This is a genomic window from Campylobacter sp. CFSAN093246 (assembly GCF_012889415.1).
Lineage (GTDB): Bacteria > Campylobacterota > Campylobacteria > Campylobacterales > Campylobacteraceae > Campylobacter_D > Campylobacter_D jejuni.
Genome location: NZ_CP040613.1, coordinates 171,248 through 228,918 on the forward strand (window position 1 = coordinate 171,248; position 57,671 = coordinate 228,918).

Below are 57,671 nucleotides of genomic sequence, written 5' to 3' on the forward strand. Positions count from 1 at the left end.
TAGCCACACGACTTACCCCACCTGCGCCTATGATTAAAAGATTTTTCATTCCTATCCTTCAAAAATTTTTTTGATTTTATCAAATTTAAACTAAAAATTGATAATATCAAAACTTATTTTCTCTTCTAAATCATAACTTGAGCTCACCAAAATAAAAAAAATTATATTTTTATAAAGTAATTTTAGCCTACAAAAAGCCCCTAAAAATTCTTTTTGTAAAATTTTAGCCTCAAAGCGATTTCCTATTTTAAGCTCTGCATAACCAAAAATATAATTTTTTGAAGCTATCCAAGCAAAAAATTCATCTTCTAAATCAAGTTTTTCTTCTATGATATTTAAATCAGGTAAAATTTGTGCACTTTTAAAATCAGGTTTAAAATAAAGCTCTTTAGGATTTGCATGAGCTAAAATTTTTCCTTTTTCTAAAAAAGCGATTTGATCAGACATACAATAAGCATCTTCAATATCATGAGTTACCATAATAGCCGTAATGCCTTGATTTTCTATCATTTTTTTCAATTCTCTTCTTAAATCCTGTTTTAAATTTTGATCCAAATTAGAAAAAGGTTCATCTAAAAGCAAAAGCTTACATCCTCTTGCCATAGCTCTAGCAAAAGCCACTCTTTGCGCTTGTCCTCCTGAAATTTCATCGATTTTTTTATATCTTAAATCTTCAATTTCAAAAGTTTTAAGCAAATGATTTAAAATTTGATTTTTATCTTTTTTATCATAAAGTGCAAAAAGTATGTTTTTCTCAACATTTAAATGAGGAAATAAAGCATAATTTTGAAACATCAAAGCCACTTCACCTTTGCAAGAAAACAAATCATAAGAACTAGCTTGTTCAAGCTTAGCAATAATCCTTAAAAGCGTGCTTTTTCCGCTTCCACTACCTCCTAAAATGCTTAAAAATTCTCCTTCTTTGACATGAAGATTGATATTTTCTAAAGCTTGTATTTTTCCAAAATTTTTAGATAAATTTTTAATTTCTAACATCATCTTTCCTTGTGATTTTATCCATCCAAACAACAACCATTAAAGAAAGAAAAACGATAAACAAGGAAGGCAAAGCTGCATCATAAATTCTTTCATCACTTGCAAACCAGAAAGCTTTAACACTTAAAGTTTCAAAGCCAAAAGGCGCTAAAATTCTACTTAAAGGAAGTTCTTTAATCGTATCAATAAAAACAATAATAAAAGCCAAAAATAAAAAATGTTTCATTAAAGGTGTGTGAATTTTAAAAAATAAAATAAAATAACTCGTTCTTAAATTTAAACTTGCTTCATCAATATTTAGATGAATTTTATTATATCCTCCCTCTAAAGAATAAATTGCACTCGCTAAAAAACGAATTATATAAGCAAAAACAAGAACAAGTAAAGAATTTCCCAATAAACTCATGTGAAAAAATTTATCCAAAAATACAAAAAGCACTATAATGCTAATCCCTAAAGCAGCAGCAGGTATAGAATAACCCAAAGAACTTATTTTTAAAATAAATAAATTAAAAAAATGATTTTTAACTATCCTAGAGCTAAACATCAAAAAATAAGCTAAAAAAGTGGTAATTAAAGCAGTGATTAAAGCTAAGATTATAGTTTGAAAACTGATAATATAAAATTGCGATTCAAAAAGCTTATGATCTTTTAGCCCCCAATAAACTAGCCAAATAAAAGGTAAAATAAAACCTACAAAAGCAATCATAAAACAATAAATACAGGATAGAATTTGTTTAATAGGATTTAATTTTCTTTTTTTGATAAAAAGAGCTAAATTTTGATTAAAACTATAATGATGTTTATTTTTATAATAATAATCCACATACATAATCAAAAATACAAAAAGCATTAAAATACCCGATAAAACACTAGAAGAATAAGAATCATTCAAATCATACCAGAGTTTAAAAATTCCAGCCGAAAAAGTATCCACTCCCAAATAAGCACTTGCACCATAATCACTCAAAGTTTCCATTAAAACCAATAAAGCTCCAGAAAAAATGGCAGGTCTTGCACTCAAAAGTGCCACGCGTGTAAAAATTCTAAATTCAGAATATTTCATGATTTTAGCTACTTCATAAGCCTCTTTAGCTTCACTTTTAAAAGCTGTTTTAGCAAATAAATAAATATAAGGATATAAAGAAATAGCCAAAACAAAAATAACACCATAATGATTGAAAAAATCTATCCTAAAGTCAAAATTTTCGTGAAAAAATCCTTGAAAATCCATAATTCCCACATAAACAAAGGCTAAAATATAAGCAGGTATGGCTAAGGGTAAAATGAGTAATTTTTCTAAAATTTTACAGAAATAAAAATCATAATTTGCAATCAAATAAGCAGAACTCACACCCAAAATCAAGCTTAAACACAATACTCCCATGCTAATTATAAAAGTATCTTTGATGAATTTTAAAAATAAATAATCAAAAAAATGACTCAAATTTTCTTTAATAGATGAAAATTGGGTTAAATCACTTGTATTAAAATTTTGAAATAAAATATAAAAAAGTTCAGCAAAAATACCAAAAATAGGTAAAGCAAGAAAAAGGGCAAGTAAAATTGCCCCGAGTTTATAGTATTTTAAGGTTTTATACATTATCTAAAACCGACTTCATCGTAAATTTTAACCGCTTCTTTAATATTTTCTGCTATCTTACTCACAGGGATTTGATCTTCTTTGAAAGTTCCAAAATCTTTTACCGTTTGGCTTAATTCTACATCATTTCTTATAGGAAATTCATAATTACTATCAGTAAGAATTTTTTGAATTTCAGGACTTAACATAAATTCCATAAATTTTTTAGCCGCATCTTGATTTTTACTTGATTTTGTCATAGCAATACCGCTAATGTTAATATGCGTTCCTCTATTGTCTTGATTAGGAAAAATAATACCCAAAGAATTCCCCACTTCTACATCTTTTGGATTTTTAGAATTCTTTAAAAGCCCTATATAATAAGTATTCATAACTGCAAATTTAGCTTCGCCTGCAAATACTTGTCTGGCTTGATCTCTATCCCCACCCTTTGGATTTGTCGCAAGATTTTCAAGCACACCTTTAGCCCATGCTTTAGCCTCTTTATTTCCGTCATTAGCTATAATAGATGCTAAAAGAGTTTTGCTATAAGGAGCTGTAGCACTTCTCATAACAATTTCTCCTTTAAATTCAGCTTTTGCTAAATCTTCATAATTTTTCATTTTGCTAATATCGATATTTGTGTTTTTGTTGTAAGCAATAATTCTTGCTCTTTTTGTAATCGCAAACCATTCTTTATCCTTATCTCTTAAATGAGCGGGTATAAATTCTTCTAAATATTTTGATGAAACAGGGGATAAAAGTCCTAAATTCTTAGCTTCTGTAAGATTTGAAATATCAGCTGTGATGAAAATATCAGCAGGAGAATTACTTCCTTCAAGAGAAAGTCTTTTAATAAGTTCTGAAGCTTTAGCTTGAGTATGATTGACCTTAATACCTGTTTTTTCTTCGAATTTTTTTATGATTTCAAAATCAGCATTATAATGTCTTGCTGAGTAAATATTAAGCTCACGAGCACCTAAAAATGAAACAGCTGTTAAAAACATAAAGAAGATTTTTTTCATATTTTATCCTTTAATTGAGAATTATACTCGGTTTTATTAAGATCTTTAAAATCGGTATGAGAATGTTCAGAGCAAGCAAAAGCAAAGCCAACGCATAGTAAAAATAAAATTATTTTTTTCATAGACATTAATTCCTTTTAGATATTTTGATAAGAAATATTAATATTAAAAAGTAAATATAAAGTAACTTAATAATTTTATAACTGATAAATATTTTCATTTTATTATAATAAATTTTGATAATAATTATAAATAATTAAATTTTAATATAAATATTTAATAGTATTTTTATATATAAAATATTAATATTCAATATCAAAAATAAACCACTAAGAAAGTAACAATAATAATGAAATTTTATACTATTTTAAGCATTCTATTTATAAGCTTTATGTTGAGCGCTTGTGCTGTTTTGCAAAAATCATCTCCACTTCAAGAAAATAAAGATTTTTATATACTTGATACGCATACTCAAAAAAAGATTTCTTTTGAAGATATGATTTTAGAATTGCTAAAAGCAGATGTGATACTGCTTGGCGAAAAACACGATGAGGTTAAACATAAGATAAGTCAAGTTATGATTTTTAATGCCTTAGAAGGAAATTTAAGTTCTCAAAATATAAACTTTGATGTAGCTTTAGAAATGTTAGCAAGCACAGAGCAAAATCACTTAGATAAAGCTTTTAAAAATAAAAAAACCATTAAAGCCAATGAACTTACTAATGCATTAAATTGGGATAAGGTCTGGAAATGGAAAGATTATGAGCAATTTGTCAATGTGGTTTTTTATTCAAAGTCAAAAATATTAGGTGCAAATCTTTCACGCTCAGAAATTACAAGCATTTATAATGGGGCTCAGCCCTTAAAGGGTTATGTTTCAACCACAAATGAAGTAAAAAAACAACTTTTTGACATTATATCCTTAAGCCATAAGCTAAATCCTGAAGAAAATAAAGAATTACTAGATAAATTGGTGGAAATTCAACAATTCAAAGACAGGCGTATGGCTGATGTATTGGTTCATCATGTAAATAAAGTTTTATTGCTAGCTGGAAGCTATCATACAAGTAAAAAAATAGGAATTCCTTTACATATACAAGATTTTAAAAGCAGTAAAAAAATAGTTGTAGTGAATTTAAGCTATGGAGAAATAGATTTAAAAGACAGTGATTATGTTTTGATTTATAAGGGGGAGGAATGAAAAAATTAAGTTTATTTTGTGCTGTAGGTTTATGTTTTGCTAGTTTTGCTTTTTCTGAAGAATTAGAATTTGATAGTCTTGAAATTTCAGGTTCAAAAATCAAAAACGATGAAAAACCTTTTGTAACTCCTGGGGCAACAAGCACAAGAGAGGGTATAGGTTCAGATACACAAAGTATAGATTCTATAGTGCGTAGTATACCTGGAACCTACACAAACACAGATCAAGCTCAAGGCACAGTTCAAGTAAATATTCGTGGTATGAGTGGTTTTGGGCGTGTTAATACCATGATTGACGGTGTTACTCAAACTTTTTATGGTAGTGCATCAGATGATCCAGCTAGATTTCATTCACAAACGGGAACTTCAGCTTTTGGAGCTGTTATTGATACAAATTTCTTAATCGGAGTTGATGTTACAAGGGGAACTTTTGAAGGAGTAGGTGGAGCAAATGCCTTGATGGGATCAGCAAATTTTAAGACCATAGGTATAAATGATATTGTACATGATGGCAATATCTTTGGATTTTTAGGACGATTTTCTTATGGAAGCAATGGAATCGGACCAAGTTATATGAGTGCAGTGGCTGGAAAGACTGAACTTGAAAATAATGGATATGTGGGCGCGCTTTTTGGTTATAGCGCAAAGAGAATTACTTAAAATTACACTGTAGGCGGGGGTGGCAAGATAGGTAGTAGTATGGTTGATACTGATGGAGATGGTATAGCTGATACCAATATCGCTCCTTTTGATCCAGATTTTTTAACCCAAAAACCAAACTCTCAACTTTTTAAACTCGAATATGTCCCAAATTCTTTTACAAACACTATATTTTCTTATCGTAGATATCAAAACGAACTTGCCGGTAGAAAAATACACAATGACAATTATCAACTTGATTTTTGGCACAACCCTAATGAGTGGCTTAATGTAAATACGCTTATTGCCTACAATCAAGGCATACAAACCTATGGATCAAAATCTACTTTTGCGGCAAACGATGCCATAGCTAACACAAAGGCAAAAAATACTGCCACTACTTTTGATATAAGTGATACTTTAGAGGGTGAATGGCATAGATTTAATCTAAACACACGCTTTGGAGCAAATATTTTGCTTAATGATTATAAAAATACCTTAAATACATCAATTCAAGGAGTAAATTCTATACCTTTTCAGCCTCGTGGAAAACAAAATCTTTTTACTTATTATCTTGATAATAGTCTAAATTATGGTATCTTTACACTTGATACCAATGTGAATCTTTTAGATTGGAATATCAAAGGACACAGACCTGCTTGCGATGAAGTAAATTTTATGTGTTTTCCAAAAGCGGCGACAGATATAGATAAAAATGGACTTCGCCTGAATGCTTCTGTCATGCTTTCAGCTGCCATACACGAGCTTTTTACACCCTTTGTAAGTTTTGCGAGAACAAATAGAGCCCCTAATGTGCAAGAAATGTTTTTCTCAAATAACGAAGGCAATGGTATCAATTCTTTCTTAAAACCAGAACAAGCCAATACTTGGCAAATAGGTTTTAATTCTTTTAAACATGGACTTTTAAAAGATGATGATCGCTTTGGTTTTAAAGCCGTGTATTATCATACAAAAATAAAAGATTATATTTATAATGAACAATTTTATCTTGAAGATCCAAGTAAAGATCCTCCAAGCTCGCAATTTTATATGCACTTAAATTCAGCTGATGATACCATATTTAAGGGTGTGGAGTTAGAATTAAGCTATGACTTGGGTTTTGCTTATGCTAAAGCTATGTATTCAAGACAAGATACAAGTTCGACTATTTCTCAAACTTCAGGACCTCTTCTTGGCTCTTTTTCGGCAAGTAAAATCATGGAGCTTCCAAAAGATTATGCAAATGTAGAGCTTGGCTTTAGGTTAAATGATAAAATAAGCTTTGGTGGTATAGCAAAATACACAGGCAAAGCAAAAAGGGTAAATCCAAATACAGATGATTGGAATAAGGATCCAAACAATCCTTATTATCCTAAACCAACCACACAAGACTTACCAAAAATTCCTATTATAGTAGATTTATATTGGAATATAGAATGGTTTAAAAACCTCACAATGAGAGCAGAGGTGCAAAATTTATTTGATAAAAACTACATGGATGCCTTAAATGCTTATAATTCCTTAGATAATCAGCTTCAATATAATGGAGCAGGTGATCCTATCTATCTTTTTAGCAATTCTGCTCGCGGTCGTACTTTTATAGTAAGTTTTGAATATAAATATTAAGGAATATACAAATGTTAAAAAAATGTTTTTATTTTGTTTTTTTATTGTTAAATTTAAATGCAGAAGCAAATGCAACAGATACAAATTTATCTTTTGATTCTTCTAAGATAGAAACCGAAGCACCTAAAATAGAGCTTTCTCTTTCTAGTCTTTATCAAAATGCTGATGAGGTGGTAAAAGGTGTTATTTATATATTGGTTTTATTTTCCATTTTAGCATGGGCAGTTTTTATTTCTAAGCTTATGCAATTTTATTTTATGAAAAAAAATCTAGACTTGTCTATACAAAAGATAAAAGAATTAAAAAATCTCAATGAATTAGATCAGACAAAAGATTTTGCAGGTGTTTTATCTTTAGAAATTCAAGATGAGCTTGAAAAAAGTGAATATAAAAATGATCACATAAAAGAGCGTATAGAATTGCGTTTGCAAAATACCATCTCAAAGCAAATCACAGCAAGCAAAAATGGCTTGAGTTTGCTTGCGAGCATAGGTGCTAGCGCACCTTTTATAGGGCTTTTTGGAACAGTTTGGGGAATTATGAATGCATTTATAGGTATAGCAAATCTTGGCAATGCTTCTTTGGCAGTCGTTGCGCCTGGTATAGCTGAAGCCTTGTTTGCTACAGCTTTTGGCTTGATAGCTGCTATCCCTGCGGTGCTTTTTTATAATTATCTTACAAGAAAAAATTTAAAACTTATGCACCATTTAGATGAGCTTGCAAATTTTGTCTATATACTTTTTCATAGGAGTTATTTTAATGATAAAAACTGAAATGGCTCACAAAGAAGAGGAGTTAAGTGAGATCAATATAACTCCTTTTATAGATATTATGCTTGTATTATTGATTGTTTTTATGGCTGTTACTCCTCTTATCACAAGTTCTATCAAAATAGAATTACCCAAGAGTTCGCAGCAAGCAGAGGATAAGCTTAAAAATCCCATCATACTTTATTTAAATACTGATAATACTTTGGCTATTAATGATGATAAATTAAGCCTAGAAAATCTTTCAAGTGCTTTAGATATAAAAACCAAAGGCAATAAAGAAGAAATTATTTATTTTCATATCGATAAAAGTGTAAAGTATGAAGATATTATGCAAGTAATGCAAAAATTAAAAGAGAATGGCTATGGAAAAATAGCTCTTTCAAGTAAAAAGATGGATTAGTATGAAGTCTAGTGTGATTTTTGGGTTTGTGTTAAGTTTGATATTGCATACTTTAGTATTAATGTTTTTCCTTTTTTCTTTTTATACTCAAGAAAAATCAAGTGGTGTTGATTTTAAACAAGGAGCGGAATTTACTTCCATTATGATGGTATCAGAGTTTCCTATCGGGGAATTAAAAGAAGTTTCGATTGATCAAAAAAAGAGTAATTTTCAAGATAAAAACAAAAAACAAGACGAAAGAATAAGTTTTAATTCTCAAGATAAAAATGCTGTATTAAAAGTTCAAAAAAAGATTGAAAAGCAAGATGAAAACCAAGCTCAAAAAGAAATAGCTAATGCAAGTGAAAATTCAAAATTTAAAAATGAATCGCTCAGTGCTCCGCTACAAAGTAATGAAGATAAAACACAAACTATAGTAAGTGGCAATGCCAAAGAACAAGTTAAAAGCTATCAAGCTTTGCTTATGGCTCATTTGACTAAATTTAAAAAATATCCTCAAGAAGCGATAATGCAAAAACAAGAAGGCGTTGTAAGAATTCGCGTAAGCATTGATGAAAGCGGAAATGTCTTAAGCAAAGAGCTTAAAAAATCTTGCCCTTATGCAGCGCTCAATGATGAAGCTTTAAGTTTATTTAAAAGAGCTTCTCCATTGCCAAAACCGCCTAAAGAAATGTTAAAAAATGGTGATAAAATCAGTTTTGTTATGCCTATTGATTACAATATTAAAGACTATTTAGGTAAAAAATAAACTTTTCATTAAAAAAAGTTTATTAGAATTTTTATTTTAAAGGTGATGATTATGTTCTCTTCGTTTTTTAAAAGTAAAAAATGGGCTTTATGGGCTTATTTGGGACTTTTTTTACTGTTATTTTTCTTATATATACAAACAAGCTTAAATGTTGCGATCAATTCATGGTATAGTGATTTTTACAATGTTTTACAAAAGCCAAAAATAGAACTTTTGGATTCTAATTCTACGCAAAAAATAGAAGAAAATCTTGAAAATAATGCCACTTTAATCCAAGAGGCTAATCAAAGAGCTGAGCAAAATTTCCAAAAAGCTAATTTTATCAATAAAGGCGCATTGTATTATTATCAAAATTTATTAGAATATTTTTTCAACTCTAGGGCTATGATTGAAAAGCCAAATTATTCAGCAAGTGATTTTTATGCTTTGATTTTAGTTTTTTTGGCTATTGCTATTCCTTATGTTTTAATCGCTACAATTAATATCTATTTTGCTAGCGTCTATGCTTTTAAGTGGCGTGAGGCTATGACTTTTTCTTATTTAAAATTTTGGAAAAATAAAGATGATAATATAGAAGGAAGTTCGCAAAGAATTCAAGAAGATACTTATAATTTTTCTAAAATCGTAGAGAGTTTAGGACTTAGTTTTATAAAAGCTTTGATGACCCTTGTAGCATTTATTCCGATTTTATGGAGTTTAAGTGATGTTGTGAGTAAAGCTTTATTTGCAAATTTAAGCGAAAATTCTTTTTTTTATTTTTTAAAAAACATTGATGGTTTGCTTGTTTATATTGCACTTTTGATTTCTTTAGGAGGCTTGGTTGTGTCATGGTTTGTAGGTATTAAGCTTCCTGGACTTGAATATAACAATCAAAAAGCTGAAGCAGCTTTTAGAAAAGAGCTTGTTTATGCTGAGGATAATCGCAAAGAATACGCTAAAAATGAGACTATGATAGAGCTTTTTACAGGGCTTAAATTTAACTATAAAAGACTTTTTTTACATTATGGATATTTTAATATTTGGCTCATTTTATTTGAGCAAATGATAGTTATAGTGCCATTTTTAATCATGGCACCAGGGCTTTTTGCTGGAGCTATAGGACTTGGTATTGTAATGCAGATTAATAATGCATTTGATCAAGTGCGAAGCTCTTTTAGTATTTTTATCACAAACTGGACAACTATCACTCAACTTAGAAGTATATATAAGCGTTTAAAAGAATTTGAGAAAAATATTTCTTATAAGTCTTAGTTTTTTCTTATAAAATACAAGAAAAAATTCAAATATTAAATTTACTTTTAATTGTGTATAATAAGGTTTAATAATATTTTATTTCTTAAGGAGCTTCATTGGACCCCAGTCAGGTTTTGGATTTAAACCAAACTTCTACAGCATCTTTTGATGCAGGATATTCTATACTTATGGTTGTTGTTGCACTTGCTCTAGTGTTTTTAAATGGTTTTTTTGTTTTGTCTGAATTTAGTATTGTTAAAGTACGTCGTTCCAAGCTTGAAGAGATGGTAAAAGAAAAAAAAGCTGGTGCCAAGAAAGCTTTGGAGGTTACTTCAAGACTTGATACTTATCTTAGTGCTTGTCAATTAGGAATCACTTTAAGTTCTCTAGCTCTTGGTTGGATAGGTGAGCCTGCTATTGCAAAAATGCTAGAAATTCCGCTTATTAATCTTGGTTTTAGCACTGTTATTATCCATACTATGGCTTTCATTATTGCTTTTAGCATTATTACTCTTTTACATGTGGTTTTAGGAGAACTTGTGCCAAAAAGTATAGCTATTGCAGTTGCAGATAAAGCGGTTTTATTTATAGCTAGACCGCTTCATTGGTTTTGGATGCTCTTTTTGCCTTGTATTAAAATTTTCGATTTTTTAGCAGCTATAAGTTTGAAACTTTTTGGAATAAAACCTGCTAAAGAAAGCGAGCTAACTCATAGCGAAGAAGAAATTAAAATCATAGCAAGTGAGAGTCAAAAAGGTGGAGTTTTAGATGAATTTGAAACAGAGATCATACGCAATGCTGTTGATTTTTCAGATACTGTTGCTAAAGAGATTATGACTCCTAGAAAAGATATGATTTGTCTAAATAAACAAAAAAGTTACGAAGAAAATATGCAAATCATTTGTGAGCATAAACATACTCGCTTTCCTTATATTGATGGCTCTAAAGATACTATTTTAGGTATGATACACATACGAGATATAATACAAAATGAATTAAACCATAAAAGTCAAAATTTAGATACTTTTGTTAAACCTTTGATTTTGATTCCTGAAAATATCAGCATTTCAAAAGTACTTGTAATGATGAATAAAGAACGCTCTCATACTGCATTAGTAGTTGATGAGTATGGTGGAACTGCTGGAATTTTAACCATGGAAGATATCATGGAAGAAATTATTGGCGAAATTAAAAGCGAGCATGAAGAAGACAGCTATAAAAAACTTGCTGAAAATATCTATGAATTTCAAGGACGATGCGATATAGAAACTGTTGAAGAAATGCTTGTAATAAACTATGATGAGGATTTAGAACAAGTTACTATAGGTGGTTATGTATTTAATCTTTTAGGACGCTTGCCTATGGTAGGAGATCGCATTGAAGATGAACTTTGTTACTATGAAGTTAAAAAAATGGATGGGAATTCTATAGAGCGTGTTAAGGTGGTTAAAAAAACAAATAAAGATGAAGAATAAGCCTCTTTAGGCTTATTTCTTTTTGTAAATTTGGTTTTTAATTTCTATACACTCAAAACCTTTTTCATCTAGTGTAACTACGCGTAAATATCCACCATCATCTATTTTACCCTCGCATAAAAATACTCTTTTGGCTATTTTCATAGGAAGTTTTTCTTTATTTCTGTGTCCAAAGATTTGATAAAGATTGTCCGAGGTGAAATTACAAAATTGATTTGCTACTTTTTGACTGTCTTCATATCCACCTACACCATAAATAAAGTCATGGCTTGGTATAAAACTTATTTTTTCAGGTTTGGAGGGTATAAAATTTACTCCTCCATGTGAACAAAATATGAATTTATTTTGGAATTTGTAGTATAAACATTCTTTTAGATGAGGATAGAGTTTTCTAGCATCTCTTGGAGTAAGTTTTTCTTTTCTAAAATCCTTTAAAGTATTTTCATTAAATTCTTTGGAATTTGACAATTCTCCATTAGCCCATTTTATAAGATGTCTTTCGTGATTTCCTTCTAATAAGCATACGTTTTCTTTTTCGCAAATTTTTAAAAGAAATTTTATTACTTTGCCATTTTCTATACCTCTGTTGATATAATCTCCCAAAAATATATAAAATTCATCTTCTTTGATTGTTTTAATGTATTCTTTTAAAACACTATAGCAACCTTGTAAATCTCCTATATGATGAATTTTTTTGTATTTGCTTAAATTTGGCATTTGGTAAAGACATTTTTTCCAGTCTCTTGAGTCTAAAATTGGGTATTTTTTTGGATTTTTTTTGAGCAAATCTTGAGTTTTTTCCAAAAGAGCATAAGGAATGATATATCCATTTTTTTTAGCTTCTAAAAGATTTTTTTCTTGACATTGTTTTAAAGAGCTATCAAAAACAATAACATATATTTTATAGCGATATTGTTTAGCTAAGTCTTTATAAATTTTTAATGTTTCGTTGTAAGCGTTTATGATGCTAAACTCACCTTTTTGCATACGCATTTCTAGAAGTTTGAGTAAAATTTTACTCAAATCTTCATCATTTTTAACATTTAAAATTTTATATTCACTGACTATATTTTTAACGCTTCCTGATAAAAGACGCAAAGCATTTAAATCAAGTGTATAATTTTGAAGTTTATTATTTTTGATAAATTCTTCTTGTCCTGCGTAATAATTCCCTCTTAAAACAAGTAAGATTCGCACATTCTTTGCCTAGATTTTCTTTAAAAATTCAGTTTTTAAAACAATAACGCCAAATTTATCTACTCTAGCCTCAATTTCACCTTCTTTAGAAGTGAGCTTAATATTTTTTATAGTAGTTCCACGTTTTAAAGTTGTACTTGCACCTTTAACCTTAAGATCTTTTATTACACTCACGCTATCACCTGTGTTAAGTTCTATTCCATTAGCGTCTTTAGCCATTTTTTTCCTTTCTTTGATCTAAAATATTTAAAATTTGCACCACTAAAGCAAAAGCCATAGCGGTATAAATATATGCCTTATCAATATGAATATCAAAACTTTCAGCAACTAAAACTACGCCTATTAGCACCAAAAAAGCTAAGGCTAAAATTTTAATGCTTGGATATTTTTCAACAAAATCTGCTATAGGTTTAGAAGCAAAAAGCATCACAGCTACTGCGATAATAACAGCGATAATCATGATGGTTACATCTTGAGCAATTCCTACTGCGGTAATAACACTATCAAGCGAAAACACTATGTCAATCACAGCAATTTCAGCTACAACTATCCAAAGTTTATTGCTTACTTTAAAATGACTTTGACTTTCTTCTTGATGAGAAATTTGCTCTTTAATTTCTTTAATAGACTTTACAATCAAGAAAAGCCCACCTAGTAAAAGAACTAGATCTCTTCCTGAAATTTCATTGCCCAATACACTAAACAAAGGTGTTACAAGTTTCATTACCCAAAAAAGAGATAAAAGAAGTAAAATTCTTGTAATCATTGCAAAAGCTAAACCTAAGATACGTCCTTTATCACGATGTTCAGGGGGTAGTTTGCTTACTAAAATAGCTAAAAAAATGATATTATCTATCCCTAGTACAATTTCAAGAGCACTTAAAGTAGCTAAAGTAATCCAAGCATCAATACTAAATATCCATTCAAACATAAATTTCCTTGAAAATTTTAAAATTTTTTAAAGCGATATTTTATAGTTTTAAAGCAAATACCTTTAATTCTTTAAGAAAAAATTTCAATCACACTTAAGGGTAAAATTTCATGTTCTAGACTATGAATTTTTTCTTCAAATTCTTCAAAACTCAAATTTCTTTTTTCAAAAGCTTTTTGAGCTATAATCATTCCACCATCAAGTTCTTCACTGACCCAATGCACACTCACACCAGCTACTTTCATATCACTTTCATAACTTTCTTTAATCGCATGTGCTCCTTTAAAAAGGGGTAATAAAGAAGGATGAAGGTTAATTGCCTTAATATTTTTTGTAAAAACAGGACTTAAAATTCTCATAAAACCTGCTAATACAGTAAGATTTGCTCCACTTTCTTTGATTTTTTGTACCAAAATCGTATCAAATTCTTCACGAGTATTATAAGCCTTATGATCAACAATGACAGTATCAAGACCAAATTTTTTTGCTCTTTGTACACCAAAAGCATCTTTTTTATTACAAATGCAAAGTACTACTTCATAGGTATTTTCCCCTATGGTTTTTTTATGAAGTTTTTCTAAAATATTTTCTAAATTACTTCCATTTCCACTAAAAAGTACAGCTAATTTTACAAGCATTTTAATCCTTTGATAAGTTTTAAAGCGTCAAAGCTATTTTTATTAAATTTATATTTTTTTGCAACAAGTCCATGAGCTAAAGTAGCATTTTTTGCTGCTTCTAAAGCGCTAAAACCAAAACCTAAATGTGCAGCAATCATTCCACTTAAAACATCTCCACTCCCACCTTTAGCTAAGGCTTGATTTCCTAAATTTACAACAAATAATTTTTCTTTTTGCACAATAATAGGATTTGCTCCTTTTAAAACAAGAACACAATCATAATTTTGTGAAAATTTTCTAGCATAGAAAAAGCGATTTTTTTGCAATGTTTCTATATCTAAATTCTCATCAAAGCACATTTTATAAAGTTTTATAAATTCTTTTGGATGAGGGGTTATAACAACATCTTTTCTGTTTAAATACCAAAGCAAAGCTTCACTTAAAAAGCAGTTTGCATCCAAGATCAAAGGAGTGTTTTGCAAAATTTCATCTTTTAGAAAATCCAAATTTTCAAGCCCCATACCTAAAGCAATAGCACTTGCATTATTTTCAATTTTTTCTTTTAACATCAAAAGAGGCGAGAAACTTTTTTGTGCTACTAAAGAAACAAGACCTGCTCCAAAATTTAAGGCTCCAAGTCCTGCTAAAGTTCCAGCACTTGCATTGGCAACTATATAAATATGGCCAAAATTTCCTTTATTGGCGTTGATTTTTCTATCTATAGTTTTTAAATCTTTTTTTTCAAGCAAAAAAGCTTGAGAATTAGGGTAAAATTTCTTAGATCTAATGCCTAAATTGGCTATTTTAATCCTTCCTACAAATTCCTTAGCAAAATCTTCAAGTAAAATTTCCTTTAAAGCTCCCATACAAAATGTAATATCAGCTTTAAAACAAGGATAAAATCCCAAATTTGTAGGTATATCACAAGCTATTTTTAAAGCCTTACTTTGATTAACTTTTTGAATAATTAAACTTGTTTTTTCATCTAAACAACGATTTGAACCTGTACCTAAAATACAATCAATGATAATATGAAATTTTTTAAAATTGGGTTCTTTTTTACAAAATTTAAAAGCATAATTTTGTAAAATTTGCTCTTGTTTTTTAAAAAGCGTATTTTCTTTAAAGCCTATTTTATAAGCTTTAGCGTGTTTTAAATTTCTTAAAGCCACCAAGCCATCTGAAGCGTTGTTACCCCCGCCTAATAAAAAAAGTATTTTTACTTTTCTAATCTTGCGTTGAATGCGAATTTTTTTAGCTTCTTTTTTAATTAGCTTGGCTAAATTTAATCCCGCATTTTCCATTAAAATAAGCTCATCTAAGCCTTTATTTATAGCATTTTGTTCTAAAATTTTTATATTATCAATAATAGCTTTCATAATCTTTTTTCACCAAAAAATATATATTTTTTTCTCTTTCTTCTTCAAATTTTTTCATTTTGGGTAAAAATTTCTGGATCAAAGCACGAAAATTCTTAAAACCATAATTTTGCGGATGAAAATCCGAGTATTTGCGGTTCATATTAGTACGGATTTGTGCGTATTCGGCACGCCCTTTTTCATCGATAAGTTGTTCGGTGATATTGATTAAAGCTCTTAAATAATCCTTACTTAAAATATCTTCTTTTTTACTCTCATCTTTATCTAAATAAAAAAATTCACTAAAGGCATTTACATAAGATTTTATAGACTTTTCAAGCCCCATTCCTATAACTTGTTTTTTATTTTCTCTTAATTTTTGAATGAGTGAAGTATAATCACTATCGCTTGAAACAATAACAAAAATATCTATATTTTTTTCATAAAATATGGACATAATTTCAGTGATTAAATACATATCGCTTGAGTTTTTGTTGGCTGCAAAATTAAATTGTTGCATAGCGATTAAAGAATATTCAGCAATTTGCTCTCTCCAACCTTGTATATTTTTTTGAGTCCAATCCCCATAAATGCGTTTAATGATAACCTCTCCGTAATCTGAAGCGATATCAAAAATACTTTTAGCGTATTTTGCAGGGATATTTTCTGCATCTATAAAGATAGCTATACTTTTATTTTCCATTTTAATTCCTTGCTCTAAAGCTTAAAGCTTCTAAAATATGGGTTTTGCTAATATTAAGACTTTGTTCTAAATCCGCTATACTTCTTGAAACTTTTAAAATTTTATTAAGCGATCGCAAAGAAAGATTATAACGTGAAATTGCTAAATCTAGCGTATCTTTGGCATCTTTTTCCAATACACAAAAACGACTTAAATCTTCATCTTTTAATTTCCCATTAAATTCTTTTTGCCCCCGTTTTTTACTAAAAATAAAAGCTTGTAAAATTTTTTCACTCATTTCTTTAGAACTTATACTCGTTTTATCATCCTTGCTGATCTCATCCATAGCTACATAAAGATCAATCCTATCCATAATAGGAGCTGAAATGTGATTTTTGTATTTTTTAATCTCATTTTCACTACAAACACAAGAAAGATTTTTGGAGAATAAATTTCCACAAGGACAAGGATTTTGGGCAGCTATAAAGCTAAATTTTGTTTCATAAGTGATTTTAGAATTTACTCTTGAAATATGAATTTTATGATCCTCTAAAGGTTCTCTTAAACTCTCTATGATTTGCTTGTTAAAATGTGGAAATTCATCAAAAAACAATACTCCACCATTTGCAAGTGCTACTTCTCCAATTCTGGCATTTTTTGTTCCTCCGCCAAAAATACTTGCTCTTGTAGAAGTATGATGAGGATGACGAAAAGCACGAATTTTAGTAAATTCACAATCTTTTGAATCTAAAGACATATAAGCATTTTGCATTAAAATTTCACTTAAACTTTGAGGGGGCATGATATAAACAAGGCGTTTAGCACACATGCTTTTACCACTTCCTGGACTTCCTTCAAATAAGATATTATGCATACCTAAAGCAGCTATCATACAAGCTCTTTTGGCTTTTTCCTGCCCTTTGATATCTTTAAAATCAAGTTTAAAATCCATATTTTGTAAAAAAATTTCATTTTCTATTTGTAAAGGGTTTGCAAATAAAGGATGATTGTGAGAAAAGCGAAAATTTTCATAATTTTTTTCTTTAAAAAACTCTATTGCTTCATTTAAATTTTCAAGTCCATAAACCTCTAAATTTGGTATCATGGAAGCTTTTTGTGCTATACTTTTTGGAACAACGATCTTAGCTTTTTTAATTTTAGCAGAGAGAAACAAAAGCAAAGAAAAAAGCTCATTTGTGCTTTTAATACTTCCATCAAGTCCTAATTCTCCTACTACAAAAAAGTCATCTAATTCTTCATTTTGCAAAAGGATTAATAAAGCGATAGCCAAATCAAAATGCGATCCCTTTTTTGGGATGCCTGAAGGACTAAGATTGATAGTGATTTTTTTAGCAGGAAAAGCAAAATCACAACTTAAAAGTGTGGCTTTGATGCGTTCGACACTTTCCTTAATCGCTGTACTTGCAAGCCCTACTATGCTTAAATTTGGCAAACCTCTTGTAAAAGTGGATTCTACCTCTATAATGTCTAAGCCTTCATGAAAGCTTATGCACTTTAGTTTTTTCATTTCTCTTTTTTATGATTTTTCTTCTTTTTCTTAAATTCTTTATCGAATTTTTGACGCTTAGCAAAGGAAATTTTTTCTATAAATAAATGTCCATTTAAATGATCATTTTCGTGTTGAATAGCCACAGCTAAAAAACCTTTTGCTTCAAGTTCTTTAAATTCTCCAAAGCGATCTTGATATTTAAGCAAGATATGATTATAGCGTTTCACTTCTTCAAAAAAATCTGGCACACTCAAACACCCTTCTGTGCAAGTAATCATTTCTTCATCTAAAGGAATAATTTCAGGATTGATAATCTCTAGCAAATCTTCTTTTTTTTGTTCATCGTTTTCATCAAAAATATTTACAAGTAAAACACGCAAAGGAATATCCACTTGAATAGCTGCTAAACCTACTCCATTACTTGCTATCATAGTTTCATACATATCATCAAGCAAGGTGTGAAGTTCTGTATCAAATTTATTTACAATTTCAGAGTTTAAAAAAAGTCTAGGATTGGGATAGGTGATAATTTTTCTAACCATTAAAAAACCTTTGTTTTAAATGATCTCCAAAGAAATCATTTAAAACTTTTTTCCAAAACCTTATCAATCAGCCCATATTCTTTAGCTTCTTGTGCTGACATGAAAAAATCTCTTTCTGTATCTTTTGCTATTTTTGCAACTTTTTGCTTAGTATTTTTTGCCAAAATATCATTAAGTATAGTTTTGAGTCTTAAAATTTCTTTGGCTTGAATTTCAATATCTGTGGCTTGACCTCTAGCTCCACCTAAAGGTTGATGAATCATAATACGTGAATTAGGCAAAGCAAAACGTTTTCCTTCTGCGCCACAACTAAGCAAAAATGCTCCCATAGAAGCAGCTTGTCCTATACAAATCGTACAAACATCAGGTTTGATATAGTTCATAGTATCATAAATACTAAAACCACTTGTAATTACACCACCTGGAGAATTGATATAAAGATAAATATCTTTTGTAGGATCTTCAGCTTCTAAAAAAAGAAGTTGTGCTACGATAGAAGCGGCAAGTTCATCATGAATTTCACCACTTAGCATAATAATTCTATCTTTTAAAAGGCGTGAATAAATGTCATAACTTCTTTCACCACGACTAGATTTTTCAATAACATAAGGAATAAACATTATTTATCTTCTTTCTCTTTTTTGCTCACTTTTTCTGATTTTTCTGTTTTTGGTATAAAAATATCATTAAAAAGTTTTTCTTCAATTAAAGCCATTTTCACAGCAGGCAAAGCTCCTTGTTTTTTATAGTTTTCTAAATGCTCTTTTGGATTCATACCATAGCGATATGCTTCAAAATAAATCGCTTGAATCAATTCTTGATCATTTACTTCAATCTTACGCAATTTTGCAAGTTCATCAATGATAAAAGTAAGTTTTACACTTTTTTGTGCTTCTTCTTTAAAAGAATCACGTTTTTCTTGATATTTTTCTTTACTTGCTTTAAGCTCTTCAATTTCTTTTTCGCTAAAAGTATTAAAAGCCGCACGCATCTGCATATCAGTTTCTTGTTCTACTATGCCTTTAGGTAAATCAAAATTATATTTTTCAATCAAAGCATCTGCAAATTTGCCTTTTAATTCATCATTTACAAGTTTGAAAAGTTTTTCATTTTTGATTTGCTCTTTTAATTTTTCATCTAAAACTTCAACACTAGCTTTTTCTTCTCCTGGTAAAAGTTTTTTAAGCATTTCATCATCAAGTTCTGGAATTTTAAGCTCTTGAATTTCATGTAGTTTTACTTTAAATACTGCATCTTTACCCGCTAAATGCGCTGCGCCGTATTCTTTAGGGAAAGTTACTTTGATATCTTTTTCTTCACCTATTTTCATTCCCACCATACCATCTTCAAAACCTGGAATAAATTGCTTAGAACCAATTTCTAAAACATAATTTTCAGCTTTACCACCTTCAAAAGCTTTATCATCTACAAAACCTTCAAAATCAAATTTTGCAAAATCACCTTCTTTTAAAGCTCTTTTTGTTTTTATAGCTTCAGGAGTAGCAAAACGCTTTAAAAGTTCATCTTTTTTCTCATCAATTTCTTTTTTACTTACTTTTGGAGTTTGATATTCAGGGATGAGTTTTTCATAACCCTCAAGTTTGATTTCAGGTTTAAAAGAAAGTATTAATTCAGCAATAATTTCTCCATCTTTACGATCAAATTTTTCAAAATATGGCTCACCTACAAGCTCTTTATTTTCTTTTTTAAGTTCTTGTAAAGCGCTATTTACAGCGGATTTAAAAAGATTTTGTTCTGCATCTTGAGTGAGCTCTCTTTCATATCTTTTAAGTACGGCACTTACAGGAACTTTTCCTGGTCTAAACCCATCCATTTTTACACTTTTAGAAGCTTTTTTTGCTAAATTTTCTACTTCACTTTTGATCATTCCTGAAGGAATTTTTACACTAGCAGTCGCATTAACAGAATCTAGTTGCTTTGCCTTTACTTCCATAGTTTTTTCCTTATAAAATAAAATTTGCTTTCAATCATAGCAAATTTTTCCTTATTACTTGCATAAAATTTTAAAGTAATTTATGATAAAATTGCATTATTAAAATATAAAAATATTTTTGGAGAAAAATTTGCAAAAAAAATTTGAAGATTGTGTTAAAACCATACTTGAAATTATAGGAGAAAATCCAAATCGTGAAGGGCTTATTAAAACGCCAAATCGTGTTTTTAAAGCTTATGAATTTCTTACTAGTGGTTATACGCAAAATGTCAAAGAAATTTTAAATGACGCTTTATTTGAAAGTTCTAATAATGAAATGGTTTTAGTGCGTGATATAGAATTTTACAGTCTTTGCGAACATCATCTTTTGCCTTTTTTTGGGCGTGCTCATGTAGCCTATATCCCTAATAAAAAAGTAGTAGGTTTAAGCAAAATTCCACGCCTTGTAGAAGTGTTTGCAAGAAGACTTCAAATTCAAGAACAACTTACTGAACAAATCGCACAAGCTTTAATGGAAAATGTCGATGCAAAAGGTGTGGGTGTAGTCATAGAAGCAAGACATATGTGTGTTGAAATGCGTGGAGTGCAAAAAGCTAATTCCACCACTACAACTTCAGCTTTACGTGGAATTTTCTTAAAAAATGAAAAAACCAGAGAGGAATTTTTTTCTCTCATAAACTCTGCTAAACAGGTAAGATTTTAATGAATCTTGAAAAACTACGCTCCAAACTTGGCAAAGAAAATTTAAGTGCTATTTTTGGAGAGATTACAAAAATTTCTGCTACAAGTATAGAAATTCGTGGGCTTAAAACAGGGGTTGGAGATATAGTGAAGTTAGTTTCTAATGAAAATGAAAATTTAAACACTCTAGCTATGGTTGTAGAAATCAAAGAACAATTTAGCTATTTAAGCCCATTTTCTTTTATAGAAGGTTTTAAAATAGGCGATCGTGCTTTTATAAGTGATGCAGGTATGCAAATAGGCGTTAGCGATGAACTTTTAGGCAGGGTAGTAGATCCTTTTATGCGTCCAAAAGATGGTAAAGGAGCTATAGAAGCAACCAAATATATGCCTATAATGCGTGCACCTATTGATGCAATGAAAAGAGGGCTTATAGAAGAAGTTTTTCCCGTGGGTGTTAAAACCATAGACGCGCTTTTAACTTGTGGTGTAGGACAAAAACTTGGTATTTTTGCAGGAAGTGGGGTAGGAAAATCCACTCTTATGGGAATGATAGTTAAAAATTCCAAAGCTCCTATAAAAGTAGTGGCACTCATAGGAGAAAGGGGGCGTGAAATTCCTGAATTTATACAAAAAAATTTATGCGGAAAGCTCGATGATACAGTGATTATTGTTGCTACAAGTGATGATAGTGCTTTGATGCGTAAATACGGTGCTTTTTGCGCAATGAGTGTGGCAGAATACTTTAAAGAACAGGGCAAAGATGTACTTTTTATCATGGATAGTGTAACGCGTTTTGCTATGGCACAAAGAGAAATTGGACTAGCTCTTGGAGAGCCTCCTACAACCAAAGGTTATCCACCAAGTGTTTTAAGTCTTTTGCCTCAACTCATGGAAAGAACCGGTAAAGAAGAAGGTAAAGGCACTATAACAGCCTTTTTTACCGTTTTAGTGGATGGTGATGATATGAGCGATCCAATCGCCGATCAAAGTCGTTCTATCTTAGATGGACACATTGTTTTAAGCCGTGAATTAACAGACTTTGGAATTTATCCTCCTATTAATATACAAAACTCTGCTTCAAGGGTGATGAGTGACATTATAAGTCCTGAACATAAACTTTGGGCAAGAAAATTTAAGCGTTTAAACTCGCTTTTAAAAGAAAATGAAGTATTGCTTCGCATCGGTGCTTATCAGAAAGGAAGTGATAAAGAACTTGATGAAGCTATTTCTAAAAAAGAATTTATGCAAAAATTCTTAGGACAAAATCCTGAAGAAAGCTTCGAATTTAATCAAACTTTAGAGCTTTTAAGTCAAATTGATACACCAAATACTCCTTTGCCACCAACTCAAAATATAAATGTAGGAAGTGCAAGTGCAACTTTGCCTAATCCTAATTTAAAATAAAATTATTTAATAAAATAATCTCCATCAAAACTGATTAAAGAATATTTCCTTTCATCGCCTATGCTTTGAGTTAGCTCTTCTATGCTTAAAAAACTTAGCGTATCAGCTTCTACATATTCACGCACTTCTTCAGCATTTTTATTTGCACTGATAAGTTCTTCAAAAGTTGGAGTATCTATGCCATAAGTATCAGGAAATTTGATCTCAGGACAAGCTATGGCAAGATGGATTTTGCTCGCTCCTGCAGCACGAAGCAAAGAAATTATTTTTTTAGAAGTAGTGCCACGCACCAAGCTATCATCAATGACTACGATTTCTTTGCCTTCTAAAACTTTACGCATAGGATTAAGTTTTAATTTTACTTTTAAATTTCTAAGCTCTTGAGTTGGTTCTATAAAAGTTCTTCCTACATAATGATTTCTTACTATTGCCATTTCAAGAGGGATTTGTAAATATTGCGCAAAACCTATAGCTGCACTTACTCCACTATCTGGCACAGGCACGACAAAGTCTGCTTTATAAGCAAATTTTTTAGCTAAAGCTTCGCCCATTTTTTTACGCACTTCATACACGCTTTTGCCTTCTACTATACTATCAGGTCTAGCAAAATAAATGTATTCAAAAGCGCAAATTCTAGGAGTTTGAGAAAAAAGTTCTATGCTTTCAAATTTATCATTTCCCTGAGTAAAAATAAGCATTTCCCCTGGTTTAACATCACGAATAAATTCAGCCTCTATAAGATCAAAAGCACAAGTTTCACTAGCAACTATATAGCCTCCATCTTTTAAACGCCCTAAAGACAAAGGACGCACCCCATGAGGATCTCTTACAACATAAAGTTTATCTTTGCTTGCTAAAACAAAACAATAAGCTCCTATACATTCTTTTAAACTCTCAATAAATCTATCTTTTAGACTTTCTTGCTTACTTCTTGCGATAAGATGGACAACATTTTCTGTATCCATATTGGTTTGAAAAATAGCCCCATCTTGAATAAGTCTTGATCTTACCTCTTCTTTATTGACTAAATTTCCATTATGCGCTAAAGCAATATCACCTAAAACCGAAGTAGCTGCTATGGGCTGAGCGTCATTTAAACTTGAATTTCCTGCTGTAGAATAGCGATTATGCCCTATAGCGATTTCACCTTCTAAAGTTTTTAGATTATCAGGATTAAAAATTTGACTCACTTCACCTTTAGCTTTAATAGTCTTAATATTTTTACCATTACTCACACTAATGCCACTTGCTTCTTGCCCACGGTGTTGCATAGCAAAAAGCGCATAATACGCATAAGTGCTAGCATTTTTTGAATTGATAACTCCTACAACTGCACACATTTTAAATTCCTAAAAAATCATTGATTGAATACATTTTTGCTTCTTGCTTGCTAAGCCAAATAGCGATTTTAATCGCACCTTTAGCAAAAGTCGCCCTTGAAGTAGCGGTATGATTAAGTTCTAAAAACTCACCATCTTCGTAAAAACCTACCGTATGGCGTCCTACTATATCGCCACCCCTTAAACTCATCACGGCAATCTCATCTTTACTTCTTTCACCTATAATGCCATCTCTTCCACTTACTCTTACTTTTTCAAGTTCTAAATTTCTAGCTTTTGCTACACTTTGAGCTAAAGTCATAGCTGTACCACTTGGGGCATCTTTTTTATGGCGATGATGCATTTCTAAAATTTCTATATCAAAATTTCTTAGCATTTGACTGGCTTTACTAGCAAGATAGTTTAAAACCGCAACACCTAAAGACATATTGGTCGCATAAAAAATCGGCATCACTTCACTAGCACTTTGCATCAAATGTAAAATTTTCTCATCAAGCCCTGTTGTACCTATTACCAAAGGTTTAGGCATAGTTCTTGCATAATTTAAAAGCTCATGAGTTCCACTTGGGGAAGAAAAATCAATAATCACATCGCTTTTTTCAAAAAGCTCTCCTAAATTTCCACCCTTATCATAAAGTATCGAAATTCGTGCTTGTGTTTCGCTTTTTAAACATTCTTCAATCTGTTTTCCCATTCGTCCTTTAGCGCCATAAATTCCTATTTTAATCATCTTTTTCCTTGAAAATAAAATATTGATTTTAGCATTTATTTTGTAAATTTTAAATAATAAAATTAAGCTTTATGGTTTTTTAATTTATATAAATTATCTAACAATTTTGCTTCTTCTCCTAAGCCCTTGCTATGATAAAATTTTAAATTTTTACTAAGATATTTTTGCTCTACCCAGCCACCAAAATCATGTGGATAAAGATAGTTTTGTTTTTCTTGATGATTGTTGTTAAGATAATTAGGTATTTCTAAAGCTTCATTATTTTTTACATAGTTTAAAGCTTCATTGATAGCTTTGTAGCTTGCATTGGATTTGATTGTGCTTGCTAAATAAACTACGCATTGGGCTAGGATAATTCTTGCTTCAGGATAACCTATATTTTTAACAGCATCTAGAGTCGAAACTGCTAAATTTAAAGCATTTGGATCGGCATTTCCGACATCTTCACTTGAAAAAATCACCAAACGCCTAGCGATAAAATCCGCACTTTCTCCTGCATCAATAAGTCTTGCAAGATAATAAATAGCTGCATCAACGTCACTTCCGCGTAAACTTTTTATCATTGCACTTGCTAAAATATAATGTGTATCTTTTGAGCTAACACCTTCACTATTTATGGTGTTGCGAAGTTTTTTAAGATTTTCAAGACTGATATGTTTTTCATCTAAAACCAAGACAAATTCAAGCAAATTTAGCATAGCTCTTGCATCAGCACTTTTAAGTAGAAAATCTTTAGCTTCTTTATCAATACTAAATTTCATTTTTTCCTGTACGCGTAAGAGTAAAGTTTCAAGTTCCTTTGCCCCTAAAGATTTAAATTCAAAAAGCATGGAACGACTTCTTATACCAGAACTTAAAACAAAATAGGGATTTTCAGTGCTTGCACCAATTAAAATTAAACGGTAATTTTCCATAGGAATTAAAAGCATTTCTTGTTGGGTTTTGCTAAGGCGGTGAATTTCATCAATAAAAATTAAAGGCTTATAAAGACTATTTTTATAATTATCTAAAATTTTTCTTAGTTCTTCGAGTTTAAAATTTCCTCCATCAAATTCATAAAAATCTAAGCCAAATTCTTTTGCTACAACTCTAGCAAAAGTTGTTTTTCCAGAACCTGCTGTTCCAAAAAAAATACTATGAGGAAGTTTTTGTAAAGCAGTAAATTTTTTGAAAATTTCTATAAGCTCATATTGTCCTAAAATATCATCAAAATTTTCAGGGCGAAAGGTCAAAGCTAGGCTCATTAATTTAAATCCATATTTGAAAATTCACTACCATTAATTTTTAGTTGAGGATTGGCCAAGCTATCATAAGATAAATTTAGAAAAAAGTTATTATTTTCTTTTAAAAAATATTGATTTAAACCTCCATAATCCTTTGTCCAAGGAAAAATTTCATCAGGCTCGTCTGAACTGATAACTTGTAATTTTGCTTGATAAGAGTTGTTAATATTTAAATTGCCTTGTAAACTGATATTTTGTTTATTTTTTTCAAGGATTAAATTTTGTATTTTTAGATCAAGATTTTTTTGAATAAAATGAGAGATATTGAAATTTGAATTAAAAAATTTGTTTATGGTTATATTAAATTTTGTTTTGTCAAAATTCAAATTCTGACCCAATAAAGATTTAAGATCAATTTCATTGGATTTTCCTTGTATGTTTAAGTTTACTGCTGAATTTTCTTCATTAAAATTTACTTGGTTTTTGCTGTAAAAAGAATTGATTTTATTGTTATCTAGCACAAGATAATCAAAGTTGATCTCTTGTTGGCTATCGCTAAATAAATTTAACTCATAAAATTGTACAGGATTGTTAAAAAATTGTTCGTAATTTAAATTTTGTAATACAAATTTAGTATAAAATTGAGAAAAATTAATCATATCAAAATGTATTTTCATGTTTTTAATTTCTAAATTTTTATTCATTAAAACTTCAATATATCCGCCGTTTATGATGGTATCTCCGCCTTCATTGCTTAAATTTATATCTTTAATATTTAGAAATATTTTAGAGTTATTATCGTGTAATTTGAGAGTAAAAGTTCCTAATTTATTGTTTTTTAACACTTCATCTAAAAAATCAAAAGGATTTGTAAAATTTCCTTTTATAATTTTATTTAAGAAAAAATAATTATTAAATTTAAGGTTGATTTTGGTTGAAAGCTGTGTATGAGAGTGATTTAAAGTAAAACTTCCTTTAGAGGTTAAAAAACCTTTTTTGAAGTAAATATCTGTAATTGTATAATCAGGATTGCTATTTTTAATAAATTTATTAAATAAAAGTTCGTTAGTGTATCCTATATAAAATATATGAATAATAAAACCTAATATGAAACAAAAAACAATAAAAATCCATTTTTTCATTATTTGCCTTAGATGAAAATATAAGTGTTATTTTATAAATTGCTTGTTAAAAAAGAGTTTAAATTTTTATTTAAGAGTAATGAAGTAGTTTGCCGAAGAATGATTTTTATAAATCCCTTGTTAAGGGATTTATATTAATAAGCTTTTTTATAACATTGAATTTCAATTTTTCTAGCTACTGGAATAGCCTGAGTATTTGGTGTAGCAGGTGTTCCATAAGAAATTTTACTTTCTAAAAAATTTCCAACCTGTAAATCTTTAAAAGTTCCATCTTTATCTGTTCCAAAAATACCACAATCATCCATTTCTATTTCGGTATTTGGTAGAACTTTTATAGCCATTTGTCCGCCATAAATAGAGTCAATAAGCAAGGTTTTGTTGTTATCATAAATTTGTGCAATAGTACCTTCAAGTTTTAGACTATCTGCAAAAAGCATTGAGCTAGCTAAAAGTGCTGATGCGAATAAAATACTTTTTTTCATAATTATTTCTCCTTAATGTAAAGTGATGACATTATAAAATTTTTAAGTGAAGTGAATGTGAAATTAAAAATTTTGACTTTCATAAATTAATACGCTTTGATTATTTTCAAAAAAAGTTTGTGGAAAAAGATATAAACCTTCATTAAAAGGAGCTTTGATTAGAGTATATTGAAGATGAAATGGGGTAATGGAGTTAATAGATTGTTCTAAAAAAGTAGTGCAGTAAAAAGCATCTTTATCTGTACTTATGATAAATTTTCTGCCTAAATGTTCCAAAGCTTTAGCAACTATTTTTTGTTTGGTTTTTTCATCAAATTTTAATCTTTTAATAGCAATTTTATGACTCAGTTTTAAAAAATCATCCATAGAGCTTAAGATAACTTGGTTTTTAGCATTTTTGTCATCATCTGTTGTAGCATGTATGAGTATAGTTGGAGAAGTTTTAACTACCATAGCGATATGAGAATAAGGGCTTTGACTTAAATTTTCTATTAAAAAACTTTCACTTCCTATTCCTGCACGAAAGACAAGATCACCTATTTCAAGAAAAGGTAGATAGGGTTTTTTGATGATTTGATTTGAAGGATTGGAATTTAGAAAGAAACCCCAAATTCCAATCAATAAAAATAAAATTAAGAAAAAATATAAAATTTTATTTAAGTAAAACAAGCCATTTTCCATCTTTTTTAGCAAGAAAAACATTGCTGCTTTGATTATTATCATTGTTAAATAACACTAAAACTCTGATTTTAGCAGAATCTTCATTGATTGTTTTTTCTTCAATTTGAATATCTTTAACACCACCCATTCTTTTTGCTTTGGCTGCATTTTCAGCAACAACTTGAGTGATTTTACCACTAACAAATGTTTTTTCTTCATCACTTTTAGCTTCGCTAAGATCAATGTAACTCATAACAGATTTAGCATCACCACTGTAAAGATCTTTTGTAAAATTTTTAGCTAAATCTTCAGGATTTGAAGAACCGCAAGCCACTACAAAAAAGGCAACTAAAACCAAGAAAGAAAGTTTGAAAAATTTCATTTTTTTCCTTTGATAGTATAAATTAAAATATTCATAATTATAGCAAAATAATTCAAAATTATTTTTTTATTCTTGTTTAAAATGGTTACATTAGAAAATATATTTTTTTTCAAAAAGCTATAAATTAAACACATATAAGTTGGACTTAAAATATCCTATTTTATTATCGAATAAAAATGATACAAAAGGATAGGATATGGAAATTTTTTTAGCTTTATTGGGTTTTTTCTCGTTAGGATTGATAGTTTGGCTTTTGCTAAAAGATTATACTACTCCAGCATTAGCTTTTATAAGTGTAAGTATTAGTGTAGCTTGTATTTTACTTATTCTTGAACAGCTTGGTTTTGGCGTGGGTGCAGCTTTAGGGGTTAAAGGAGGTGTTTTTGATATTAAAACATTGGTTGTTTTTATTAAAGATGGAGTCAAAAGCGTAACGGATACGGCAGCTTTGTTTGTTTTTTCTATACTCTTTTTTAGTGTTTTAAATGCAAGTGGTTTTTTTACTAAAATTTTAAATGCATTTTTATCAAAAATGAAAGCTAATGTATATCAAGTTTGCATTCTTACTGTTTTTATTGCTGCTGCTGTGCATTTAGATGGTTCAGGTGCTTCTACTTTTCTTATTGTAATACCTGCATTATTACCTATTTATGAGCGTTTAGGTATAAGAAAGACTTCAATGTTATTGATTATTACTTCGGCTATGGGGGTTATGAATGTTATTCCTTGGGGTGGTCCTACTTTAAGAGCGGCTACTAATATAGGAATGGATGCAAATTTGCTTTGGCACCATATTATACCTATTCAGATTGTAGGTTTGGTATTATCCCTTCTTTTGGCAATTTGGATTGCTAAGATAGAAATAAAAAGAGGTGCAGGCGCAGGTAACTTGTCTGGAATAAATTTAAATATAGAAAAAAGCGAACACCATAATGAAAAATGGTTTTGGTTAAATTTACTTGTAGCTATTGGAGTTATTGGGCTTTTAATTAGCGGTATTATTCCTAGTTATATTTGCTTTATGATAGGACTTGCAATAATTTTACCGCTTAATTATCCTAATTTAAAAACAGCTAAAAAAGTTTTAGATCGTGCAAGTGCTGGTGCAATGCTTATGTATATTACTTTAATTGGTGCTGGGATATTAATAGGCGTATTTGATAAAAGTGGTATTATGGAGAAAATGGGTGTTTTGATTTTAAATTTTGTTCCAGATTATTTAGGCGCTTATATTCCTTTGATGGTAGGGATATTGGCTGTTCCAATGGCAATTATTTTTTGTACAGATTCTTATTTTTATGGAGTGATGCCTATAGTTTTGAGTGTAACTAAGGCTTTTGGCGCTGAACCTTTGACTATAGCTATTATCATGGTGATAGCAAGAAATTGTGCGACATTTATTTCTCCTGTTGTGCCTGCAACTTTGCTAGGTTGTGGTTTAGCAGAGGTTAATATTAAAGATCATATCAAAAGAAGCTTTTTTTATATATGGGGTATAAGTATTATTTGCTTGATTTTTGCTGAGGTAGCTGGGATAATATAATTAAAATAAAAGAACTTTTGATTTTTCAATGATTGGTTCATTGTTTTATGATATTTTTGAGTCAAAAATTTATAAAAATATAAGCGTTTTTTTGTATTATTTTATTTTGCTTTAGAGAAAAATTATAAATTTAAACTTATAAGAATATTTTTTAAGTTGAAAGTAAATTTTAAAACGGAGAAATGATGTACAAAAAACAAAATTTACCAGAACTTACCTTAAGGGGTTTGATTTTGGGAAGTATTTTAACTATTATTTTTACAGCTTCAAATGTATATTTGGGGTTAAAAGTGGGACTTACTTTTTCATCATCAATTCCAGCTGTGGTCATCTCCATGGCGGTTTTGAGTCTTTTTAAGACTTCAAATATTTTAGAAAATAATATGGTTCAAACTCAAGCTTCAGCAGCAGGAACTTTATCATCAGTTATTTTTGTTATCCCAGGGCTTTTTATGTGTGGGTATTGGAGTGAATTTCCACTTTGGCAAACTTTTATGATATGTCTTTGTGGTGGCGGACTTGGAGTGCTTTTTACTATACCATTAAGAAGGACTATGGTGGTTGAAAGCAAGCTTGCTTATCCTGAAGGTAGAGCCGCAGCTGAAATTTTAAAAGTAGCCAATAAAGATCAGAGTAGTAAAAAAGGAAAACAAGGCATTAAAGAAATAGCATTAGGCTCTTTTATAGCTGCTATTTTTAGTTTGTTAAGCAATGGTTTTAAACTCGCTGCAAGTGAGAGTAATTTTGCTTTTATTTGGAATAAAATGGCTTTTGGTTTTTCTATGGGATATTCTTTGGCACTTTTAGGGGCAGGTTATTTAGTTGGTTTAGCAGGTGCTATAGCTCTTTTTGTAGGTATGTTTTTAGCTTGGGGTATTTTTACTCCCTATCTTTCAAATTTTGAATTCGATAGTACAAAAAATGCCGTAGATTTAGCTTCTAGTGTATGGAGTTCTAAAGTAAGGCTTATAGGAACAGGAGCTATTGCTATAGCAGCGCTTTGGACTTTAATAGAACTTTTAAAACCCGTTATTGAGGGTATTAAAGAAATTGTTAAAAATGTTAAAATTACTAATCAAGAAAAAAATGAAAGAACAAATATAGACCTTTCTTTAAAAAGTATTTTTATACTTTTTGTTTTAATGGTTGTGGGTTTATTTATTACTTTTTATAGTTTTGTTGAAGATGCTAACTTAAGTATTTATTATCAAATGCTATTTTCATTTGTTGGAACTTTAGTTTCTGTTTTAATAGGTTTTTTTGTTGCAGCAGCTTGCGGATATATGGCAGGACTTGTAGGATCTTCTTCTAGTCCTATTTCTGGAATCGGACTTATTGGTGTTATTATTTCTTCTATTGTTTTTTTGGTTTTAGGTGTGGAACTTTTTCAAGATCCTATGCTTTCTAAATTTGCAGTAGCATTAGCTATTTTTACTACTAGTGTTATTTTAGCTACAGCTGCTATTTCGAATGATAATTTACAAGATTTAAAGACAGGACATTTAGTCGGAGCTACTCCTTGGAAACAACAAGTTGCTTTACTTGTAGGCTGTGTTTTTGGTGCTTTGGCTATAGTTCCTGTTTTAAATTTGCTTTATCAAGCCTATGGTTTTGTCGGAGCAATGCCAAGAGAAGGTATGGATGCTTCATCAGCTTTAGCAGCACCGCAAGCAAATTTAATGAGCACTATCGCCCAAGGAATTTTTCATCACAATATAGAGTGGGGTTATATGGCTTTTGGTGTATTTGTAGGAATTTTAATGATTATTATAGATAAAATTTTAAAAGGAACACAGAAAATGTCTTTGCCGCCTTTAGCCGTTGGAATAGGTATTTACCTTCCCCCTGCTGTAAATATACCTTTAGTTATAGGCGGAATTTTAAAATATATTGTAATGCAACACTTGACTAAAAAATATGCAAAAAATTCTCATAAAGAAGAAAAACTTGCAAGTTGTGAGCAAAGAGGCACGCTTTTTGCTTCAGGGCTTATAGTGGGTGAAAGTATTTTTGGGGTAATTATCGCAGGAATTACTGTATTTTCAGTAAGTATGGGTGGTAGTGAAAATCCTTTAGCTTTAAATTTAGCAAATTTTCATGATAGCGAGCTTTTCGCACTTATCTTTTTTGTGGGAGTTGTATTATATTTCATTAAGCGTATTGTTAAAAAAGATGCTTAATTTTTGGGGTTAAAACCCCATTTAATCCATTCTGATATAATTTTTCTTTTGCAATTATCATTCAAGGATTAAAATGGAAAATTTATATGCTTTAATACTTGGAATTATAGAAGGTCTGACTGAGTTTTTACCTATTTCTTCAACAGGACATATGATTTTAGGTACGACTATTTTAGGTATCGATATAGATGAGTTTTGGAAAAGCTTTTTGATTATCATCCAGCTTGGTTCTATTTTGGCGGTCATTTTTGTATTTTGGCGTAAATTGTTTCAAGGGCTTGATATTTGGTTAAAACTTGCAGTTGGATTTTTTCCTACCGGAGTTATAGGGCTTTTTGTGGCAAAATACTTAAATGCTTTATTTAATGGTTGGGTTGTGGTTGGAATGCTCATTTTTGGCGGTGTTGTGTTTATTCTTATAGAACTTGCACATAAAAATAAACAATATCGTATCAATTCTTTAGAAGAAATAAGTTTTAAACAAGCTTTTTGCATAGGTATTTTTCAATCTTTAGCCATGATTCCTGGTACTTCAAGAAGTGGAGCAAGTATTATTGGTGGACTTTTGCTAGAATTTAATAGAAAAGTTGCGGCTGAGTTTAGTTTTTTGCTTGCCATTCCAACGATGATTATCGCTACAGCTTATAGCATTTATAAAGAGCCTGAGCTTCTTGGCAATGCAAATTCTTTAATTCCTTTAGGCATAGGTTTTATCACTGCTTTTATTGTTGCAGTTTTAGTTATAAAATTTTTCTTAAAATTTATTTCTAAATTCGACTTTATCCCTTTTGGAATTTATCGTATTATTTTAGGATTTGTTTTCTTTTATTTGTATTATAGTGGGATTTTAAATGCTGGAAGTGAATTTAAGCTATAAATAAATATTAAATTTATTCTAAGATTTTTTTAAAAATAAGCTGAATTTCAAAAATAATTAAGTCTTAGAAAGTTAAAATTAGAACTTTATAAACACTCACAGGGTAAGTGAGCGACAAAGGGTTAAAAATATGGAAAAAGAAGTTATTGCGTATTTGGACAATGAGACAATAATTGACTCTCAAAGTGTGAAAAATACAAATTTAAAAGAAATTTATTTTGATAATTCTAAAGAAAGTTTAGAAGTAATCCGTCATTCTTGTGCGCATTTAATGGCACAGGCGATTAAGAGTTTGTATCCTGAAGCTAAATTTTTCGTTGGTCCTGTTATAGAAGATGGATTTTATTATGATTTTCGTGTGGAAAGTAAGATTGGCGAAGAAGATTTGGTAAAAATTGAAAAAAAGATGAAAGAACTTGCTGAAGCAAAGATTGAAATTTCAAAATATGAAATCACAAAAAGCGAAGCTTTGGCTAAATTTCAAAATGATGATTTAAAACAAGAAGTTTTATTGCGTATTCCTGATAGAGCTGTAAGTATTTATAAACAAGGTGAATTTGAAGATTTGTGTCGTGGTCCTCATGTGCCAAATACGAAATTTTTACGCTTTTTTAAACTCACTCGTGTTGCAGGAGCGTATTTGGGTGGCGATGAAAAAAGAGAAATGCTTACTCGAATTTATGGAACTGCTTTTGCAGATAAGGAAAGTTTAAAAGAGTATTTAACCATTATTGAAGAAGCTAAAAAACGCGATCATAGAAAGCTTGGAACAGAGCTTAAGCTTTTTACTTTTGATGATGAGATCGGAGGAGGTCTTCCTATTTGGTTGAGTAATGGTGCAAGACTTAGATCTAAACTTGAACATATGCTTTATAAGATCCATCGTTTACGTGGTTATGAGCCTGTGCGTGGGCCTGAACTTTTAAAAGCAGATGCATGGAAAATCAGTGGGCATTATGCAAACTATAAAGAAAATATGTATTTTACACAAATTGATGAACAAGAATATGGCATTAAGCCTATGAACTGTGTGGGACATATTAAAATTTATCAAAGTGATGTAAGAAGTTATCGTGATTTGCCTTTGAAATTTTTTGAATACGGCGTGGTACATCGTCATGAAAAAAGTGGCGTTTTGCATGGACTTTTTAGAGTGAGAGAATTCACTCAAGATGATGCACATATTTTTTGTATGCCAAGTCAGATTAAAGAGCAGGTTTTAGAAATTTTAGCTTTTGTGGATAATTTGATGAAATTATTTGATTTTAGCTATGAAATGGAAATTTCAACTAAACCTGAAAAAGCCATAGGTGATGATGAAATTTGGGAAATAGCGACTAAGGCTTTAAAAGAAGCTTTAGATGAACAAGGTTTAAAATACGGTATTGATGAAGGTGGCGGGGCTTTTTATGGGCCAAAGATTGATATTAAAATCACCGATGCTTTAAAAAGAAAGTGGCAATGCGGAACCATACAAGTAGATTTTAACCTGCCAAGTCGTTTTAAACTTGAATACACTGATAGTGATAATGAAAAAAAACAACCTGTAATGTTGCATCGTGCGATTTTAGGTTCTTTTGAAAGATTTATAGGAATTTTAACCGAGCATTGTGCGGGTGAGTTTCCATTTTTTATCGCACCAACTGCGGTGGGTATAGTGCCAATAGGCGAAGCACATATTGATTACGCAAAAGAAATTCAAAAAGAATTATTAGAGCTTAATATCGATAGCGAGGTGTATGAAAAAAATGAGAGCTTAAGTAAAAAAATTCGTATCGCTGAAAAGCAAAAATTACCTATGATTTTAGTTTTAGGCGATGATGAGGTGGCAAAGCGTAGCGTTGCTTTAAGAGATAGAAGAGCTAAAGAACAAAAAAATCTTAGCTTGGACGAATTTATTAAATTAGTTAAGGAGAAAATGAGTGAGGTACACTTTTGAGTAAAGAAAAAGAAGTATTGCTCAATGAAGAAATAAGAGCGGATGAAATCAGATGTGTTGGCGATGATGGCAAAGTTTATGGTATTATCAGTAGTGATGAAGCTTTAGAAATTGCAAATCGTTTAGGACTTGATCTTGTAATGATAGCTGCAGATGCTAAGCCACCTGTTTGCAAGATCATGGACTATGGTAAATTCCGTTATCAACAAGAGAAAAAACAAAAAGAAGCAAAGAAAAAACAAAAAGTGATTGATATAAAAGAAATCAAACTTTCTGTAAAAATTGCTCAAAATGATATTAATTACAAGGTAAAACATGCTTTAGAATTTTTAGAACAAGGTAAGCATGTGAGATTTCGTGTGTTCTTAAAAGGACGTGAAATGGCAACTCCTGAAGCAGGTGTAGCTTTGCTTGAAAAAATTTGGACTATGATAGAAAATGAAGCTAATCGTGACAAAGAGCCAAATTTTGAAGGTCGTTATGTAAATATGCTTGTAACTCCAAAAAAAGCTTAATCCACTTTTGTGGATAAAGCTTTTAAAGGTTTTAAATTTTGAAAGAAAATCCTTCTTTTTTAAAAGAGCAAATTATAACTTATCTTGGAAATAAAAGAGCACTTTTAAGTTTTTTAAATAATGGCTTTAAGGTAGCTAAAAAAGAACTTGGTAAAGATAAATTTAGTTTTTGTGATATATTTAGTGGCTCAGGTGTTGTAAGTCGTTTTGCAAAAGCACACTCAAATTATATTTTAGCCAATGATTTAGAAGATTATTCAAAACTCATCAATGAGTGTTATCTTGCTAATAAAGACAAAGATTTACTTCAAAATATAAAAAAGTATTATAAAAATTTAATCCAAAATTTAGATTTTCAAAAAGGTTTTATCAGTGAGCTTTATGCTCCAAAAGATGATGATGATATTAAAAAAAATGAAAGGGTTTTTTATACTTTTAAAAATGCTTTATATCTTGATACTATAAGGCAAAAAATCGAAAATGAAATTCCAAAAGAATTGAGGCATTTCTTTATAGCTCCTTTGATTTATGAAGCCAGTGTTCATTCAAATACTAGCGGAGTTTTTAAAGGTTTTTATAAGGGTAAGGATGGCATCGGAAAATTTGGTGGCGAAGGACAAAATGCACTTAAACGCATTAAAGGAGAAATAGAGCTTAAAATGCCTATTTTTTCAAATTTTTCTTGTGAATTTGAAGTGATGCAAAAGGATGCAAACATGCTTGCAAAAGAACTTGATTTTTTTGATGTAGTGTATCTTGACCCCCCTTATAATCAGCACCCTTATAGTTCTAATTATTTTATGCTAAATTTAATTGCAAATTATAAAAAACCTGAAGAAATTTCTAAAATCAGTGGCATTCCAAAGGATTGGAACCGCAGTACTTTTAATAAGTCAAAATTTGCCCAAGATGCTTTATTTGAACTTATTAATGATTTAAAAGCAAGAGTGATTTTACTTTCTTATAATTGTGAAGGTTTTGTAAAAAAAGAAATTTTTTTAAAGCGCTTAAGCACTCTTGGAAAATGCCGGATTTTAGAGCAAAAATATAATACTTTTAGAGCTTCTCGCAATCTTAAAAATCGCAATATCCATCTTCATGAGCAACTTTATATTTTAGTTAAAAATTAGTTTTTCGTGCTAAAATTGCACTTAAAAATGAGGAGGGATTTATGAAACTAAAATTATCTTTTTGTACATTAATGGCATTTGGTTTTTCTAACTATCTTTTTGCTTCAGCTATTGATCCAAAGTTATTTTCAAGAATATCTTGATTTTGCCAGTAATAAAGGCAAATTTCAAGTAGGTCAAATTGGCTTTTAAATTTTAGCAAAAAATCCTAGTCAAAATATCTCTTTTAATGTGCCTATGATTGATTTTTCTACTTCAAATCGTGGAGGAAAATTCCAAGGAGAATTTACCAATATAGGACAATCTTATATAGTCAGCGCTTCTCATATGAGTACAAGTTTAAATACTGGGAAGTAAATAAAGACTATGTGAAACAAGGTAGTGTTTTACACTTTGGAGGGGTAGCAAATAGAATCGTAAGCTCAAGTGATAATTTTACTTATAAAAAAGAAAATGTGGATTTTGCTGTTTTAAAAATGAGTAAGATTAGTCTCAATAAAAGTGCAAATTTGAGTAAAGATTTAAATCTTATTGAAAAAATTCTGGCGATGGTGGAGATATTTATGAATACAAGGATCCATTTTGGGATAGTTGTCAAAGTGGAAAATGTGATTATTCAAAAGGTAAAGGCAAGCTTTTTGATAGTTCGGGTTATGAGTACTTTGCAAGAGAGGGAAGTGGTATTGTAGCTTTAGGTTTTGAAGATACAAATAAAGTACCCATTAAGATTTTTGATTCTAATGAAATCAATTTAGGAGGTTTTGTCAGTTTAACTCCTAAAAATACTGAAGATAAGCGTTTTAAGTTGCAATTTCTTAATTATACCAATGATAAAAGAAATCCTTTTACAAGTTCTTCAATATCCGGGGATTCTGGAAGTAGAGTTTATGTTTATGATAAGATGGATAAAAAATGGTATTTAGTAGGTGTAGTAAGTACGAGTAATTGTAATGTCCATTTTACTATGGATATACTTGTTTGCAGGTTGATTATGCTTTGATCAATCAAGCAAAGATCAATGAATTTTAAAATGCTCATAAAGTAGTCATAGGATCTGGAACTTATACACTTAGTAGCGATGGTTTGATGAAAGATGGTAAAAAAATAGAAAATGTAAGTTTGATTTCTAAGACTAATGTGGGTTATGTAAGCTATAAAAATTCTTTTGATGATAAAATAATTGTGATAAGAGAATTGAAGAAATGCAAAATAGCAAGGATTTGTATTTTTCTCAAAATGGAAGTATAAATTTAAATAGCGATGTGGATTTAGGCGCTAGTGTTTTAAATTTGATAAAAATTCAAATTGGCAAATAACAGGCGATAAATGGCTTATACATGGCGGAATTTATGCTGATAAGGGTTCAAGGTAGAATATAATGTTAAAACCAAAAAAGATGATTTTCTTTAATAAAATGGGTGAAGGAGAGCTTGTTGTCAAAAGTCAAAGTGTGGATACAGGACTTAGAATGGGTGAGGACCAAGGTAAGTCTTGAGGGTGAAGGTTTAAGTTTTAGCGAAATTTATATGAATGGCAGAACTTTGGATTTATCAGGCTTAACATTAAATTTTGATCAAATTAAAACTGACTCTAATAATGTTTTTATCACAAGTTCTTAATCAGGAATACATTTAAATTTAGAAAACAAGCAAGATTATCTTTATCATGGCAATATCTTTTCAGATGAAGCTGTAACAATGAGTGCCAATACAGACAAAGCTTTGATTTTTGATGGTAATATTTACAATAAAGAAGGTGTTTTTAGGACAGAAAATGCCAAGTTAAATTTTCAAGGACATGCTAGAATACACGCTTATGTAAGCAAAGAACAAGCTAAAAAACTTCAAGAACATGGTTTAAGTGCTTTAACTAAGCCTGTAAGTTTTACACAAGAAGATTGGGAAGATAGGGTTTTTGTTTTAAAAGAGCTTAATTTAGAAAAAAAGCGAGTTTTATTTAGGGCGTAATGTAAGCTTAAAAGTAGAAAACCTTAATGCTAAAAATTCCAAAATAGAGCTTGGAAGTAAAAATTTGTGGATCGATGAAAAAGATGGGGAAAATATTATTGATAAGACTGATGATTATTCTTATGGAGATGTTGTATAAACAGGAGTTGGCAAAGAAATGGCTTTTGAGCAAAAGCTTTAAAATACCCAAAATGCTAAGATAGAAAAGGTTTATTTTAGTGTAAATTTAAATCTTGATCATTCTGATGTTACTTTGCAAAACACATTTTTTAGTGGTAATATCAAAGGTATCAATGATACGCAAAAAAAATCTTGCGATTAAAGATTCTTTGCTTGAGTCTCATATATAAATGAGCAATCTTCAAGTAGAAAAAAGTGCTATTTATAGGAAAGTTGATGCAAAAAAATTAAGTGCAAATAATACAATATTTAAAATCAATGCGGATTTTGAAAATTCTAAAGCAGATTATATTAATTCTAAGGAAAGCACACAAGGAGTAAATAATACTTTAGTATTAATTTTTCTTAATAATCCTAGTAAAAAGCGGGTTTAAATATCTTACTAGCTCATTTAAAAGATGAAAATAAACATTTAACAAGGGAATTTTTTACTATGCCAAATGTGAGCAAGGTTTTAGTACGTATACCCCAAATGTTGTTTTTTCTCATAATGAAGAAAATTTTGCCCAGAGTGGAATTTAGAAAAAATTGATTCTAAGATTAAAGATGAATATTTTTTTACTAATGATAATACTCAAGCTATTGTAAAAACTAAATCTATACTTGCTCAAGCTATTTTAGGCTCCATGATAGGAGTGGGATAATATGCATAAAAGAATGGGGGAATTACGCAATAATCCTTATGAAAGTGGTGTATGGTTAAGAACTTTTGGATGGGGTGCGAGTGATGAGTATAATAGTGGAAAATACTTTGAAATTCAAAGCGGACATGATAAATTAAACGAGTATTCGAATTTCGAGCTTTACAGTGGAGTAAGGTTTTTATAGTGATTTTGTTTTAGATATATTTATTATCAAAATGAAATAAATGCAAATTTTATTCCAGGAAATCAAGGTAGATTAGATGATAATGATGGTTCGCATAATATTATCTTAAGTGCTGAGTTAGGTTATAGAAAAGCTTATGATAAATTTTATCTTGAGCCGAGTTTGGAATTTATCAGTGGTTATGTAGGAGCTATGGATCTAAAAGGAGATATTGCTAGTTTAAAACGATTTTCTTATATTCCTTTAGTCGTAAAAACAGCATTTTTCATAGGAAGTCAAAATTAAAATTTAAATTTTAGAACAGGACTTGGTTTGTATGCGGATCCGATTAAAGCAGGAGATCAAATCTTGGAGGATCAAGCAAGTCAGAGAAGATATGAAGGAAAAAAGATCAAAGAATGTTTATAAATTTAGGAAATGATTATAAGCTTAACGATAAAACACGCTTTAGTTTTGAATTTGAAAAGACATTTTTTGGCGATTTAAATGTAGATTGGAGTGCAAATGCTAATTTAAGATATAGTTTTTAAATAAAAAATAATTTAAAAATTGTATTTTTATTTTAAGCTTTTTTGTTTATAATACTTGCTTTTACATTTAAAGGATAAAGATGAAAATAAAAGTTGGGATTTTAGGAGCGAGTGGTTATGCGGGAAATGAACTTGTTCGCATTTTGCTTAATCATCCCAAAGTTGAAATTTCTTATTTAGGTTCGAGTTCTAGCGTGGGGCAAAATTATCAAGATCTTTATCCTAATACCCCTTTAAATTTATGTTTTGAAAACAAAAATTTAGATGAACTTGAGCTTGATCTTTTGTTTTTGGCTACTCCGCATGAATTTAGTGCTAAGCTTTTAAATGAGAATTTATTAAAAAAGATGAAAATCATTGATTTAAGTGCGGATTTTCGTCTTAAAAATCCTAAAGATTACGAGCTTTGGTATAAATTCACTCATCCTAATCAAGATCTTTTGCAAAATGCAGTTTATGGACTTTGCGAGCTTTATAAAGAAGAGATAAAAAAAGCAAGTTTGGTGGCAAATCCAGGTTGCTATACCACCTGTTCTATCTTAAGTCTTTATCCGCTTTTTAAAGAAAAGATCATTGATTTTAACTCAGTTATCATTGATGCAAAAAGTGGAGTAAGTGGAGCAGGAAGAAGTGCAAAGGTGGAAAATCTTTTTTGTGAAGTTAATGAAAATATCAAAGCTTATAATTTAGCTTCGCACCGCCATACTCCTGAAATTGAAGAGCATTTAAGCTATGCGGCCAAAGAGAAAATCACTCTACAATTTACCCCTCATCTTGTGCCTATGCAAAGAGGAATTTTAATCAGTGCTTATGCAAATTTAAAAGAGGACTTGCAAGAACAAGATATACGCGATATTTATACAAAATACTATCAAAACAATAAATTCATAAGGCTTTTACCGCCGCAGTCGCTTCCGCAGACTCGGTGGGTTAAATCAAGCAATTTTGCGGATATAAATTTTAGTATAGATCAACGCACAAAGCGTGTTATTGTGCTTGGTGCTATTGATAATTTAATCAAAGGTGCAGCAGGACAAGCTGTTCAAAATATGAATTTAATGTTTGATTTTGATGAAGATGAAGGACTTAAATTCTTTGCAAATTTGTAAAGGATAAAAATGTTAATACGAGCTATGCAAAAAAGCGATTATGAAGCCGTTTATAAGCTTTGGTGTGAGATAAAAGGCTTTGGGATAAGAAGCATTGATGATAGCAAAGAAAATATAGAAAATTTTTTAGATAGAAACCCAAATCTTAGCGTTGTAGCAGTGATTGATGAAGAAATTGTAGGAAGCATACTTTGCGGGCATGATGGACGCATAGGAGGATTTTATCATGTATGTGTACATAAAGATCATAGAAAAAAGGGTATAGCACACGAGATGACTAAATTTTGTCTTGAGGCTTTAAAAGCTCAAAAGATTAATAAAATCGCCTTAATCGCTTTTAAAAACAATGATTTAGGCAATGAGTTTTGGAAACATTATGGTTTTACTTTAAGAGAGGATGCGAATTATTACGATCTTTCTTTAAATGAGTATAATCAAACCAGCTTTAATGCTTAAGGAATGATCATGCAAAAATATTTAGAAAAAGCCAATGTCTTAATCGAAGCTTTGCCTTATATACGCAAATTTAATTCCAAGATTATACTTATAAAATACGGCGGATCAGCTATGGAAAATGAAGAGCTAAAGCATTGTGTGATGCAAGATATAGCTCTTTTAAAACTTGTGGGTTTAAAGCCTATCATTGTACATGGTGGAGGAAAAGATATTTCTGCTATGTGTGAAAGATTGGGCGTAAAGAGTGAGTTTAAAAACGGCCTTAGGGTTAGTGATAAAGCCACTACTGAAGTAGCCAGTATGGTTTTAAATCATATCAATAAAAATTTAGTCCATAGTTTGCAAAATTTAGGAGTTAAAGCCATAGGGCTTTGTGGTAAAGATGGCGCGCTTTTAGAATGTGTGAAAAAAGATGAAAATTTAGCTTTTGTTGGCACGATACAAAAGGTAAATTCGAAAATTTTAGAAGAGCTTTTAGAAAAGGATTTTTTACCTATCATTGCTCCTATTGGTATGGATGAGAATTTTAATACTTATAATATCAACGCTGATGACGCAGCTTGTGCGATCGCTAAGGCTTTAAGGGCTGAAAAACTTGCTTTTTTAACCGATACTGCAGGGCTTTATGAGGATTTTAATGATAAAAATTCTTTGATTTCTAAAATCAGCCTTGAGCAAGCTAAAATTTTAGCCCCCAAAATAGAAGGTGGTATGCATGTAAAATTAAAATCTTGCATTGATGCTTGTGAAAATGGAGTCAAAAAGGTACATATTTTAGATGGGCGCGTGAAACATTCTTTGTTGCTTGAGTTTTTTACCGATGAAGGTATAGGCACTTTGGTGGGTTAAAGGATGAAAATGGATTATAAAGAACAAAGTCATATTATCCCTACTTATAAGCGTTTTGATATAGTTTTAGAAAAAGGGCAGGGGGTTTATCTTTTTGATGATAAGGCTAAAAAATATCTTGATTTTTCAAGTGGTATAGGTGTTTGTGCTTTAGGATATAATCATGCTAAATTTAATGCTAAAATCAAAGCTCAAGTGGATAAACTTTTACATACTAGCAATTTATATTATAATGAAAACATAGCCGCTGCAGCTAAAAATTTAGCCAAAGCTAGTGCTTTAGAGCGTGTTTTTTTTACAAATTCTGGTACAGAAAGTATAGAAGGAGCGATGAAAACAGCTAGAAAATACGCCTTTAACAAAGGTATTAAGGGTGGACAATTTATCGCTTTTAAGCATTCTTTTCATGGGCGTACTTTAGGGGCTTTATCGCTTACTGCTAATGAAAAATATCAAAAGCCTTTTAAACCTTTAATTTCAGGGGTTAAATTTGCAAAATATAATGATATTTCAAGCGTTGAAAAACTGGTGAATGAAAAAACTTGTGCCATTATCTTAGAAAGCGTGCAAGGAGAAGGTGGGATAAATCCTGCAAATAAAGATTTTTACAAAGCCTTAAGAAAGCTTTGCGATGAAAAAGATATATTATTAATCGCTGATGAAATTCAATGTGGCATGGGTAGAAGTGGAAAATTTTTTGCCTATGAGCACGCACAAATTTTGCCTGATATCATGACTTCAGCTAAGGCCTTAGGTTGTGGGCTTAGTGTGGGTGCTTTTGTAATAAATCAAAAGGTAGCAAGCAATTCTTTAGAAGCAGGCGATCATGGTAGTACTTATGGTGGAAATCCTTTAGTTTGTGCAGGAGTGAATGCAGTTTTTGAAATTTTTAAAGAAGAAAAAATTTTAGAAAATGTCAATAAACTCACGCCTTATTTAGAGCAAAGTTTAGATGAGTTGATAAATGAATTTGATTTTTGTAAAAAACGCAAAGGCTTAGGGTTTATGCAAGGGCTGAGTCTTGATAAAAATGTAAAAGTAGCTAAGGTCATTCAAAAATGCCAAGAAAATGCACTTTTACTGATAAGTTGCGGGGAGAATGATTTGAGATTTTTACCTCCTTTGATTTTGCAAAAAGAACATATTGATGAAATGAGTGAAAAGTTAAGAAAGGCTCTAAAGAGTTTTTGATAAATTTTGTAAAAAAAGTTTATTCTTTCCCATCTACTATAGGCACAAATAAACATTCTTCTAAAATTTCTTTTTGTAAATTTGTGCCATTTTTTCTAAGGCGTGTGATGAATTGTTTGCCATTGTGTAAAATAGGAGCAACTAAAATACCATCATCGCTTAATTGATCGAGTAAAATTTCAGGAATTTGTGTCGCATAAGCAGAAAATAAAATCCTATCATAAGGAGCATAATTTTTCCAGCCATTTTGTCCATCATCAAATTTTACATTGATATTAAAAAGTTCTAATTCTCTGAAAGTTTGAGCGGCTTTTTTGGCTAAATTTTCTATGCGTTCTATGGTAAAAACACGCCTTATGACTTTGCTTAAAATCGCAGCTTGATAGCCACTTCCACAACCTATCTCTAAAATACTATCAGCATTTTTAAAATCTAAAGCCATAGTCATTTTAGCTACAGTTAAAGGTGAACTAATCCATTGAGAATTTGCTAAAGGCAAAGCATCAAGGCGATAAGCATGGGCTTTTAAAGGAGAAAAAATTTCACGTGGAATTTGACAAAAAGCATTAAAAAGTTCTTCATTGATAAAAACTTTTTGTGCAATTTCTTCAGCCATATTTTGACATCTTTTTTGTTCAAATGTGTTCATTACTTCTCCTATAAATTTAAATAAAAATTGTAACTAAAAAAGTTGAAATAGAGTTAAACTTAGCTATACTTAAATAAAAAGGAAAAAAATGCTTATAAAATTTAAAAATCATAGTCCCAAACTAGGTCAAAATGTTTTTGTTGCAGAGGGCGCTAAAATCATAGGAGAAATAGAAATAGGAGATGAAAGTAGTATTTGGTTTAATTGTGTTTTAAGAGCCGATGTTAATTTTATAAAAATTGGCAAAAGAACCAATATTCAAGATCTTAGCACGGTACATGTTTGGCATAGGGAATTTGATAAAAAAGGAAAGTTAAAAGATGCTGGTTTTCCTACGATAATAGGAGATGATGTAACTATAGGACATAATTGCGTTATCCATGCTTGTGTGATAAAAAATCGTGTTTTAATCGGAATGAATGCTGTTATCATGGATAGTGCTTTGATAGAAGAAGATAGCATAGTGGGTGCTGGAAGCGTTGTAACAAAGGGTAAAAAATTTCCGCCACGCTCTTTGATACTTGGAAATCCTGCAAAATTTGTGCGTGAATTAAATAATGAAGAAATAAACTTTCTAAAACAATCCGCTTTAAATTATGTGGATTTTAAAAACGAGTTTTTAAAAGATCTTCAGTGATATTTTGAAGTTTAGGCGAGAGTTTTACTTCAAATTTCACAAAACGATCAAGATCTAAAAAATTCTCATCGAGTTTTGAAATTTGCTCTTTTGTATAATCTTGAATAGTATTTAAAGATGACTTTTTAAGAAGTCTTTTTTCTTTGTAGACTAATTTTAAAAGTTCTTTGCGTTCTAAATTTTCATCTTGATTTGGGTTTTCGTCAAAAACATAAAGCTCATCAAAAAGGATTTTTTGCGTGTTTTTATCATAAACCCTAAAAAGCTTTTTAAAATGAGGTAGGGTTGATTTTTCGTTATTTTCGCTAATTTTGATTTTAGGTTTTATGCCTTGATCTTCTAAGGCTGCGAGTTTATAAACGCAACTAAAAATAGGGTCACTTGAAGCAGTGATCAATCTTTCGCCTACACCAAAGATATCAATAGGTGCATTTTGTTCTTTAAGTTTTTTAATGCTCCATTCATCAAGGGCGTTAGAAACTATGATTTTACATTTTTGAAGTCCTGCTTGATCAAGTTCTTGTCTGATTTTCAAACTCAACTCAAGTAAATTTCCAGAATCTATTCTCACGCCGCCTTCTTGAATATCAAATTCTTTAAAAACTTTAATCGCATTTTTAAGTCCGCTATTTAGACAATCATAAGTATCGATCAAAAAAACAGGATTTTTTGGATAAATTTTCACATAAGCTTTAAAAGCTTCAAGTTCATTTTCAAACATTTGCACCCAAGAATGTGCCATAGTTCCATTGATAGGGATATTATAAATTTTTCCTGCTAAAGTACAAGCACTTCCTATGCAACCTCCTATAAAAGCTGCTCTTGCTCCTTTTAAGGCTGCTTCACTTCCTTGTGCTCTGCGTGAACCAAATTCTAAAATTTTACTGTCTTTAGCTGCACGCACGATACGATTGGTTTTGGTAGCAATAAGGCTTTGGTGGTTTAAACTTAAAAGTAAAAAAGTTTCTAAAAGCTGTGCTTCTATGGTTGTAGCTTTAATACATAGCAAAGGTTCGTTTGGAAAAATCACTTCTCCTTCACGCATAGCATAAATTTCACCCTTAAATTTAAAGTTAGCTAAAAAATCTAAAAATTCTGTATCAAAAATACCTTGTTTTCTTAAAAATTCTATATCTTCTGCATCAAAACTCAAATTTTCAACAAAGTCTAAAATATCTTCAAGACCTGCAAAAATAGCAAAAGATCCTGAATCTGGAATTTTTCTAAAAAATATATCAAAATAACAAATTTGATCTTTTTTATTGTTTTTGAAATAGCCTTGAGACATTGTAAATTCATAAAAATCACAAAGCAAGGTTAAAGAAGTTTTAGAAGTCATCAAAGCTTATACTACCCTTAGAATAATTCGTTACTTTACTTTCAAAGAAATTGCTCTTTTGATCGTTAAATTTTGAAAAATCATCTACCCATTTAATAGGATGTTTTGCATTATATAACTTATCTAAATTGATCGCACTTAATCTTTGATCTACAAGATAATGGATATATTCTTCTATGATATCATCAGTAAAGCCCATGATTTGATTTTGAGTGATGTATTTACCCCATTTGATCTCAAGATCTCCAGCTTTTTTAAACATATCATAAATTTTATTGATATTTTCATCATGGAACAAATCAGGTCTTTCTTTGCGTACTGAATTGATCATATTTTGAAATAATAAAAGATGTGTGATTTCATCTCTTTGGATAAAGCGGATCATTTGTGCTGAACCTAGCATTTTTCCTGCACGTGCAAGTGCGTAAATGGCAGTAAAACCACTATAAAAATATACTCCTTCTAAAATTTGATTTGCCACCATAGCCAAAAGAAGTTTATTATCATCTACATCGCCTGCTAATTCTTCATAAATGCTTGAAATAAAGTCATTTTTTTCACGCAAAGTTTCATCATGCTTTTCCATTTCATAAATCAAATCTGTATTATCGCAAATCGCTTCAACCATAACAGCGTAAGATTTTGAATGGTTTGCCTCTTCATAAGCTTGGCGTGCCAAAACCGCATTGATTTCAGGAGCTGTGATGTAAGGGTTGATATTGTCTGCTAAATTATTGGTTTGAAAACTATCCATAGAAATAAGCTGACTCCAAACCAAATCATACATTCTTTTTTCACCTGCAGTTAAATTACAGCGATAATCAAGTGCATCTTTAGTTGTATCCACTTCTTTTGGAAACCAAGTATTTGCCTCCATTAAATCCCAAAGTTTTAAAGCCCAAGTATATTTTGCCTTAGTGAAATTTAAAATTCCATGTGGGTTACCATCAAAAACTTTACGATCTCCTAGGGTTTCGTTTGAGCTTGGATTGTAAATTCTTTTTCTTTGCATTTTTAACCTTTCTTTATGCTTTGGTAGCTATACAACTTTGAGTTAAAATATCGTGTAAATTTAAACGATCTTTTCTTACAAAACTGACAAATAAACCAAAGAGTAAGCCAAAACTTATAATAAATATCACATATCTTAGTAAAATTCTAAGAAAACTTAGTTTCTTTCCCGTTTTTATATCAATAAGATATAAATCATATGCTTTAAGACCTGGGCTTTGTGCCTTTTTTGTTAAAAAAATAGCTTGAATCAAGCCAAATAAAAAAGTACATAAAGTTGTGATAAAATGGTTGTTTAAAAAAGCTTCTTTAGAGCCTAATAGAAAATAAAATAAATACAAAATAGGAATATAAATAAGAAAAATATCTATAAGCAAAGCTCTAAATCTTAGCCATCTAGAGCTAATTTTTGCTTTAGTTTTCATTTAATTTCCACGACTTCCTGGTTTTATAGCTTTACTCCCTTTTTTACAAAGTGGACAATTTGTTTCATCATAAATTTCAAATTCAAAATTTCCTAGAGTAAAGAGTGGTAAATTTTCAGGTAATTTCGCATTATCTTTTCTTGGAGATTTTAAATTTTCTACTGCACAAAAACCACGATTTGCCAATGCTGCAAAACCTACAACAATACCACCTAAACTTTCAATGATTTTTGCACTCTCTAAAGCACTACCACCTGTAGTAATGATATCTTCACAAATTATAAATTTTTCACCCTTTTTTACTTCAAAACCACGTCTTAAGGTCATTTCTTTATTTACTCTTTCAGTGAAGATAAAACGTTTACTACAAGCTCTTGCAAGCTCATAACCTGCTAAAATTCCACCTAAAGCAGGAGAACAAATGCTATCAAATTCTATCTTATAGCTTGCAATAATCTTTGCAAGTTCATCACAAAGTTTTGCTGCTAATTTTGGATTCTCTAAAACTTTTGCACTTTGAAGATAAAATTGCGAATGTTTACCTGAACTTAGTAAAAAATGCCCTTCTAAATAAGCACCACAACCTTTATAAATTTGCTCTAAATTCATCGTTAAACCTTTAAAAGTTCACTTTCTTTACTTTTTACACTCTCATCAATTTTTATTATGTAGGCGTCGGTAAGTTTTTGCACTTCATCATAAGCTTTTTTTGCTTCATCTTCGCTTATTGCCTTATCTTTTTCTAGTTTTTTAACTGCATCGTTGGCATCTTTGCGTATATTTCTTATAGAAACTTTTGCCTTTTCACCCATAGCTTTAGCTTGCTTTACATTTTCTTCTCTTTGCTCTCTAGTCATCGGAGGGAAAAATAATTTTACACTTTCGCCGTCATTGTTTGGATTTACACCGATATTTGCAGCTGCAATAGCGCTTTCTATGGTTTTTAGTAAAGGTTTTTCCCAAGGAGTGATGCTAATAGTTGAAGCATCACTTGCTAAAACAGTTGCTACTTGATTTAAAGGAGTTTGAGTTCCATAATAATCCACTGTAATATGATCTAAAATATGGGTATTAACTTTTCCAGTTCTTAAAGTGGTGAAGTCTTTTTTTAAGGCTTCTAAAGATTTTTCACTTTGGGTTTTTTGTTTGTTAAAAATTTCATTTAGCATTATCATTTCCTTTAATTATTTACTTGAATTAACATTGCTTGGAAGTTGTGGTGCACTTGGAGCGATAGAATTTGTGTTTGGGGTAGCAGGCACAATAGGAGCACTTGGAATAGTAGTATTGTTGTTTTCTACTTTAATTTTCTCTGCTAGAGAGTCTTTGCTAGCTTTATTGTATAAATAACCAAGACCAATAGTATTTGCAATAAGTAAAATTCCCATAACAAAGGTAAATTTTGCCAAAAATCCAGCTGGTCCTTTGGCGCCAAATAAACTTTCATTGCTTCCACTATAAGCTCCAAGTCCTATACTTGAACTTTTTTGAAGTAAAACTGCTATACAAATAACTACAACGATGATAAATTGTAAAATGATTAAAAGAGTGATCATTGAAAATTCCTAAAAGTTAATTTTTAAATGATTATTTTAGCTAAATAAAACTTGAAAAGTTTTGAAACTTGAAAAGTTTTTGTGAGAAAAATCCCACAAAAATTTATCTGCTATTGAAGCTTCTTAAGATATTAAGTAAAGATACGAAAAGATTAACAAAATCAAGATAAAGTGCTACTGCACCTTCGATTGGAGTTTCATAATTTCCGCGGATAATATTTTGCGTATCATAAAGAATGTAAAATGAAAATAATATTGCAGCTACTGCTGAAATAGCTAGATTAACTATACTGCTTTGGAAGAAAAGGTTTAGTAAAGATGCTGCTACAATAACGATTAATACTATAAATAAAGCTTTACCCATAACAGTAAAATCTTTTTTTGTATTCATAGCAAATACACTAAGTCCTGCAAAAGCAACTGTTGTTAAAGCAAAAGCTTGAGCGATGATAATTCCTCCAGCTGGTAGAGCTAACACTGAAATAAGCAAAGGTGTAAGCGTTAAACCTGAGCAGAAAGTAAAACCAAAAAGCAAAACAAGATTTAATGGAGCCTCTCTTTTTTTCCATTGCAAAGCAAATAAAAGTCCGATTTCAACAGCAAAAAGGATCCAAAAAGTTACTTGTGATTGTATAAAAAATGATGCTAAAGCAAAAATTCCTACATACGCACCTACTGTTGCAGCTAATAATGAAGCAGCAAAAAGTTGATAAGTTTGTTTAATAAAAATACTTAATTCGCTTGAGCGTGTATTTTCAAATTCTTTTGATCTTGAGTAGTCTCTATCATAAAGACTCATAAAATTCTCCTTGCAAAATTGTTAGATTTTTTAAAATCTTGAGCGAAATCTAACATATTAGACTAAATAAAAAGTTAATTTATATAATATCTTTATGATTAAATGAAATCTTTGCTGAAATTTTGTTATAATTTCAAGATTTTAGTTTCAGGTTGGTTTTATGGAAAATCTTATTAGTGGGGCGATTAAGTTTATGCAAGAAGACTTTAAGGAGCATGAAGAACTTTTTGAAAGTCTAAAAAATAAGCAAAATCCCCATACTCTTTTTATAGGTTGTTCTGATTCTAGAGTAATTCCAAATTTGATCACCAATACGGGTCCAGGTGAGCTTTTTGTAATACGAAATATTGCAAATATAGTTCCACCTTATCGTATTGGGGAAGATTACTTAGCGACAACTTCAGCAATAGAGTATGCTTTAAATTCATTGCATATTAAAAATATCGTCGTTTGTGGCCATAGTAATTGTGGAGGTTGCAATGCTCTTTATTATTCTGATGAAGAGTTAAATAAAATTCCTAATGTGAAAAAATGGCTTACTATGTTAGATCCGATAAAAAAAGATGTAATGATTTTTGCAAGAGACGATTTGGCTATGCGTTCATGGCTTACAGAAAAATTAAATTTAGTAAATTCTTTGCAAAATATACTTACTTATCCAGGCGTGCAAGAAGCTTTAGATGAAGGAAAAATAGAAGTACATGCTTGGTATTATATTATAGAGACAGGTGAAATTTATGAGTATGATTTTAAAGCAAAAATTTTTACTTTAATACAGGATAGGAAAGTTTAATGAAAAAAATTATTTTTAGTTTATGTTTTTTTATTTTATACCTTGGAGCACAAGAATTTAAATTTATTGATGCGAATATTAGTAAAGAGGATGAAGGAATTTATGCTTTAGTTGAAAAATATGTTGATCTTAACAATCAAATTAAAGAATTTAAGAAAAACAATGATGAAAATTCAAGCACTTTTAATGGTATTTTAAGTGAATTTGAAAAAGACAAAAAGACTATTTTAGCAAAAATACCCGATATGATAGTAGGACAAAAGATTAATGAAGAGGCAGTGGCTAGATTTTTAAAAGCAAAAGAAAAATTACTAGATGTTCAAAAAAAGAATATTAATAAGCCTTATATTTATACAGATGCCACTCTTAATCTAGTTTATTTTAATATTGTGGAAAGTTTTTATTCTTCTTTGTTTGAAGTGGAAAAACTTTTTAAAAATACAGCAAGCAGTGAAGATTTGATTGCTACTGTTGATAAGGCAATGGAAAATTTACAAAATTCTTCTAATGTTAATTTAGATAGTTTTAAAAGCAAAATTACAAATTCAGAAGAATTAGAAAAAATTACCCTAAAAGAAAGATATATCAGTAATGCTGTAGATTCTTATTCTGAAATTCTTAAGTATTTACGCTCAAATGCAGATTTGCTTGAAAGTAATTATATTTTTTCATTACTCGAGCTTCAAGTTTGGATAGATCGTATAAATGAGGCAATTGGGGTAAGTTTTGTTAATATCGGAAAAATAGTAATTTCTGCTTTGGTTTTAGTATTTTTTATATCTTTAAGACGTTTTTTTGCAAATATAGTATATTTTTTCCTTGTTCAGTTTTTTTATAGAAATAAAAATGATGTAGATGATATTAAAGTCATTTTTATTGAGAATATTAAAAAACCTGTAGGCTTCTTGTTGATTGTCTATGCTATTTCTCTTTGTCTTACTATAGCAACTTATCCTGCACCTTTGAGTGTAAATTTAAGTAATTTTTTTCATATAGTTTATGCAGTTTTAATTGCATGGCTTATTTTAAGAATGCTTGATGGTTATGGCGTGGTATTGGTTTCTAAACTTGCTCAAAAAAGTGGAAAAAAAGAAGTTGTAAATTTAATTATTAAAATTTTATATTTTGTCATTATTATTATAGCTTTATTATATATTCTTGCTCAACTTGGTTTTAATATTTCGGCTATTATTGCATCTTTGGGAATTGGTGGTTTAGCTGTTGCTTTAGCGGCGAAAGATATCATTGCAAATTTCTTTGCTTCTATACTCTTACTTTTTGATAATAGCTTTAATCAAGGAGATTGGGTAGAGGTTTCAGGCATAGAAGGAACCGTGGTTGAAACAGGACTTAGAAAAACTACTATTAGAACTTTTGATAATTGTCTTGTATTTTTACCAAATTCAACTATTATGGGAGCTAATATCAAAAATTGGAGCAAAAGACGCATGGGTCGCCATGTTAGAATGTATTTGGGTGTTGGTTATGATGCTACTCCTGAAAAACTAGAACAATGTGTAAAAGATCTAAGAGAATTTTTGCATACAAGTGATTTAGTAGCTCACGATGAGGATAGCGCATTAAAATATGGCGATCATACAACAAAATATCGTCAAAATCTTGTATCTATTAATGATTTAGAAGGCTATAAAAATGCTTGTTATGTGGCTTTAAGTGAATTTGCAGATAGTAGTATTAATATAGAGCTTTATTTTTATATCAAAGAAATAGGTGGAAAAGATTTTAGAGAAGCTAGACAAAGTTTAATGCTTGAGTTTATGCGTATAATTGAAAAAAATGGTTTAACCTTTGCTTTCCCAAGTCGTAGTATTTATATAGAAAATTTACCACCCCTTGATTTGCAAGCAAAAGCTATAAAATAGCAAGATTTTATCTTGCTATTTTTTAAACCGGCATAACGCGTATATTTGGACTTAATTCTTCTTGTAAAATTGTTTCAATAGCATAAAGTGTTGCACCACTTCCACTAGAACAACCACTACAAGCACCAAGATAACGAATATAAACATCAATTGCTGCACCTTCAGCCTTTTGTATATCAATCACTTCCAAATCTCCACCATCATTATGAAGCATAGGGCGAATTTCAGCATCTAAAACACTTTCAACTGCTTTTAATTGTCCCACTACGGTCATTTCATCAAAAGCCACATCGCTTTTCATTGTATTTTTGAGTTTTTCTCTATCTATTTCAGCTCTAGTTTCAGCTAAAATATCTACAAGGTAATAATCTCTTTTTTCATGTCCGCCTGGTTTGATACAGGATTTACAAAAAGCACCCGCTTTAGTATATTGTGTGATTTCTTCTACGCTATGCAAATCATTAAGTTTAATCACTTCTTTAATAGTTCCAAGACTTACCCTAGCGCACTCGCAAACTATAATTTGATCTTCAAAATCTTCAGGACTTATACCTTTATAATGCGCTGCTGCTTGTTTGATTACATCATAAGCCATAACCGAACAGTGCATTTTTTGAGGTGGAACAGCTGGAGTTTCTGGATTATCACGCATAGCAAATTCCACATCTAAATTTGTGATTTTTACTGCTTCATCTACAGTTTTTCCTATACAAAGATCCACCATAGTATCACTACTTGCTATAGCTGTACCACAACCAAAACTTTTAAATTTTGCATCGATAATTTTATCAGTTTTTTCATCTACAAGCCAAAAAAGTCTTACCGCATCGCCGCAACTTTCTGCACCAAAATCAGCTACGATCAATTTTGCATTGCGTGCTTTAGCATCTTCTTCACTAAATTCTCCCATATGTTGAGGATTATTCATTCTATCTTGAACTTTTTGTGAATACTCATCCCAAATGGATCCACCAATTAAACTATTTTTTCCCATTTTTCATCCTTATTTGTAATTATTTGGATTATAAGCATAAGTACAAGAAATTGCTCTTAATCTCTGTGTTGCATTTTTAATTTGTTTTGCTGCATAATCAATTTCTTCTTCAGTGTTAAAACGTGACAAAGAAAGCCTTAAAGCTGTATGCGCTAAATCATGCTCCGCACCGATAGCTTCCATAATAGGATTGCTTTCTAAAGCTTCACTTGCACAGGCTGAGCCCGTACTTGCAGCTATACCATTTTTATTTAAATCCCAAAGCATTGCTTCGCCTTCAACTCCTTTAATACTTGCTAAGATTGTATTAGGCACACGGTGTTCTCTTTTTCCAACCACTGTTGTATCAGGCAAGGCTAAAATTTGATCTTCTAGTTTATCTCTTAAACGGCGTATATGAGAATCTTCAAAATCAAGCATAGTATTTGCAATACGCAAAGCCTCGCCCATAGCCACTATATAAGGCACATTTAAAGTCCCGCTTCTACGACCACCCATGTGTTCTCCACCGTGTAAAAGTGGAGTAAGCTTAAGTCCTTTTTTTATAAAAAGTCCACCCACACCCTTTGGTCCATGAAATTTATGTGCCGAAAATGAAGCAAAATCAACTCCTACTTGAGTTAAATTAACCTTTATTTTACCTACTGCTTGAGTAGCATCTGTATGAAAAAGAGCACCAAATTCATGCGCAAGCTCTGCCATCGCTTTAATATCAAAAATCATACCTGTTTCATTATTTGCCCACATAACACTTACAAGTGCTGTTTTATCGCTAATCACTTTACGCAAATCTTCTACAGTAGAAACTCCTTCTTCATTTACAGGAAGTTCTATGACTTTTACTCCAAGACTTTTTAAAAAATAAGCAGCAGCAGTAACAGCAGGGTGTTCTACACTAGAAATAATCACTTCATTGCGTTCTTTATCTAAAATATAATCAAAATACACACCCTTAAGCACCCAGTTAATGCTTTCTGTCGCACAGGAGGTTACAATTATGTCATCTAGGTCATTTGCTCCAAGTCCTGCATAAAGTTTATCCAAAGCTTCTCTTAAGGCAGGATGTGTTGCGCTACCATATTGATGAAGGCTATTTGGATTTCCATACATATCCTTTAAAAAAGGTAGCATCAACTCATAAGCATTAGGATCAAGCATTGTCGTTGCGTTGTTATCTAAATATACTTTCACTTTAAAATCCTTAATTTATCCTTAATTTTAATTAGGATATTTTTTATCTTTATTTGAAAACGGATAATAACAAAAATTTATAAAAATTAGGTTAAAAATTATAACAAAAATAAAATGCTAAAGTAAAATTTTAAAGTGAAATATTTTGTGAATTTTATATAGCAAAAATGAGAAATACTATTTCTTAAATTTTTCTTCGTAATACTTTACTATCTTTGAATCTTCTTTGGCTGTATGTTTAAAGATAAAATCTTGAACAACGAGATTTAATTTTTCGGTCATTATATTTACAAATTTAGCTTCACTGATGATAATTTCTTCAATTTCTAAGATAATTTTTCTATGAATTCTTGTATGATGGTTGATATAAGGATATTCTATTTTTCTCATAAAGGCTTCTTCATCTGAAAAATGTCTATTGATCATTATCAACAACTCTCTTAAGACAATTTTTAATTCTTTTGTTCCAACATGACATTGGTTCATTAAAGAGAGTTTTTTAGAAATTTCAAAAAGTTCTTTATGTTGATGATCTAAAAGATCATTATTCATTGAAATAATTTTTTCATTATAAATCATGGTTTTGAGTACTTTTATATTTATATTTTTCGAGAGCCGATTATAATGCTATAATACTTAAAATTTTATTAATTAATTATATAAAAATTATTATTATTAAAGTATTTATAATTTATATATTTTTTAAAAAATTATTTTAAACCATCACAGACATATAAGAGTTTAAAATTTTATTTATATTTGCTTGTTTTTGACGACGATCTAAAAAATTTTCTATAGAGCTAGAACGTAGTTGATTTGCTTCTTCTAATCTTTGCGTATCTTGACTTTGGTTTTGATATTGTTTTTTAAGAGCATCAAAATCATTGCGATTTTGATCGATATAAATTTGAAATATTGAACTTGAATTTGCAAATTCTCTTAAATCCATATCTTTTTGGTAGTTAATATATTGTTGAAAAAATACAGATAGTTTATCTTGAGTACTTGTTTTTTTATCTACGCCATTCACATAAAGATAAAGATCAAAACTCATCTTTTTTTCATTTTCTTTTTTGATGTAATCTTCTATATCTGTTTCGCCCTTGAGAATTTTTTGTAAATTTTGATGAGAGCTTGGTTCTAAAGTGGCAGGTTTCATAAAAAAGTTAAATTCTTTTTCGTTTTGAGTTTTTATATCATGGTAGATAAAATTCATTAAAAGACCAGATTTTGATACTTCTGCATTTTTAGTTAAATAAGGTTTTAAAATTTCATTAGAAGAAGTGTTTTCTATGGCTTTATCAAAGTGAAAATTAGTTATTTTATTATCTAACATTAAAGTATTTAAATTTGTGATATTACTTAATGCCAAATCAATTTCTTCTTGATTGTTGTAAATTCTTGAAATTTGGCCTAAAAATTCTCCATTATCTGTTGAAAAACCTGATGATAGTTTTGAAATAAGATCGCGACTTAAATAAGCATTATCATCTTGTAAAAATTCTGAATTTATAGATTTTAATGAACTATGATAGCTATTTAAAAGATAAGGTAGATCAATTTTATTGTAGTTTAAATTTTCATCTTGTTTTGCGAGTTCTTTCGCTATGCTTCTAACGCTTTTAATGTTGATATCATAAGATTCTGGTATATTTGCAATTTTATTTAAATCTTTATCAAAAAAACCTTCTTCATTGATTCTAAATCCAAATTCACTAGCATAAGTGATATTATTAAAAATATAACTTAATTGTTCTAAGCTATTTTCATTTCCTTTTTGATCTAAGGCTTTGCTATCTTTAATCAAATTTAGAGCAGAGCTATTCTGCAAAGGATTAGATAAGGTTAAATTTTGATATGGATTTGCCGAATTTATAGTCATTTTAAATCTTTCCAAAATATTGCTGATTTTTTTATAAGCAAAATGTGTGCCAAGTTTTTTAAAAATTAAATTCAGTCAAAAATTAGAAAAAATTTGATAGTATTTATCTTTTCTTTTAAAGTTTGAAAAATAAAAATTTATCTAAATAAGGAAAGCGTATGCCAAAGATGAAAAGCGTTAAAAGCGCAGTTAAACGCTTCAAAGTAGGTAAAAATAAAATCAAAAGAGGCTCAGCTTTTAGAAGTCATATTTTGACTAAAAAACCTGCAAAAAGAATGCGTGATCTTCGCACAGCTAAATATGTGCATAGCACAAATGTAAAAGCTGTTGAAAAAATGCTAGGAATTTAAGTTTTTGACTAAAAGTCATTCAAACTCCCCTCTGAGATAAAATTTCAAGGGCAAGCTCCAAATTTGGACGCCACTTTATGAAAGGAAATAAAAATGGCAAGAGTAAAAACAGGTGTTGTTAGACGCCGCAGACATAAAAAAGTTTTAAAATTAGCGCGTGGTTTTTATAGTGGACGACGCAAACATTTTAGAAAAGCAAAAGAACAATTAGAAAGAAGTCTAGTCTATGCTTATCGTGATAGACGCCGTAAAAAAAGAGACTTCCGCCGTCTTTGGATTGTGCGTATCAATGCTGCTTGCAGACTTAATGATTTAAGTTATTCAAGATTTATC

Annotated in this window: 57 protein-coding genes and 2 pseudogenes (2 of these 59 running past the window's edge); 25 read left to right on the forward strand and 34 right to left on the reverse strand. The window is 30.3% G+C overall.

The window, feature by feature from the left end; genetic code table 11:
• The 5 genes in view from FBE87_RS00860 to FBE87_RS00880 are tightly spaced (at most 41 nt apart) and all read right to left on the reverse strand, a layout consistent with a single transcriptional unit that may run on beyond the window.
• Positions 1-49, reverse strand: the 5' end (the start) of a protein-coding gene (locus tag FBE87_RS00860; protein ID WP_002852026.1) for a saccharopine dehydrogenase family protein. 1,157 nt of this gene lie to the left of the window's left edge; only the first 49 of its 1,206 coding nucleotides appear in the window; it begins with the start codon at positions 47-49; the stop codon falls past the left edge of the window.
• Between the two features lie 41 nt (positions 50-90).
• Positions 91-999 (reverse strand): ABC transporter ATP-binding protein, encoded by a 909-nt coding sequence (locus FBE87_RS00865; RefSeq protein WP_010891842.1) that lies wholly within the window; start codon positions 997-999, stop codon positions 91-93.
• Positions 983-2,599: an iron ABC transporter permease gene (locus tag FBE87_RS00870; protein ID WP_100617604.1), complete on the reverse strand. Its 1,617-nt coding sequence runs from the start codon at positions 2,597-2,599 to the stop codon at positions 983-985. The genes FBE87_RS00865 and FBE87_RS00870 overlap by 17 nt, the downstream gene beginning before the upstream one ends.
• Positions 2,599-3,603, reverse strand: coding sequence for a Fe(3+) ABC transporter substrate-binding protein (locus FBE87_RS00875; protein WP_002880032.1), 1,005 nt, complete (start codon positions 3,601-3,603; stop codon positions 2,599-2,601). The genes FBE87_RS00870 and FBE87_RS00875 overlap by 1 nt, the downstream gene beginning before the upstream one ends.
• Positions 3,600-3,731, reverse strand: a complete 132-nt coding sequence (locus tag FBE87_RS00880) for a lipoprotein (RefSeq protein ID WP_002859376.1) — start codon at positions 3,729-3,731, stop codon at positions 3,600-3,602. The genes FBE87_RS00875 and FBE87_RS00880 overlap by 4 nt, the downstream gene beginning before the upstream one ends.
• A 221-nt stretch (positions 3,732-3,952) precedes the next feature.
• Here FBE87_RS00880 and FBE87_RS00885 point away from each other — a divergent pair, with 221 nt between their 5' ends.
• The 7 genes and pseudogenes from FBE87_RS00885 to FBE87_RS00915 all read left to right on the forward strand — a co-directional run bounded on the left by FBE87_RS00885 (position 3,953) and on the right by FBE87_RS00915 (position 11,694).
• Positions 3,953-4,804, forward strand: a complete 852-nt coding sequence (locus FBE87_RS00885; protein WP_002851704.1) for a ChaN family lipoprotein — start codon at positions 3,953-3,955, stop codon at positions 4,802-4,804.
• Positions 4,801-7,068: pseudogene (locus FBE87_RS00890) on the forward strand (TonB-dependent receptor). The gene FBE87_RS00885 and the pseudogene FBE87_RS00890 overlap by 4 nt, the downstream one beginning before the upstream one ends.
• A gap of 11 nt (positions 7,069-7,079) precedes the next feature.
• A complete protein-coding gene (locus FBE87_RS00895; RefSeq protein WP_002857636.1) occupies positions 7,080-7,841 on the forward strand; it encodes a MotA/TolQ/ExbB proton channel family protein in 762 nt (253 codons plus the stop codon).
• Positions 7,828-8,238, forward strand: a complete 411-nt coding sequence (locus FBE87_RS00900) for a biopolymer transporter ExbD (RefSeq protein ID WP_002851714.1) — start codon at positions 7,828-7,830, stop codon at positions 8,236-8,238. Before FBE87_RS00895 ends, FBE87_RS00900 begins: the two co-directional genes overlap by 14 nt.
• A gap of 1 nt (position 8,239) precedes the next feature.
• Complete coding sequence (locus FBE87_RS00905) at positions 8,240-8,986, forward strand: energy transducer TonB (RefSeq protein WP_100626314.1); 747 nt, start codon at positions 8,240-8,242, stop codon at positions 8,984-8,986.
• A 45-nt stretch (positions 8,987-9,031) separates the two neighbouring features.
• On the forward strand, positions 9,032-10,237 hold the full coding sequence (locus FBE87_RS00910; RefSeq protein WP_010891843.1) for a putative transporter: 1,206 nt from the start codon (positions 9,032-9,034) through the stop codon (positions 10,235-10,237).
• Between the two features lie 98 nt (positions 10,238-10,335).
• Positions 10,336-11,694, forward strand: coding sequence for a hemolysin family protein (locus tag FBE87_RS00915; protein WP_168977208.1), 1,359 nt, complete (start codon positions 10,336-10,338; stop codon positions 11,692-11,694).
• Positions 11,695-11,706: 12 nt separating this feature from the next.
• On the opposite strand, the gene FBE87_RS00920 is transcribed toward FBE87_RS00915, so the two are convergent.
• The 10 genes from FBE87_RS00920 to tig form a co-directional block, all read right to left on the reverse strand.
• Positions 11,707-12,891, reverse strand: a complete 1,185-nt coding sequence (locus FBE87_RS00920; RefSeq protein WP_002851935.1) for a metallophosphoesterase — start codon at positions 12,889-12,891, stop codon at positions 11,707-11,709.
• 9 nt (positions 12,892-12,900) lie between these two features.
• On the reverse strand, positions 12,901-13,110 hold the full coding sequence (locus tag FBE87_RS00925) for an alkylphosphonate utilization protein (protein WP_002851709.1): 210 nt from the start codon (positions 13,108-13,110) through the stop codon (positions 12,901-12,903).
• Entirely contained in the window at positions 13,103-13,822 is a 720-nt protein-coding gene (locus FBE87_RS00930; RefSeq protein WP_100626315.1) for a TerC family protein, read from the reverse strand. The genes FBE87_RS00925 and FBE87_RS00930 overlap by 8 nt, the downstream gene beginning before the upstream one ends.
• 71 nt (positions 13,823-13,893) lie before the next feature.
• On the reverse strand, positions 13,894-14,460 hold the full coding sequence (gene purN, locus FBE87_RS00935) for a phosphoribosylglycinamide formyltransferase (RefSeq protein WP_002851620.1): 567 nt from the start codon (positions 14,458-14,460) through the stop codon (positions 13,894-13,896).
• Positions 14,451-15,821, reverse strand: coding sequence for a bifunctional ADP-dependent NAD(P)H-hydrate dehydratase/NAD(P)H-hydrate epimerase (locus FBE87_RS00940; protein ID WP_002851837.1), 1,371 nt, complete (start codon positions 15,819-15,821; stop codon positions 14,451-14,453). The genes purN and FBE87_RS00940 overlap by 10 nt, the downstream gene beginning before the upstream one ends.
• Complete coding sequence (locus FBE87_RS00945; RefSeq protein ID WP_002826913.1) at positions 15,805-16,503, reverse strand: NYN domain-containing protein; 699 nt, start codon at positions 16,501-16,503, stop codon at positions 15,805-15,807. Before FBE87_RS00945 ends, FBE87_RS00940 begins: the two co-directional genes overlap by 17 nt.
• Before the next feature lies 1 nt (position 16,504).
• Complete coding sequence (locus FBE87_RS00950) at positions 16,505-18,010, reverse strand: YifB family Mg chelatase-like AAA ATPase (protein ID WP_002851902.1); 1,506 nt, start codon at positions 18,008-18,010, stop codon at positions 16,505-16,507.
• Positions 18,007-18,534, reverse strand: a complete 528-nt coding sequence (gene def, locus FBE87_RS00955; RefSeq protein ID WP_002851936.1) for a peptide deformylase — start codon at positions 18,532-18,534, stop codon at positions 18,007-18,009. The genes FBE87_RS00950 and def overlap by 4 nt, the downstream gene beginning before the upstream one ends.
• Before the next feature lie 35 nt (positions 18,535-18,569).
• Positions 18,570-19,154: an ATP-dependent Clp endopeptidase proteolytic subunit ClpP gene (gene clpP / locus FBE87_RS00960; protein WP_002806309.1), complete on the reverse strand. Its 585-nt coding sequence runs from the start codon at positions 19,152-19,154 to the stop codon at positions 18,570-18,572.
• Positions 19,154-20,488, reverse strand: a complete 1,335-nt coding sequence (tig, locus tag FBE87_RS00965; protein ID WP_002851938.1) for a trigger factor — start codon at positions 20,486-20,488, stop codon at positions 19,154-19,156. The genes clpP and tig overlap by 1 nt, the downstream gene beginning before the upstream one ends.
• A 130-nt stretch (positions 20,489-20,618) precedes the next feature.
• Here tig and folE point away from each other — a divergent pair, with 130 nt between their 5' ends.
• A complete protein-coding gene (gene folE / locus FBE87_RS00970) occupies positions 20,619-21,191 on the forward strand; it encodes a GTP cyclohydrolase I FolE (protein WP_002825654.1) in 573 nt (190 codons plus the stop codon).
• Positions 21,191-22,576, forward strand: a complete 1,386-nt coding sequence (gene fliI / locus FBE87_RS00975) for a flagellar protein export ATPase FliI (protein WP_100626316.1) — start codon at positions 21,191-21,193, stop codon at positions 22,574-22,576. Before folE ends, fliI begins: the two co-directional genes overlap by 1 nt.
• A 2-nt stretch (positions 22,577-22,578) precedes the next feature.
• Here fliI and purF read toward each other — a convergent pair whose 3' ends face one another.
• From purF to FBE87_RS01010, 7 genes are all read right to left on the reverse strand, one after another.
• The gene (gene purF, locus FBE87_RS00980; protein ID WP_002851896.1) at positions 22,579-23,916 is read right to left on the reverse strand and encodes an amidophosphoribosyltransferase; all 1,338 of its coding nucleotides are present in this window, start codon (positions 23,914-23,916) and stop codon (positions 22,579-22,581) included.
• A gap of 1 nt (position 23,917) precedes the next feature.
• Positions 23,918-24,646 carry a 4-hydroxy-tetrahydrodipicolinate reductase gene (dapB, locus tag FBE87_RS00985; RefSeq protein WP_002851754.1) on the reverse strand — a complete coding sequence of 243 codons (729 nt, stop codon included), beginning with the start codon at positions 24,644-24,646 and terminating at the stop codon, positions 23,918-23,920.
• A gap of 62 nt (positions 24,647-24,708) precedes the next feature.
• Positions 24,709-25,890: an AAA family ATPase gene (locus FBE87_RS00990; protein WP_002868214.1), complete on the reverse strand. Its 1,182-nt coding sequence runs from the start codon at positions 25,888-25,890 to the stop codon at positions 24,709-24,711.
• Positions 25,890-27,011: a hypothetical protein gene (locus tag FBE87_RS00995; RefSeq protein WP_002851609.1), complete on the reverse strand. Its 1,122-nt coding sequence runs from the start codon at positions 27,009-27,011 to the stop codon at positions 25,890-25,892. The genes FBE87_RS00990 and FBE87_RS00995 overlap by 1 nt, the downstream gene beginning before the upstream one ends.
• A 134-nt stretch (positions 27,012-27,145) precedes the next feature.
• Complete coding sequence (locus tag FBE87_RS01000; protein ID WP_002851849.1) at positions 27,146-27,493, reverse strand: hypothetical protein; 348 nt, start codon at positions 27,491-27,493, stop codon at positions 27,146-27,148.
• A gap of 63 nt (positions 27,494-27,556) precedes the next feature.
• Entirely contained in the window at positions 27,557-28,162 is a 606-nt protein-coding gene (locus FBE87_RS01005) for a YiiX/YebB-like N1pC/P60 family cysteine hydrolase (protein ID WP_100626317.1), read from the reverse strand.
• Positions 28,146-28,487 carry a DUF4878 domain-containing protein gene (locus tag FBE87_RS01010; protein ID WP_002866358.1) on the reverse strand — a complete coding sequence of 114 codons (342 nt, stop codon included), beginning with the start codon at positions 28,485-28,487 and terminating at the stop codon, positions 28,146-28,148. The genes FBE87_RS01005 and FBE87_RS01010 overlap by 17 nt, the downstream gene beginning before the upstream one ends.
• Before the next feature lie 244 nt (positions 28,488-28,731).
• On the opposite strand from FBE87_RS01010, the gene FBE87_RS01015 reads away from it, so the two are divergent.
• From FBE87_RS01015 to FBE87_RS01095, 11 genes and pseudogenes are all read left to right on the forward strand, one after another.
• Positions 28,732-30,078 (forward strand): CitMHS family transporter, encoded by a 1,347-nt coding sequence (locus FBE87_RS01015; RefSeq protein ID WP_168977209.1) that lies wholly within the window; start codon positions 28,732-28,734, stop codon positions 30,076-30,078.
• A 182-nt stretch (positions 30,079-30,260) separates the two neighbouring features.
• A complete protein-coding gene (locus FBE87_RS01020; protein WP_010891845.1) occupies positions 30,261-32,258 on the forward strand; it encodes an oligopeptide transporter, OPT family in 1,998 nt (665 codons plus the stop codon).
• 73 nt (positions 32,259-32,331) lie between these two features.
• Positions 32,332-33,135, forward strand: a complete 804-nt coding sequence (locus tag FBE87_RS01025; RefSeq protein WP_002836742.1) for an undecaprenyl-diphosphate phosphatase — start codon at positions 32,332-32,334, stop codon at positions 33,133-33,135.
• Positions 33,136-33,265: 130 nt separating this feature from the next.
• On the forward strand, positions 33,266-35,074 hold the full coding sequence (thrS, locus tag FBE87_RS01030; protein WP_002865224.1) for a threonine--tRNA ligase: 1,809 nt from the start codon (positions 33,266-33,268) through the stop codon (positions 35,072-35,074).
• Entirely contained in the window at positions 35,071-35,589 is a 519-nt protein-coding gene (gene infC / locus FBE87_RS01035; RefSeq protein ID WP_002851726.1) for a translation initiation factor IF-3, read from the forward strand. The genes thrS and infC overlap by 4 nt, the downstream gene beginning before the upstream one ends.
• A gap of 38 nt (positions 35,590-35,627) precedes the next feature.
• Entirely contained in the window at positions 35,628-36,719 is a 1,092-nt protein-coding gene (locus FBE87_RS01040) for a DNA adenine methylase (protein ID WP_002857221.1), read from the forward strand.
• 41 nt (positions 36,720-36,760) lie between these two features.
• A pseudogene (locus FBE87_RS09120) lies at positions 36,761-40,224 on the forward strand (S6 family peptidase).
• A gap of 80 nt (positions 40,225-40,304) precedes the next feature.
• Positions 40,305-41,333 carry an N-acetyl-gamma-glutamyl-phosphate reductase gene (gene argC, locus FBE87_RS01080; protein WP_052799309.1) on the forward strand — a complete coding sequence of 343 codons (1,029 nt, stop codon included), beginning with the start codon at positions 40,305-40,307 and terminating at the stop codon, positions 41,331-41,333.
• Between the two features lie 9 nt (positions 41,334-41,342).
• Positions 41,343-41,789, forward strand: coding sequence for an N-acetyltransferase (locus FBE87_RS01085; RefSeq protein WP_002869483.1), 447 nt, complete (start codon positions 41,343-41,345; stop codon positions 41,787-41,789).
• Between the two features lie 3 nt (positions 41,790-41,792).
• Positions 41,793-42,638 (forward strand): acetylglutamate kinase, encoded by an 846-nt coding sequence (argB, locus tag FBE87_RS01090; protein WP_002860625.1) that lies wholly within the window; start codon positions 41,793-41,795, stop codon positions 42,636-42,638.
• A gap of 3 nt (positions 42,639-42,641) precedes the next feature.
• On the forward strand, positions 42,642-43,829 hold the full coding sequence (locus FBE87_RS01095) for an aspartate aminotransferase family protein (protein WP_079463058.1): 1,188 nt from the start codon (positions 42,642-42,644) through the stop codon (positions 43,827-43,829).
• A gap of 19 nt (positions 43,830-43,848) precedes the next feature.
• Here the strand turns inward: FBE87_RS01095 and FBE87_RS01100 are convergent, their stop codons facing one another.
• On the reverse strand, positions 43,849-44,478 hold the full coding sequence (locus tag FBE87_RS01100; protein WP_002874477.1) for a protein-L-isoaspartate(D-aspartate) O-methyltransferase: 630 nt from the start codon (positions 44,476-44,478) through the stop codon (positions 43,849-43,851).
• An 88-nt stretch (positions 44,479-44,566) separates the two neighbouring features.
• Between FBE87_RS01100 and FBE87_RS01105 the strand changes: the two genes are divergently transcribed.
• A complete protein-coding gene (locus tag FBE87_RS01105; protein ID WP_002874478.1) occupies positions 44,567-45,115 on the forward strand; it encodes a gamma carbonic anhydrase family protein in 549 nt (182 codons plus the stop codon).
• On the opposite strand, the gene FBE87_RS01110 is transcribed toward FBE87_RS01105, so the two are convergent.
• From FBE87_RS01110 to FBE87_RS01140, 7 genes are all read right to left on the reverse strand, one after another.
• The gene (locus FBE87_RS01110) at positions 45,084-46,457 is read right to left on the reverse strand and encodes a nicotinate phosphoribosyltransferase (RefSeq protein ID WP_079263601.1); all 1,374 of its coding nucleotides are present in this window, start codon (positions 46,455-46,457) and stop codon (positions 45,084-45,086) included. The genes FBE87_RS01105 and FBE87_RS01110 overlap by 32 nt on opposite strands.
• Positions 46,444-47,466 carry a ribonucleotide-diphosphate reductase subunit beta gene (locus FBE87_RS01115; protein ID WP_002851758.1) on the reverse strand — a complete coding sequence of 341 codons (1,023 nt, stop codon included), beginning with the start codon at positions 47,464-47,466 and terminating at the stop codon, positions 46,444-46,446. Before FBE87_RS01115 ends, FBE87_RS01110 begins: the two co-directional genes overlap by 14 nt.
• A gap of 13 nt (positions 47,467-47,479) precedes the next feature.
• A complete protein-coding gene (locus FBE87_RS01120) occupies positions 47,480-47,890 on the reverse strand; it encodes an RDD family protein (protein ID WP_002892687.1) in 411 nt (136 codons plus the stop codon).
• Positions 47,891-48,499 carry an orotate phosphoribosyltransferase gene (gene pyrE, locus FBE87_RS01125; protein WP_002869477.1) on the reverse strand — a complete coding sequence of 203 codons (609 nt, stop codon included), beginning with the start codon at positions 48,497-48,499 and terminating at the stop codon, positions 47,891-47,893.
• Positions 48,500-48,501: 2 nt separating this feature from the next.
• Positions 48,502-49,065 carry a ribosome recycling factor gene (frr, locus tag FBE87_RS01130; RefSeq protein ID WP_168977210.1) on the reverse strand — a complete coding sequence of 188 codons (564 nt, stop codon included), beginning with the start codon at positions 49,063-49,065 and terminating at the stop codon, positions 48,502-48,504.
• 9 nt (positions 49,066-49,074) lie between these two features.
• Positions 49,075-49,446, reverse strand: a complete 372-nt coding sequence (gene secG, locus FBE87_RS01135) for a preprotein translocase subunit SecG (protein WP_002873227.1) — start codon at positions 49,444-49,446, stop codon at positions 49,075-49,077.
• Between the two features lie 103 nt (positions 49,447-49,549).
• Complete coding sequence (locus tag FBE87_RS01140; RefSeq protein ID WP_002851668.1) at positions 49,550-50,245, reverse strand: Bax inhibitor-1/YccA family protein; 696 nt, start codon at positions 50,243-50,245, stop codon at positions 49,550-49,552.
• Between the two features lie 160 nt (positions 50,246-50,405).
• Here FBE87_RS01140 and FBE87_RS01145 point away from each other — a divergent pair, with 160 nt between their 5' ends.
• Positions 50,406-51,038: a carbonic anhydrase gene (locus FBE87_RS01145; protein ID WP_002854509.1), complete on the forward strand. Its 633-nt coding sequence runs from the start codon at positions 50,406-50,408 to the stop codon at positions 51,036-51,038.
• Positions 51,038-52,921, forward strand: coding sequence for a mechanosensitive ion channel family protein (locus tag FBE87_RS01150; protein WP_002859402.1), 1,884 nt, complete (start codon positions 51,038-51,040; stop codon positions 52,919-52,921). Before FBE87_RS01145 ends, FBE87_RS01150 begins: the two co-directional genes overlap by 1 nt.
• 22 nt (positions 52,922-52,943) lie before the next feature.
• On the opposite strand, the gene FBE87_RS01155 is transcribed toward FBE87_RS01150, so the two are convergent.
• The 4 genes from FBE87_RS01155 to FBE87_RS01170 form a co-directional block, all read right to left on the reverse strand.
• Complete coding sequence (locus tag FBE87_RS01155) at positions 52,944-53,915, reverse strand: iron-sulfur cluster assembly scaffold protein NifU (protein WP_002840050.1); 972 nt, start codon at positions 53,913-53,915, stop codon at positions 52,944-52,946.
• Positions 53,916-53,924: 9 nt separating this feature from the next.
• Positions 53,925-55,106 (reverse strand): NifS family cysteine desulfurase, encoded by a 1,182-nt coding sequence (locus tag FBE87_RS01160; RefSeq protein WP_002869262.1) that lies wholly within the window; start codon positions 55,104-55,106, stop codon positions 53,925-53,927.
• A 177-nt stretch (positions 55,107-55,283) separates the two neighbouring features.
• A complete protein-coding gene (locus FBE87_RS01165; RefSeq protein WP_002854195.1) occupies positions 55,284-55,685 on the reverse strand; it encodes a bacteriohemerythrin in 402 nt (133 codons plus the stop codon).
• A gap of 136 nt (positions 55,686-55,821) precedes the next feature.
• On the reverse strand, positions 55,822-56,988 hold the full coding sequence (locus tag FBE87_RS01170; RefSeq protein ID WP_002895208.1) for a hypothetical protein: 1,167 nt from the start codon (positions 56,986-56,988) through the stop codon (positions 55,822-55,824).
• A gap of 158 nt (positions 56,989-57,146) precedes the next feature.
• Here FBE87_RS01170 and rpmI point away from each other — a divergent pair, with 158 nt between their 5' ends.
• Positions 57,147-57,338: a 50S ribosomal protein L35 gene (rpmI, locus tag FBE87_RS01175; RefSeq protein WP_002777995.1), complete on the forward strand. Its 192-nt coding sequence runs from the start codon at positions 57,147-57,149 to the stop codon at positions 57,336-57,338.
• Positions 57,339-57,431: 93 nt separating this feature from the next.
• A protein-coding gene (gene rplT / locus FBE87_RS01180; RefSeq protein ID WP_002851731.1) for a 50S ribosomal protein L20 crosses the window boundary here: on the forward strand, positions 57,432-57,671 show its 5' portion. The gene runs 114 nt beyond the window's last position; the window shows 240 of its 354 coding nt (coding positions 1-240); the start codon lies at positions 57,432-57,434; the stop codon falls past the right edge of the window.

What these genes read in the sequence shown, in the direction of transcription:
- FBE87_RS01100 (WP_002874477.1), bottom strand. Translation starts at nt 44,478, where the DNA reads ATGAACACATTTGAACAAAAAAGATGTCAAAATATGGCTGAAGAAATT.
- argB (WP_002860625.1), top strand. Translation starts at nt 41,793, where the DNA reads ATGATCATGCAAAAATATTTAGAAAAAGCCAATGTCTTAATCGAAGCT.
- clpP (WP_002806309.1), bottom strand. Translation starts at nt 19,154, where the DNA reads ATGTTTATTCCTTATGTTATTGAAAAATCTAGTCGTGGTGAAAGAAGT.
- FBE87_RS00940 (WP_002851837.1), bottom strand. Translation starts at nt 15,821, where the DNA reads ATGAAAGCTATTATTGATAATATAAAAATTTTAGAACAAAATGCTATA.
- FBE87_RS00925 (WP_002851709.1), bottom strand. Translation starts at nt 13,110, where the DNA reads ATGGCTAAAGACGCTAATGGAATAGAACTTAACACAGGTGATAGCGTG.
- FBE87_RS01020 (WP_010891845.1), top strand. Translation starts at nt 30,261, where the DNA reads ATGATGTACAAAAAACAAAATTTACCAGAACTTACCTTAAGGGGTTTG.
- purF (WP_002851896.1), bottom strand. Translation starts at nt 23,916, where the DNA reads ATGTGTGCAGTTGTAGGAGTTATCAATTCAAAAAATGCTAGCACTTAT.
- FBE87_RS00895 (WP_002857636.1), top strand. Translation starts at nt 7,080, where the DNA reads ATGTTAAAAAAATGTTTTTATTTTGTTTTTTTATTGTTAAATTTAAAT.
- FBE87_RS00885 (WP_002851704.1), top strand. Translation starts at nt 3,953, where the DNA reads ATGAAATTTTATACTATTTTAAGCATTCTATTTATAAGCTTTATGTTG.
- pyrE (WP_002869477.1), bottom strand. Translation starts at nt 48,499, where the DNA reads ATGAATTTAGAGCAAATTTATAAAGGTTGTGGTGCTTATTTAGAAGGG.
- purN (WP_002851620.1), bottom strand. Translation starts at nt 14,460, where the DNA reads ATGCTTGTAAAATTAGCTGTACTTTTTAGTGGAAATGGAAGTAATTTA.
- FBE87_RS01145 (WP_002854509.1), top strand. Translation starts at nt 50,406, where the DNA reads ATGGAAAATCTTATTAGTGGGGCGATTAAGTTTATGCAAGAAGACTTT.
- thrS (WP_002865224.1), top strand. Translation starts at nt 33,266, where the DNA reads ATGGAAAAAGAAGTTATTGCGTATTTGGACAATGAGACAATAATTGAC.
- FBE87_RS01025 (WP_002836742.1), top strand. Translation starts at nt 32,332, where the DNA reads ATGGAAAATTTATATGCTTTAATACTTGGAATTATAGAAGGTCTGACT.
- FBE87_RS00930 (WP_100626315.1), bottom strand. Translation starts at nt 13,822, where the DNA reads ATGTTTGAATGGATATTTAGTATTGATGCTTGGATTACTTTAGCTACT.
- FBE87_RS00905 (WP_100626314.1), top strand. Translation starts at nt 8,240, where the DNA reads ATGAAGTCTAGTGTGATTTTTGGGTTTGTGTTAAGTTTGATATTGCAT.
- FBE87_RS00990 (WP_002868214.1), bottom strand. Translation starts at nt 25,890, where the DNA reads ATGAGCCTAGCTTTGACCTTTCGCCCTGAAAATTTTGATGATATTTTA.
- FBE87_RS00945 (WP_002826913.1), bottom strand. Translation starts at nt 16,503, where the DNA reads ATGGAAAATAAAAGTATAGCTATCTTTATAGATGCAGAAAATATCCCT.
- FBE87_RS00875 (WP_002880032.1), bottom strand. Translation starts at nt 3,603, where the DNA reads ATGAAAAAAATCTTCTTTATGTTTTTAACAGCTGTTTCATTTTTAGGT.
- FBE87_RS01115 (WP_002851758.1), bottom strand. Translation starts at nt 47,466, where the DNA reads ATGCAAAGAAAAAGAATTTACAATCCAAGCTCAAACGAAACCCTAGGA.
- def (WP_002851936.1), bottom strand. Translation starts at nt 18,534, where the DNA reads ATGGTTAGAAAAATTATCACCTATCCCAATCCTAGACTTTTTTTAAAC.
- FBE87_RS01165 (WP_002854195.1), bottom strand. Translation starts at nt 55,685, where the DNA reads ATGATTTATAATGAAAAAATTATTTCAATGAATAATGATCTTTTAGAT.
- frr (WP_168977210.1), bottom strand. Translation starts at nt 49,065, where the DNA reads ATGATAATGCTAAATGAAATTTTTAACAAACAAAAAACCCAAAGTGAA.
- FBE87_RS01085 (WP_002869483.1), top strand. Translation starts at nt 41,343, where the DNA reads ATGTTAATACGAGCTATGCAAAAAAGCGATTATGAAGCCGTTTATAAG.
- FBE87_RS01015 (WP_168977209.1), top strand. Translation starts at nt 28,732, where the DNA reads ATGGAAATTTTTTTAGCTTTATTGGGTTTTTTCTCGTTAGGATTGATA.
- dapB (WP_002851754.1), bottom strand. Translation starts at nt 24,646, where the DNA reads ATGATTAAAATAGGAATTTATGGCGCTAAAGGACGAATGGGAAAACAG.
- FBE87_RS01150 (WP_002859402.1), top strand. Translation starts at nt 51,038, where the DNA reads ATGAAAAAAATTATTTTTAGTTTATGTTTTTTTATTTTATACCTTGGA.
- FBE87_RS00870 (WP_100617604.1), bottom strand. Translation starts at nt 2,599, where the DNA reads ATGTATAAAACCTTAAAATACTATAAACTCGGGGCAATTTTACTTGCC.
- FBE87_RS01140 (WP_002851668.1), bottom strand. Translation starts at nt 50,245, where the DNA reads ATGAGTCTTTATGATAGAGACTACTCAAGATCAAAAGAATTTGAAAAT.
- FBE87_RS00880 (WP_002859376.1), bottom strand. Translation starts at nt 3,731, where the DNA reads ATGTCTATGAAAAAAATAATTTTATTTTTACTATGCGTTGGCTTTGCT.
- FBE87_RS01170 (WP_002895208.1), bottom strand. Translation starts at nt 56,988, where the DNA reads ATGACTATAAATTCGGCAAATCCATATCAAAATTTAACCTTATCTAAT.
- FBE87_RS01120 (WP_002892687.1), bottom strand. Translation starts at nt 47,890, where the DNA reads ATGAAAACTAAAGCAAAAATTAGCTCTAGATGGCTAAGATTTAGAGCT.
- secG (WP_002873227.1), bottom strand. Translation starts at nt 49,446, where the DNA reads ATGATCACTCTTTTAATCATTTTACAATTTATCATCGTTGTAGTTATT.
- argC (WP_052799309.1), top strand. Translation starts at nt 40,305, where the DNA reads ATGAAAATAAAAGTTGGGATTTTAGGAGCGAGTGGTTATGCGGGAAAT.
- FBE87_RS00910 (WP_010891843.1), top strand. Translation starts at nt 9,032, where the DNA reads ATGATTATGTTCTCTTCGTTTTTTAAAAGTAAAAAATGGGCTTTATGG.
- FBE87_RS01105 (WP_002874478.1), top strand. Translation starts at nt 44,567, where the DNA reads ATGCTTATAAAATTTAAAAATCATAGTCCCAAACTAGGTCAAAATGTT.
- FBE87_RS01000 (WP_002851849.1), bottom strand. Translation starts at nt 27,493, where the DNA reads ATGAAAAAAAGTATTTTATTCGCATCAGCACTTTTAGCTAGCTCAATG.
- rpmI (WP_002777995.1), top strand. Translation starts at nt 57,147, where the DNA reads ATGCCAAAGATGAAAAGCGTTAAAAGCGCAGTTAAACGCTTCAAAGTA.
- FBE87_RS00865 (WP_010891842.1), bottom strand. Translation starts at nt 999, where the DNA reads ATGATGTTAGAAATTAAAAATTTATCTAAAAATTTTGGAAAAATACAA.
- FBE87_RS00950 (WP_002851902.1), bottom strand. Translation starts at nt 18,010, where the DNA reads ATGAAAAAACTAAAGTGCATAAGCTTTCATGAAGGCTTAGACATTATA.
- fliI (WP_100626316.1), top strand. Translation starts at nt 21,191, where the DNA reads ATGAATCTTGAAAAACTACGCTCCAAACTTGGCAAAGAAAATTTAAGT.
- FBE87_RS01095 (WP_079463058.1), top strand. Translation starts at nt 42,642, where the DNA reads ATGAAAATGGATTATAAAGAACAAAGTCATATTATCCCTACTTATAAG.
- FBE87_RS00900 (WP_002851714.1), top strand. Translation starts at nt 7,828, where the DNA reads ATGATAAAAACTGAAATGGCTCACAAAGAAGAGGAGTTAAGTGAGATC.
- FBE87_RS01155 (WP_002840050.1), bottom strand. Translation starts at nt 53,915, where the DNA reads ATGGGAAAAAATAGTTTAATTGGTGGATCCATTTGGGATGAGTATTCA.
- tig (WP_002851938.1), bottom strand. Translation starts at nt 20,488, where the DNA reads ATGGAAGTAAAGGCAAAGCAACTAGATTCTGTTAATGCGACTGCTAGT.
- FBE87_RS00995 (WP_002851609.1), bottom strand. Translation starts at nt 27,011, where the DNA reads ATGAAAAAATGGATTTTTATTGTTTTTTGTTTCATATTAGGTTTTATT.